This is a genomic window from Myxococcus sp. AB056 (assembly GCF_006547365.1).
Lineage (GTDB): Bacteria > Myxococcota > Myxococcia > Myxococcales > Myxococcaceae > Myxococcus > Myxococcus virescens.
Genome location: NZ_VHLB01000055.1, coordinates 1 through 57,064 on the forward strand (window position 1 = coordinate 1; position 57,064 = coordinate 57,064).

48 protein-coding genes and 1 CRISPR repeat array (1 of these 49 cut by a window edge) are annotated in these 57,064 nt (G+C 68.7%); of the genes, 23 read left to right on the forward strand and 25 right to left on the reverse strand.

Annotated features, from left to right (window positions below; all coding sequences use genetic code 11):
- The 8 genes from cas1 to FMP39_RS22855 form a co-directional block, all read left to right on the forward strand.
- The coding region (gene cas1 / locus FMP39_RS22820) for a type I-MYXAN CRISPR-associated endonuclease Cas1 (protein WP_141592376.1) at positions 1 to 792 on the forward strand (792 nt) is incomplete at its 5' end.
- Positions 793 to 795: 3 nt separating this feature from the next.
- Positions 796 to 1,089 carry a CRISPR-associated endonuclease Cas2 gene (gene cas2 / locus FMP39_RS22825; RefSeq protein ID WP_011557178.1) on the forward strand — a complete coding sequence of 98 codons (294 nt, stop codon included), beginning with the start codon at positions 796 to 798 and terminating at the stop codon, positions 1,087 to 1,089.
- A gap of 250 nt (positions 1,090 to 1,339) precedes the next feature.
- Positions 1,340 to 6,692: a CRISPR direct-repeat array (repeat unit 36 nt; unit sequence GTCCCGCTCGCCGTGATGCCGAAAGGCGTTGAGCAC).
- 316 nt (positions 6,693 to 7,008) lie between these two features.
- Positions 7,009 to 8,358: a TIGR02270 family protein gene (locus FMP39_RS22830; protein WP_228558245.1), complete on the forward strand. Its 1,350-nt coding sequence runs from the start codon at positions 7,009 to 7,011 to the stop codon at positions 8,356 to 8,358.
- Positions 8,359 to 8,376: 18 nt separating this feature from the next.
- A complete protein-coding gene (locus tag FMP39_RS22835) occupies positions 8,377 to 9,399 on the forward strand; it encodes a DUF2169 domain-containing protein (RefSeq protein WP_141592377.1) in 1,023 nt (340 codons plus the stop codon).
- A complete protein-coding gene (locus tag FMP39_RS22840) occupies positions 9,396 to 10,433 on the forward strand; it encodes a 3-oxoacyl-ACP synthase (RefSeq protein ID WP_141592378.1) in 1,038 nt (345 codons plus the stop codon). The genes FMP39_RS22835 and FMP39_RS22840 overlap by 4 nt, the downstream gene beginning before the upstream one ends.
- A gap of 9 nt (positions 10,434 to 10,442) precedes the next feature.
- A complete protein-coding gene (locus FMP39_RS22845; RefSeq protein WP_141592379.1) occupies positions 10,443 to 11,540 on the forward strand; it encodes a DUF4150 domain-containing protein in 1,098 nt (365 codons plus the stop codon).
- A gap of 31 nt (positions 11,541 to 11,571) precedes the next feature.
- The gene (locus tag FMP39_RS22850; protein WP_228558246.1) at positions 11,572 to 12,312 is read left to right on the forward strand and encodes an SMI1/KNR4 family protein; all 741 of its coding nucleotides are present in this window, start codon (positions 11,572 to 11,574) and stop codon (positions 12,310 to 12,312) included.
- Between the two features lie 308 nt (positions 12,313 to 12,620).
- A complete protein-coding gene (locus FMP39_RS22855; protein WP_194858526.1) occupies positions 12,621 to 12,836 on the forward strand; it encodes a hypothetical protein in 216 nt (71 codons plus the stop codon).
- Positions 12,837 to 12,882: 46 nt separating this feature from the next.
- Here the strand turns inward: FMP39_RS22855 and FMP39_RS22860 are convergent, their stop codons facing one another.
- Positions 12,883 to 13,494: a pentapeptide repeat-containing protein gene (locus tag FMP39_RS22860; protein WP_141592383.1), complete on the reverse strand. Its 612-nt coding sequence runs from the start codon at positions 13,492 to 13,494 to the stop codon at positions 12,883 to 12,885.
- 19 nt (positions 13,495 to 13,513) lie between these two features.
- A complete protein-coding gene (locus FMP39_RS22865) occupies positions 13,514 to 14,521 on the reverse strand; it encodes a hypothetical protein (protein ID WP_228558247.1) in 1,008 nt (335 codons plus the stop codon).
- A 572-nt stretch (positions 14,522 to 15,093) separates the two neighbouring features.
- Here FMP39_RS22865 and FMP39_RS22870 point away from each other — a divergent pair.
- Positions 15,094 to 15,390 (forward strand): hypothetical protein, encoded by a 297-nt coding sequence (locus tag FMP39_RS22870; RefSeq protein WP_228558248.1) that lies wholly within the window; start codon positions 15,094 to 15,096, stop codon positions 15,388 to 15,390.
- Positions 15,391 to 15,726: 336 nt separating this feature from the next.
- Here FMP39_RS22870 and FMP39_RS22875 read toward each other — a convergent pair whose 3' ends face one another.
- A complete protein-coding gene (locus FMP39_RS22875; RefSeq protein WP_141592385.1) occupies positions 15,727 to 16,383 on the reverse strand; it encodes an SDR family oxidoreductase in 657 nt (218 codons plus the stop codon).
- Between the two features lie 223 nt (positions 16,384 to 16,606).
- On the opposite strand from FMP39_RS22875, the gene FMP39_RS22880 reads away from it, so the two are divergent.
- From FMP39_RS22880 to FMP39_RS22895, 4 genes are read left to right on the forward strand one after another with little or no spacing between them, the layout of a single operon-like run.
- Positions 16,607 to 17,149, forward strand: coding sequence for a DUF2378 family protein (locus tag FMP39_RS22880; RefSeq protein WP_141592386.1), 543 nt, complete (start codon positions 16,607 to 16,609; stop codon positions 17,147 to 17,149).
- Positions 17,150 to 17,185: 36 nt separating this feature from the next.
- Positions 17,186 to 17,854: an exopolysaccharide biosynthesis protein gene (locus FMP39_RS22885; protein ID WP_011557171.1), complete on the forward strand. Its 669-nt coding sequence runs from the start codon at positions 17,186 to 17,188 to the stop codon at positions 17,852 to 17,854.
- 53 nt (positions 17,855 to 17,907) lie between these two features.
- Positions 17,908 to 21,534: a serine/threonine-protein kinase gene (locus tag FMP39_RS22890; RefSeq protein ID WP_141592387.1), complete on the forward strand. Its 3,627-nt coding sequence runs from the start codon at positions 17,908 to 17,910 to the stop codon at positions 21,532 to 21,534.
- On the forward strand, positions 21,531 to 22,403 hold the full coding sequence (locus FMP39_RS22895; RefSeq protein ID WP_141592388.1) for a methyltransferase domain-containing protein: 873 nt from the start codon (positions 21,531 to 21,533) through the stop codon (positions 22,401 to 22,403). The genes FMP39_RS22890 and FMP39_RS22895 overlap by 4 nt, the downstream gene beginning before the upstream one ends.
- 70 nt (positions 22,404 to 22,473) lie before the next feature.
- Here FMP39_RS22895 and FMP39_RS22900 read toward each other — a convergent pair whose 3' ends face one another.
- The 7 genes from FMP39_RS22900 to FMP39_RS22930 form a co-directional block, all read right to left on the reverse strand.
- Entirely contained in the window at positions 22,474 to 23,301 is an 828-nt protein-coding gene (locus FMP39_RS22900) for an SDR family NAD(P)-dependent oxidoreductase (RefSeq protein ID WP_141592389.1), read from the reverse strand.
- Positions 23,298 to 24,068: a lysophospholipid acyltransferase family protein gene (locus FMP39_RS22905; protein WP_141592390.1), complete on the reverse strand. Its 771-nt coding sequence runs from the start codon at positions 24,066 to 24,068 to the stop codon at positions 23,298 to 23,300. Before FMP39_RS22905 ends, FMP39_RS22900 begins: the two co-directional genes overlap by 4 nt.
- Complete coding sequence (locus FMP39_RS22910; protein WP_141592391.1) at positions 24,065 to 25,033, reverse strand: 3-oxoacyl-ACP synthase III family protein; 969 nt, start codon at positions 25,031 to 25,033, stop codon at positions 24,065 to 24,067. The genes FMP39_RS22905 and FMP39_RS22910 overlap by 4 nt, the downstream gene beginning before the upstream one ends.
- Entirely contained in the window at positions 25,030 to 26,892 is a 1,863-nt protein-coding gene (locus FMP39_RS22915; protein ID WP_228558250.1) for a patatin-like phospholipase family protein, read from the reverse strand. Before FMP39_RS22915 ends, FMP39_RS22910 begins: the two co-directional genes overlap by 4 nt.
- Positions 26,893 to 26,961: 69 nt before the next feature.
- The gene (locus FMP39_RS22920) at positions 26,962 to 30,123 is read right to left on the reverse strand and encodes an efflux RND transporter permease subunit (protein ID WP_141592393.1); all 3,162 of its coding nucleotides are present in this window, start codon (positions 30,121 to 30,123) and stop codon (positions 26,962 to 26,964) included.
- A gap of 9 nt (positions 30,124 to 30,132) precedes the next feature.
- Positions 30,133 to 31,290, reverse strand: a complete 1,158-nt coding sequence (locus FMP39_RS22925) for an efflux RND transporter periplasmic adaptor subunit (protein ID WP_141592394.1) — start codon at positions 31,288 to 31,290, stop codon at positions 30,133 to 30,135.
- Positions 31,278 to 32,744 (reverse strand): TolC family protein, encoded by a 1,467-nt coding sequence (locus FMP39_RS22930; protein WP_141592395.1) that lies wholly within the window; start codon positions 32,742 to 32,744, stop codon positions 31,278 to 31,280. Before FMP39_RS22930 ends, FMP39_RS22925 begins: the two co-directional genes overlap by 13 nt.
- Positions 32,745 to 33,289: 545 nt before the next feature.
- On the opposite strand from FMP39_RS22930, the gene FMP39_RS38125 reads away from it, so the two are divergent.
- From FMP39_RS38125 to FMP39_RS22945, 3 genes are all read left to right on the forward strand, one after another.
- Positions 33,290 to 33,739, forward strand: a complete 450-nt coding sequence (locus FMP39_RS38125) for a hypothetical protein (protein WP_228558252.1) — start codon at positions 33,290 to 33,292, stop codon at positions 33,737 to 33,739.
- Between the two features lie 34 nt (positions 33,740 to 33,773).
- On the forward strand, positions 33,774 to 35,015 hold the full coding sequence (locus FMP39_RS22940; RefSeq protein WP_141592396.1) for an AAA family ATPase: 1,242 nt from the start codon (positions 33,774 to 33,776) through the stop codon (positions 35,013 to 35,015).
- A 117-nt stretch (positions 35,016 to 35,132) separates the two neighbouring features.
- Complete coding sequence (locus tag FMP39_RS22945) at positions 35,133 to 35,960, forward strand: alpha/beta fold hydrolase (protein ID WP_141592397.1); 828 nt, start codon at positions 35,133 to 35,135, stop codon at positions 35,958 to 35,960.
- A gap of 33 nt (positions 35,961 to 35,993) precedes the next feature.
- Here the strand turns inward: FMP39_RS22945 and FMP39_RS22950 are convergent, their stop codons facing one another.
- The 6 genes from FMP39_RS22950 to FMP39_RS22970 all read right to left on the reverse strand — a co-directional run bounded on the left by FMP39_RS22950 (position 35,994) and on the right by FMP39_RS22970 (position 40,994).
- Positions 35,994 to 36,791: a sterol desaturase family protein gene (locus FMP39_RS22950; protein WP_228558253.1), complete on the reverse strand. Its 798-nt coding sequence runs from the start codon at positions 36,789 to 36,791 to the stop codon at positions 35,994 to 35,996.
- Positions 36,791 to 36,982, reverse strand: a complete 192-nt coding sequence (locus FMP39_RS22955; protein ID WP_141592399.1) for a hypothetical protein — start codon at positions 36,980 to 36,982, stop codon at positions 36,791 to 36,793. The genes FMP39_RS22950 and FMP39_RS22955 overlap by 1 nt, the downstream gene beginning before the upstream one ends.
- Before the next feature lie 135 nt (positions 36,983 to 37,117).
- A complete protein-coding gene (locus FMP39_RS38130) occupies positions 37,118 to 37,927 on the reverse strand; it encodes a hypothetical protein (protein ID WP_228558254.1) in 810 nt (269 codons plus the stop codon).
- The gene (locus FMP39_RS22960) at positions 37,869 to 39,353 is read right to left on the reverse strand and encodes a hypothetical protein (RefSeq protein WP_228558255.1); all 1,485 of its coding nucleotides are present in this window, start codon (positions 39,351 to 39,353) and stop codon (positions 37,869 to 37,871) included. The genes FMP39_RS38130 and FMP39_RS22960 overlap by 59 nt, the downstream gene beginning before the upstream one ends.
- Positions 39,350 to 40,126 carry a DUF3142 domain-containing protein gene (locus FMP39_RS22965; RefSeq protein ID WP_141592400.1) on the reverse strand — a complete coding sequence of 259 codons (777 nt, stop codon included), beginning with the start codon at positions 40,124 to 40,126 and terminating at the stop codon, positions 39,350 to 39,352. Before FMP39_RS22965 ends, FMP39_RS22960 begins: the two co-directional genes overlap by 4 nt.
- Positions 40,127 to 40,196: 70 nt before the next feature.
- A complete protein-coding gene (locus FMP39_RS22970) occupies positions 40,197 to 40,994 on the reverse strand; it encodes an ABC transporter ATP-binding protein (protein ID WP_141592401.1) in 798 nt (265 codons plus the stop codon).
- Between the two features lie 240 nt (positions 40,995 to 41,234).
- On the opposite strand from FMP39_RS22970, the gene FMP39_RS22975 reads away from it, so the two are divergent.
- Entirely contained in the window at positions 41,235 to 42,248 is a 1,014-nt protein-coding gene (locus FMP39_RS22975; RefSeq protein WP_141592402.1) for an ABC transporter ATP-binding protein, read from the forward strand.
- A 6-nt stretch (positions 42,249 to 42,254) separates the two neighbouring features.
- Here FMP39_RS22975 and FMP39_RS22980 read toward each other — a convergent pair whose 3' ends face one another.
- Positions 42,255 to 42,452, reverse strand: coding sequence for a hypothetical protein (locus tag FMP39_RS22980; RefSeq protein ID WP_090493897.1), 198 nt, complete (start codon positions 42,450 to 42,452; stop codon positions 42,255 to 42,257).
- 272 nt (positions 42,453 to 42,724) lie between these two features.
- On the opposite strand from FMP39_RS22980, the gene FMP39_RS22985 reads away from it, so the two are divergent.
- The 4 genes from FMP39_RS22985 (at position 42,725) to FMP39_RS23000 (ending at position 46,414) form a co-directional block, all read left to right on the forward strand.
- Positions 42,725 to 43,030, forward strand: coding sequence for a DUF2171 domain-containing protein (locus FMP39_RS22985; RefSeq protein ID WP_141592403.1), 306 nt, complete (start codon positions 42,725 to 42,727; stop codon positions 43,028 to 43,030).
- Between the two features lie 178 nt (positions 43,031 to 43,208).
- Positions 43,209 to 44,399, forward strand: coding sequence for a kelch repeat-containing protein (locus FMP39_RS22990; protein WP_141592404.1), 1,191 nt, complete (start codon positions 43,209 to 43,211; stop codon positions 44,397 to 44,399).
- Between the two features lie 112 nt (positions 44,400 to 44,511).
- Entirely contained in the window at positions 44,512 to 44,886 is a 375-nt protein-coding gene (locus tag FMP39_RS22995) for a hypothetical protein (protein ID WP_141592405.1), read from the forward strand.
- 121 nt (positions 44,887 to 45,007) lie between these two features.
- Positions 45,008 to 46,414 carry a M24 family metallopeptidase gene (locus FMP39_RS23000; RefSeq protein WP_141592406.1) on the forward strand — a complete coding sequence of 469 codons (1,407 nt, stop codon included), beginning with the start codon at positions 45,008 to 45,010 and terminating at the stop codon, positions 46,412 to 46,414.
- Between the two features lie 57 nt (positions 46,415 to 46,471).
- Here FMP39_RS23000 and FMP39_RS23005 read toward each other — a convergent pair whose 3' ends face one another.
- The 6 genes from FMP39_RS23005 to FMP39_RS23030 form a co-directional block, all read right to left on the reverse strand.
- Positions 46,472 to 48,274: an Ig-like domain-containing protein gene (locus tag FMP39_RS23005; protein ID WP_228558257.1), complete on the reverse strand. Its 1,803-nt coding sequence runs from the start codon at positions 48,272 to 48,274 to the stop codon at positions 46,472 to 46,474.
- 65 nt (positions 48,275 to 48,339) lie between these two features.
- Positions 48,340 to 49,872 (reverse strand): caspase family protein, encoded by a 1,533-nt coding sequence (locus FMP39_RS23010; RefSeq protein ID WP_141592407.1) that lies wholly within the window; start codon positions 49,870 to 49,872, stop codon positions 48,340 to 48,342.
- Entirely contained in the window at positions 49,869 to 50,660 is a 792-nt protein-coding gene (locus tag FMP39_RS23015; RefSeq protein WP_141592408.1) for a hypothetical protein, read from the reverse strand. The genes FMP39_RS23010 and FMP39_RS23015 overlap by 4 nt, the downstream gene beginning before the upstream one ends.
- A complete protein-coding gene (locus FMP39_RS23020; RefSeq protein ID WP_141592409.1) occupies positions 50,657 to 51,187 on the reverse strand; it encodes an RNA polymerase sigma factor in 531 nt (176 codons plus the stop codon). The genes FMP39_RS23015 and FMP39_RS23020 overlap by 4 nt, the downstream gene beginning before the upstream one ends.
- Before the next feature lie 70 nt (positions 51,188 to 51,257).
- Positions 51,258 to 52,421, reverse strand: a complete 1,164-nt coding sequence (locus FMP39_RS23025; RefSeq protein WP_141592410.1) for a cytochrome-c peroxidase — start codon at positions 52,419 to 52,421, stop codon at positions 51,258 to 51,260.
- Between the two features lie 173 nt (positions 52,422 to 52,594).
- Complete coding sequence (locus FMP39_RS23030; RefSeq protein WP_186817750.1) at positions 52,595 to 53,005, reverse strand: hypothetical protein; 411 nt, start codon at positions 53,003 to 53,005, stop codon at positions 52,595 to 52,597.
- Positions 53,006 to 53,429: 424 nt separating this feature from the next.
- On the opposite strand from FMP39_RS23030, the gene FMP39_RS23035 reads away from it, so the two are divergent.
- Positions 53,430 to 53,888: a DUF2267 domain-containing protein gene (locus FMP39_RS23035; protein WP_141592412.1), complete on the forward strand. Its 459-nt coding sequence runs from the start codon at positions 53,430 to 53,432 to the stop codon at positions 53,886 to 53,888.
- Between the two features lie 56 nt (positions 53,889 to 53,944).
- On the opposite strand, the gene FMP39_RS23040 is transcribed toward FMP39_RS23035, so the two are convergent.
- Positions 53,945 to 54,622 carry a hypothetical protein gene (locus FMP39_RS23040; RefSeq protein ID WP_228558258.1) on the reverse strand — a complete coding sequence of 226 codons (678 nt, stop codon included), beginning with the start codon at positions 54,620 to 54,622 and terminating at the stop codon, positions 53,945 to 53,947.
- Between the two features lie 110 nt (positions 54,623 to 54,732).
- The gene (locus FMP39_RS23045; RefSeq protein WP_228558259.1) at positions 54,733 to 56,466 is read right to left on the reverse strand and encodes a S8 family serine peptidase; all 1,734 of its coding nucleotides are present in this window, start codon (positions 56,464 to 56,466) and stop codon (positions 54,733 to 54,735) included.
- 349 nt (positions 56,467 to 56,815) lie between these two features.
- On the opposite strand from FMP39_RS23045, the gene FMP39_RS23050 reads away from it, so the two are divergent.
- Positions 56,816 to 57,064, forward strand: the 5' end (the start) of a protein-coding gene (locus tag FMP39_RS23050) for a serine/threonine-protein kinase (RefSeq protein ID WP_141592415.1). 2,082 nt of this gene lie beyond the right edge of the window; 249 of the gene's 2,331 nt are visible here — the first part of the coding sequence; it begins with the start codon at positions 56,816 to 56,818; its stop codon lies off the right edge, out of view.

Consider the following 57,064-nt stretch of genomic DNA (forward strand, 5'->3'; position numbering starts at 1 on the left):
GGATTGGGCGGAGGGGCGGGCAACGTCCACCGGCGGTTGCGGCAGTTCGAGGCGCTACGGCAGGCGTCCGTGTGTCTGGGGCTCGCTCGCCGCTTGGTGGCGGCGAAGCTGGAGGGGCAGCTCCGCTTTTTGCTGCGCTCCTCGCGCGGTGACTCGGAGTCGCGTCAGGTGCTGGCCTCGGCGGTGCGGGACCTCCGGGCGTTGCTGCCGAAGTGCGAGGAGGCTCCGTCGCTGGAGGTGCTCCTGGGGTTGGAGGGCGCGGGCGCGGCGCGGTACTTCGGCGCGCTGCCGTACCTTCAAGGCGACGACGTGGACACGCGGCTGCGCTTCGAGGGGCGCAACCGGCGGCCTCCGAGGGACCGGTTCAACGCGGTGCTCGGCTTCTTGTATGGGCTGGTCCACCGGGAGGTGGAGGCGGCCATCCGGGCGGTGGGGCTGGATGTGGCGTTTGGCTTCTACCATCAGCCCCGGGGCACGGCGGGGCCGTTGGGGCTGGATGTGATGGAGCTGTTCAGGGTGCCGCTGGCGGACATGCCGCTGGTGGGCTCGGTGAACCGGCGGGCGTGGGACGCAGACGCGGACTTCGAGGTGACGTCCGAGCACGTCTGGCTCAGCAAGGCGGGGCGGGCGAAGGCCATCGAGCTGTACGAGCGGCGCAAGCGGGAGACGTGGAAGCACAACGTGCTGGGGTACTCGCTCAGCTACGCGCGGCTGGTGGAGCTGGAGGTGCGGCTGCTGGAGAAGGAGTGGACCGGCAAGCCGGGGCTGTTCGCGACGTTCCGCTTGAGGTGAGCCATGGCCGAGCCGAGGCGTTGGTATTTGATTACCTATGACATCCGCGACCCCAAGCGGTGGCGGAAGGTGCATGCCCTGCTGAAGGGATACGGGGAGTGGCTGCAGCTCTCCGTGTTCCGCTGCTCGCTGACGGACCGGGACCGGGAGAAGCTGCGCTGGGAGCTGTCGCGGCGGATGGACGCCGTGGATACGTTGCTGGTGATTGGGCTGTGTGGCGGGTGCGTGGAGCGCGTGCGCGCCATCAACGCGAAGGAGGACTGGCCGGAGGAGCCCGCACCGTTCAAGGTGCTGTGAAGCAGGCGACAATCAAGCACCTCGCCGTGGCGGAGGCCCGCGACGGCGAAAGTGGCGGATTCCCCTGTCGTTTCATGGGGTTGGGGCTCTTTGACAGGTGAATAGGTGCATGATCGATGAAAAGCCGAGTGGTTTCATGGGGTTGGTAATTCTGGGTAGGGGCTGGGATGCACAACCTTGGTGAAGGAGGGGGAGGTGCTTGAAAAGGGGTTTGTAAGGTGCCGGAATTGCTGGGGGATTCAGGCGGGCTGTCCCGCTCGCCGTGATGCCGAAAGGCGTTGAGCACCTGCGCCCGTCGAAGCCCACCGAAGACACCGGGCCCGGTCCCGCTCGCCGTGATGCCGAAAGGCGTTGAGCACCGCGGAAACTGGTCGGTCCCGCTCGCATCCACGGTCCCGCTCGCCGTGATGCCGAAAGGCGTTGAGCACCGGCTCGGATTGGCTACGGGCCGCAGCGCGGGCACCTGTCCCGCTCGCCGTGATGCCGAAAGGCGTTGAGCACCGCCGCTACCAGTCCCAGGACACGCAGGACAGACCCAGTCCCGCTCGCCGTGATGCCGAAAGGCGTTGAGCACATGTCCAGCTGCTGGCGGAGCCTCCGGGCGTTGCTGTCCCGCTCGCCGTGATGCCGAAAGGCGTTGAGCACATTCACCCATTCTCACGCTTCCAGGCTTAACAGGGGTCCCGCTCGCCGTGATGCCGAAAGGCGTTGAGCACGAAAAGGGAGATGGCCTTACGGACTCGGAGCTTAGTCCCGCTCGCCGTGATGCCGAAAGGCGTTGAGCACTCTGCCTGGAGTGCAGACACGAGACCCTCCAGGGTCCCGCTCGCCGTGATGCCGAAAGGCGTTGAGCACCGCACGCTACGGGAGAGGCACTGACGCATCTTGTCCGGTCCCGCTCGCCGTGATGCCGAAAGGCGTTGAGCACTTCTGGCGCAAGTCGGGCGCCCTGGCGCTCGGCTTGGTCCCGCTCGCCGTGATGCCGAAAGGCGTTGAGCACATGGGGAGCGGCGTCGCATCGTTACTCCCGAGCAGGGTCCCGCTCGCCGTGATGCCGAAAGGCGTTGAGCACAACCGCTGTTGTCGACCCGCGTGCCGAGGAACACGCCTCGGTCCCGCTCGCCGTGATGCCGAAAGGCGTTGAGCACCTGGCCAACCCTCGCGCAGCATCTCCACGGCGATGTCCCGCTCGCCGTGATGCCGAAAGGCGTTGAGCACTTTCCTTCCAGCGCTGCGGCTTCGGACCGCTTCGCCTCGGTCCCGCTCGCCGTGATGCCGAAAGGCGTTGAGCACTCGAACCAGACGCGGATTGTCTTGTCGCCGCGCATCCGGGCGGTCCCGCTCGCCGTGATGCCGAAAGGCGTTGAGCACAAGGCCACGTCCAGGGTCTGGGTCTCCGAGCAGTAGTCCCGCTCGCCGTGATGCCGAAAGGCGTTGAGCACTGGTTCCGGCCTCCTCAGTTCATGAATGCCCTGAGCGTCCCGCTCGCCGTGATGCCGAAAGGCGTTGAGCACACTGGAGCAATCGCCAGGACAATCGAGAGGATGGTAACGAGTCCCGCTCGCCGTGATGCCGAAAGGCGTTGAGCACTTCATCGTTTCGACGTCCTTTCGTGTGTGACGGGTCCCGCTCGCCGTGATGCCGAAAGGCGTTGAGCACACGAAAGCGCGGAACTCCATGCCGGGGCTGCCCCACCGGTCCCGCTCGCCGTGATGCCGAAAGGCGTTGAGCACGCGCAACCATGATGCTTAGAGGGCCAGGACTGGAGTCCCGCTCGCCGTGATGCCGAAAGGCGTTGAGCACCCTGAGCAGTCGCCTCACACTCAGCCACATAAGACGTCCCGCTCGCCGTGATGCCGAAAGGCGTTGAGCACATTCCGTTCGGCAGGACAAAGTCAGGGGTGTAGCGGCGTCCCGCTCGCCGTGATGCCGAAAGGCGTTGAGCACTTTCCCAGGGGGGTTCGAGGGCTCCCACCTCAGAAGTCCCGCTCGCCGTGATGCCGAAAGGCGTTGAGCACGCGAAGTCCTGCAGGTGGACGGGCCGCCCCTGCGCCGTCCCGCTCGCCGTGATGCCGAAAGGCGTTGAGCACTTGGTCCACGAGGCTGCGAGTCCTTCGATTTCACCTGTCCCGCTCGCCGTGATGCCGAAAGGCGTTGAGCACCCGATGGGGCGGGCGCGATGAAGCGCGCGCTGACCTTCGTCCCGCTCGCCGTGATGCCGAAAGGCGTTGAGCACCCATAAATCGGCGTCCGGCCACCGGTGGCCATCGAGTCCCGCTCGCCGTGATGCCGAAAGGCGTTGAGCACACGCGACCGACGAAGAAGCCCGAAGCCAGGCCGAGAATGGTCCCGCTCGCCGTGATGCCGAAAGGCGTTGAGCACGGCACCCAGAGGGGGACCGACAGCACACCGGCGGGTCCCGCTCGCCGTGATGCCGAAAGGCGTTGAGCACCTCCTCCGAGCGTCAGGGCTGTAGTCAATTCACAGTCCCGCTCGCCGTGATGCCGAAAGGCGTTGAGCACCTTGGCGCCGCCATTGACACCCTGGTGGCTGGCGCGGTCCCGCTCGCCGTGATGCCGAAAGGCGTTGAGCACCAGACGTCCTTCAATGGGCCACTGGGCGGCGCGGCAGGTCCCGCTCGCCGTGATGCCGAAAGGCGTTGAGCACCGGGGCCTCCGGCGGCGCGTCGTCACCCCAGCCCGGCGCGTCCCGCTCGCCGTGATGCCGAAAGGCGTTGAGCACTACTTCGCCGCGTCGTTCACGTTGCCCGCGTTCCCCAGTCCCGCTCGCCGTGATGCCGAAAGGCGTTGAGCACCTCTGGTGGACGGTGAGAACGTCCCCCGTGCTCGGGTCCCGCTCGCCGTGATGCCGAAAGGCGTTGAGCACTACCTTTCCGGGTCCACGTAGTTGACCCCCGTGTTGTCCCGCTCGCCGTGATGCCGAAAGGCGTTGAGCACCGAGCCCTCAAGGTCGAAATACCCAGAGGCATCCGCCGGTCCCGCTCGCCGTGATGCCGAAAGGCGTTGAGCACTCCATGACCCCCGCGAGTGCAGGCGCCTTCGGCAAGGTCCCGCTCGCCGTGATGCCGAAAGGCGTTGAGCACCCTCCAGACCGTTGGGGGACTCCACTTGGGTATGGTCCCGCTCGCCGTGATGCCGAAAGGCGTTGAGCACGCAGGGTTCCGAAACGTTGTAGACACGAACAGGCTTGTCCCGCTCGCCGTGATGCCGAAAGGCGTTGAGCACTCGGGAGCCAACGTGCTGGACCCAGGCCACACTGTCCCGCTCGCCGTGATGCCGAAAGGCGTTGAGCACAAGCAGACGGAGATATGGGCGAAGTACCAGCCTGGAGTCCCGCTCGCCGTGATGCCGAAAGGCGTTGAGCACCAACCCTTCCTCGACATCTCCGAATTCGGCCTTCAGTCCCGCTCGCCGTGATGCCGAAAGGCGTTGAGCACGGAGCTTCTGGCAGAATCTCTCCGGTCGTGATGACGGTCCCGCTCGCCGTGATGCCGAAAGGCGTTGAGCACAGATTGCTCAGGCGCTCCTCGTAGACATCGAAGAAGTCCCGCTCGCCGTGATGCCGAAAGGCGTTGAGCACTCTTTGACTGTCTCGACGACTTCACGCGCAGCGGCGGCCAGGTCCCGCTCGCCGTGATGCCGAAAGGCGTTGAGCACGCCCAGCGCACTACTCCGCCGGCGGGGCTTGGCACTGGTCCCGCTCGCCGTGATGCCGAAAGGCGTTGAGCACCCTACTAGCTGGTCGTCGGAAAGCTCATATCCGTTGTCCCGCTCGCCGTGATGCCGAAAGGCGTTGAGCACTGACACGTTGGTCCGGAGATTTACCTTTAGTTCGTCCCGCTCGCCGTGATGCCGAAAGGCGTTGAGCACGCTACTCCCTGGACCACGTGGGGAGCTGCCGGTGAAGTCCCGCTCGCCGTGATGCCGAAAGGCGTTGAGCACCGCCCCTGGGGATTCGAGAAGACAAACCGAATATCGTCCCGCTCGCCGTGATGCCGAAAGGCGTTGAGCACCGAACGCGCAGTAAGCGCCAACAGGCTCCACGCAAGTCCCGCTCGCCGTGATGCCGAAAGGCGTTGAGCACAGCTTCGCCGCGCACCTCGAGCAGGTCGACCGCGTCCCGCTCGCCGTGATGCCGAAAGGCGTTGAGCACACATATTCGTCGAGAGACAGCTTGAAGAAGCTCTGGGTCCCGCTCGCCGTGATGCCGAAAGGCGTTGAGCACTCGGCCGGGCGGTGCCCTCCACGGGAGGGGGCTGGTCCCGCTCGCCGTGATGCCGAAAGGCGTTGAGCACTTCCTGCCGAAGCAGTGCAACGCAGTGGACTTACGCGGTCCCGCTCGCCGTGATGCCGAAAGGCGTTGAGCACCGCGTGTCCTTACCGGTGTGCGCGATGAAGTCCAGGAGTCCCGCTCGCCGTGATGCCGAAAGGCGTTGAGCACTGTTTGGGTTGGTCAACAGTGCGGACCCCAAGCGTGTCCCGCTCGCCGTGATGCCGAAAGGCGTTGAGCACTACAACTCGCCCAACGACTTCGCCACGGCCTACCTCCTGGGTCCCGCTCGCCGTGATGCCGAAAGGCGTTGAGCACCCGTTGGGAAACGGCACCAGGGTATTCAGGGTCGAACCCGTCCCGCTCGCCGTGATGCCGAAAGGCGTTGAGCACCCAGGTGTCGCGCTTTCCGGCTGGCTGACCAAGGTCCCGCTCGCCGTGATGCCGAAAGGCGTTGAGCACAGTCGTGCAGGGCTACGTGTCTTGCTCCCCTCGCCTGTCTCGCTCGCCGTGATGCCGAAAGGCGTTGAGCACGCTCAGGCGTCGAACTGCCGCGGAGGATGTCCGTGGTCCCGCTCGCCGTGATGCCGAAAGGCGTTGAGCACCCGTCCCTCCCGAACGACTCCATCAGGTTCAGCGTCCCTCTCGCCGTGATGCCGAAAGGCGTTGAGCACCTCGAAGCCATCCTCGCCGCGCCGCAGGCCTGGGTGGTCCCGCTCGCCGTGATGCCGAAAGGCGTTGATCACGCAGCAACGAGGGGGATGATCTCTTGCTTGATACGTCCCGCTCGCCGTGATGCTGAAAGGCGTTGAGCACAAGGTTCTCGGAGCGGAGCTCATGGGCGGAGACGTCCCGCTCGCCGTGGTGCCGAAAGGCGTTGAGCACGCAACTGGCGCGGACTGGCGTAGAAGGAGCCCAGGAGTCCCGCTCGCCGTGATGCCGAGAGGCGTTGAGCACGCATTGGCGTAGTTGATAATGAGGGGCACGGTAACGGTCCCGCTTGCCGTGATGCCGAGAGGCGTTGAGCACCTGTTCGTGATGGTGGCGGAACGCGGATTCAGCGTCCCGCTCGCCGTGATGCCGAGAGGCGTTGAGCACTCCAGCTCCACCTTGCGCATCTGGGACGGGCCCGGGGTCCCGCTCGCCGTGATGCCGAGAGGCGTTGAGCACCCGCAGCTCCCGCCGCATCCTTCGGGGCCGCAGGATGTCCCGCTCGCCGTGATGCCGAGAGGCGTTGAGCACACGACAACGGGTTGACCGCCACGGGGCCCACGGGAGTCCCGCTCGCCGTGATGCCGAGAGGCGCCTGGTGCCTCCGCCTCGGGCAAACCTCACGAGGTTCGATGGCCTCTTCGCTCCAGGCGATGAACTGCGGCCATTTCTGGTGCCCCAAGCAGGTGTGAAGGGGGCCATCGCGGGCTGCGCGGCCTGTCCACCGGCCTGAAGCATCCCTCGGGCGGCTTTGTCAGCGCCTCTCCTCGGACCCTCTGCTTCCTCCCCTCCACGGGGCCCCTATCACTCTCATGGAGCATCGGGAGGCGGCCGTAGTCAGACAAGAGGGGCGTCATGAACGCCCCTTGCTAGCCCGCAGAGTCTTCAGCGGAAGCCAGGTGTCGTCCTCCATCTCTTATGTCTGGGTATGGCGGCTCCCTACCTTCCTACGAGTCAGCCATTAGAACTAGAATCACGGCAGCAGTCCAAGGGGGGAATATGGTGCTGGTGGACGTATGGGAAGAGCATCTTGACGAAGCCTCCTTTCACTGGGAGCAGTGGGAGCGAGCCCTGGTGGCTCCCGACTTCACGCTGACGGAGACTGCGGAGCGCGAGGAGCGCCTGCTGGCCCACCTCGAAGGCCTGGGGGATGCCGCTGCACTCTCCCTGGTGTTGCGCCCAGCCTTCGGCTCCGAGGAGCGTTCACGCCAGAGCGCGGCGACGTACGCATTGTTGTCCCTGGGTGGGCTGGATGAATCGCTTGCACGATTCCTGGGGGCGTCGACGGAGGCTCGCGCCGGAATCCGCCGCGCCTTGGAATTGAGCGAGGCTCCCGGCCTCGGCGCACAGCTGAGGGAGGTGCTGAAGAGAAACGACTTGGACGCGCAGGCCCACGTCCTGGAAGCGTTGGTCTTCCGCCAGGAGGTGCCACGGGAAATACTGGCACGCTTCTTCACGCACGATGAGCCCCGAGCGCGAATGACGGCCCTACGTGCGGCAATGCCCCTTCCCGAGGATGCCGTGAGCAGGTTGTTGCCGGCGCTGCTGGACTCCGCCCACCCTGGCATCCGTGCGGCCGCGATGGAAGCGGGCTTGGCATCTGGCGTGCGGCTGGCCTGGGACGCGTGTCGCAAGGCGGTGCAGCGCCGCGAGCCGGGCATGCCCGAGGCTCTCACGCTCCTCGCGATTGGCGGCGCAGATGCGGACACTGCCCTGTTGGTGGAACTGCTGCAGTCACCAGATCTGCGTCCAGATGTCCTATGGGCACTGGGATTCAGTGGACGCGTGCGGGCCGTGGAAGCCTGCCTGGAATACCTTGCGGAGCCCTCGGTGGCGCGCCTGGCCGGCGAGGCCTTCTCCTCCATGACGGGCTTGCTGCTGGAGGGCGCATATGCACTGCCGCCAAGGTCGCATCCCGAGCCATCGGATGACCCGGACGCAAGCCTTGAGCCCAAACCTGAGGATGACTTGCCCTGGCCTCACGTGGCCGCCATCACCGCGTGGTGGAGTGAGGCACGCAAGCGCTTCGACAAGGGCGCGCGTTATTTGCTGGGACAACCCTTCAGCGGCTCCGTCCTGGTGGACGCGCTGGAATCCAGCCCCATGCGGCGCCGGCACGTTCTAGCGCGCGAGCTGGCCATTCGCACTCGCGGCAAGCACGTCATCCCGACGCGCGCCTTCTCCCTCCGCCAGCGCGTGGCCCTTGCGAATGCCCGAACGGACTGCGCGCACATGCGGGACGTGCCACTCATCCATACCCTGCGTTGAGGCCAGGAGCGATACGCAATGCCCGCCCTCAAGAACTTCACCCCGTTCGCGGCCACGGACTTCCTTTCCCTGACGAAGCAGGGCGAGGAGTGCCTCGTCCTCGTCGTCGCGGGCAGCTTCACCCTCCCCCCGCCCGGGCGGCTTGCCACCACGCCGTTGTCCCCGTGCGACGAGCAGGTTCCTCCACCGAAGGCCGACGCGTATTGGGGCGAGCCCGAAAACTCGAGCCTCCGCTACGAGTCTCAAGCCGCATACACCCGGATGGCGACCGATGTGCTGCTACACGGCCGTGCGTGGGCACCCCGAGGCCGCAAGGTGACACGAACGCTGGTGACGGTGCGGGTGGGCGCACTGGAGAAGCAGGCCCTCATTTCGGGCGCACGCGTCTGGTACCGGAGCCTCGTGGGTCTGAGCGCGTCGGACCCGCTGCCCTTCGAGTCCGTGCCGCTTCAGTACGAGTACAGCTTCGGCGGTACCTCCGCGGCCTGGCGCGAGGCGCGAAACCCCGTGGGCCGGGGCTGCTACGAGAGCGCGAAGGACGCCATCGACAAGCCTCTCCCCGCCATCGAGGAGCCCCTGCATCCCATCCACAAATGGACGGACCGGCCGCCGCCGTGTGGCTTTGGCCCGGTGGCGCGACACTGGCAGCCTCGCCTCGGGTGGGCGGGGACGTACAACGGGGCGTGGGTGGAGCAGCGGGCGCCGCTCTGGCCCGAGGACTTCGACGAGCGCTTCCTCCAGACGGCACCCCAGGCGTTGCAGGCCTCGCCTCACCTCCGCGGCGGGGAACTCGTGGCGCTGGATGGCGTCTCACCGGACGGCCCCATCGCATTCACGCTTCCCTCGTTCCGTCTGCTGGCGCGCTGCACCTTTGTCCGGCGCCGTGAGCGTCGGCGCATGATGCTAGACACGGTGTTGCTGGAGCCGGAGGAGCGCCGGGTCGTGCTCACCTGGCGCGCGACCTTCCCTGCTCACCGAGAGCTGGCCACGCACGAGGTCAGCTCCGTGCGGTTGCTGGAGCCCTGGGAGGACGTCTCGTGAGCGGCGAGCTGGTGGTGGGCCTCGGCATGTGTACGCCCGTGGGTACTTCGACGCGGATGACGCTCGCATCCCTGCGCGCGGGACTCGTGCGCTTCGCCGAGACATCGGTCAAGGACGCTCTGGGCGAGCCCGTACGCGCTTCGCGACTGAGCCTGCTCACACCGTCACTTTCGAGGACACGGCGCATGGCAGCCCTGGGACGGCAGGCGCTCTCGGAGCTCCTCCCATTGTTGACAGGCCTGCCCGGTGGGCCCCTGCCGCTGTATCTCGGATTGCCCGAAGTCGGCATGGGAGCGGAGGTACAGCAGGAGTCGATGCTGGCGGATTTGCTGGCGGACACGGGAGGACGCCTACGGGTGGTGAAGACGTACGCGGCGGGGCGGGCTGCATTCTTCGAGGCCCTCACCGCGGCTCAGGCGGACCTGCGCTCCGGGAAGGCAGGGGCGCTTGCATTGGTGGGGGCAGTGGACTCGCTGGGCGACCCCACATCGCTGGAGGACCTGGTCTCGGCGCGGCTGACGCTGGGCCCAGTCAACCGGGACGGGAGGATTCCGGGCGAGGCCGCGGGATTCGTCGCCCTGGCACGCCCGGGCGCGACGACGTCACTGGGACTGGAGCCCCTGGGCGTGCTGCACGGGACGGCGCTGGGCGTGGAGCCAACCCCGTTCACCCAACAGGCTCCCAGCATGGCGGAGGGCCTGACCAATGTTCTGCGGCAGTTGCGGCAGAACAGGGAGGCTGGGGCACGGCGGGTGGATGGGGTCCTGGCTTGTCAGCCGGGAGAATCCTTCTGGGGTACCGAATTTTCCCGAGCGTACCTACGCAACACAGCCCTGATGCCCGAGCCCCTGTGCGTGGAAGTGGCGGGAGAGGGACTCGGGGACGCAGGCGCGGGCGCGGGCCCCGTCATGCTGGGCGTGGCGCTGCACCGGGCGCGGTGGAAGCAGCGCGGTGACCGCAGGACGCTCATCTACGGAAGTTCCGATGGAGGTCGCATCGGAGCGTGCATCGTGGAGCTGATTCCGAGGAACTGAGGAGGAGCCATGACCAAGGTCTTCGCCAATGGGCGCTCGATTCTGCATAAGGGGGCAGGCAACACGCATGTTTCGGCGGCGCCGGATGTCTGCAAGGTCCCGACACCGGCAGGGCCGGTGCCTACGCCATTCGTCAACTCTGCCCAGGACTCAATGCTCGCGAAGGGGAGCAAGAAGACGACGATTGAGGGCAACCCCGTCGCCTTGACGAGTTCCGAGCTGAGCACCAGCTCCGGCGACGAACCGGGCACGGCCGGTGGACTCATCTCTTCCAAGTTCAAAGGAAAGATGACCTGGGGCAGCGGCAGCATGGATGTGAAGGTGGAGGGCAAGGGCGTGGTGCGATTCCTCGACCCGACGCTGCACAATGGGAACACCTTCAACACGAGCTTCATTTCCGCAGGGGGCACCGGCCTGGTCTATGGCGACGACCCCGTCGACGGGAACATCAGGTGCCCCAACTGCAATGAAGACAAGGCCGAGCATCGCCTGCCAGAAACCCACCTTTCGCTGACACAAGCCAGGAAGCTTCTCCGGGAGCTGCTGAAAGTGACCCGAGAGAAGAAGCTTTCGACCCTCAAGGCAGACATCGACGAGGATGGTTCGGAAGTCTTCAGGGGGTACATGATTGGCGTACTCATTTGCAGGCTCAATCATAAAATCTACGCCGCAATGTCCGGCTCTTACTATCTCGATGGATTTGGCGAGGCCGTCAACCGGCTGCAAACCCAAGATGGGAGATGGAGCCTCTGCCAACCACTCGCCAAGGGTGCGCTGATAACCAATCCCAGAGGCGACGAAATTCCCCTGAGTTCGTTCCGCCAAAAGAAGATTGGCAAAAACCTGCCCGGTGTCTGCGCGGGACCACAGCTCGTCCAGAAGGCGCTGCGGGAGGGACATATCCCCTCTTCCATGTCCGAGCTCTGGTTCCGTCCACGAATCCTGAAGCGCTTCAAGCAGCCTGGCGTGACGGTCACAGTCGAACATCTCCGGAACGGAGAGTACGTCAAGAGGGACTTCCGACACCGCGAGAGCGTTCCCTCGTGCGACACCTGCAAGGTGGTGTTGACGGAGATGCTCTGCGACATCAACAAGAAGTCATGCTGAACTCTCTCGCTCCCGTTTGATGCCCTACGCCATGAAAGAACTGCTCAAGTACATCAATGGATTCGAACCCGCATTTTCCGGTCAGGCCCAGGGAGCGTCGGCAGTGGAGGTCTCCCGGCTCGAGAGCCTGCTCAAGCGGCCTCTTCCCTCCCACTACAAGGACTTCCTCTTCAGCATGGGACGAAGCATGGGAAGCCTCCGCGAGGAAGATACCGACTTCGCCATCGGTCGGATCCTGAAGTTCTATGAAACGAGCAAGCGGCGTCCCCCTCGGAGGTACATCTTCATTGGCGCCCAGCTCGTGGACACCTACGGAAGGTTCTTGCTCGACTGCGGGGAGGCCACGGAGCAGGTTGACTGTCCTGTTGTCCAGGCGGACCCAGAAGAGCCGTTCAAGAACGAGGACCATATCGTTCCCCTGTATGGTTCCTTGAAGGACATGCTCTTCCTGATGGCCTTCAGCAGGAAGCGGATGGCCCTTCTGGAGCATCGGCGACGGTTCCTCCCTTCACTCGTGAGCAGCGGAACGGGGAATGTCCGAATCGTGGCTCCCTCCTTGGTGGGAGCCATCGACGAGACGCTTCTCCAGCTCGGCTTCCAGAAGCTGCCCTATACCAGCCCACTGACTCCGCTCTACGAGCGCGGTGACGCAGCCTTCTACGTCGACCGTTCTTCACAGGGAGGGGGACTGTCCGCCGAGTTGGCGGCACGAGATGAGCGAGAATTCGGGAGGCTGGTCGAAGTCATCCAGGATTCTACGACTCTTGTATAGTATTACCCGGTCAGGTGCACCAAGCGCGGTCGCCCCGTGTTGACGGATACGGGCGCCGTTGCCATCCCAGAGGACGGCAAGTCCCGCTCGCCGTGATGCCGAGAGGCGTTGAGCACAACGCGACCTGCGGCGTCTCTTTGTATCCGTGCACCGTCCCGCTCGCCGTGATGCCGAAAGGCGTTGAGCACCGGCGTCTCTCCGGTGGCCGTCTCCAGCAGGGCTGGGGGGCCCGCTTGCCGTGATGCCGAAAGGCGTTGAGCACTTCTCGGAGGCGACGTCACCCGGCTTGCCATCGCGTCCCGCTCGCCGTGATGCCGAAAGGCGTTGAGCACTCCATGTTGGAGATCAGGACGGTCTTCTTCTTCGAGGTCCCGCTCGCCGTGATGCCGAAAGGCGTTGAGCACATCTCCGCGGTAAAGGCCTCCGCGCGCTCGGCGCTCGGCGCTCGGCGCCCGGTCCCGCTCGCCGTGATGCCGAAAGGCGTTGAGCACTCGCCAACCTGCGCCGGATTTCGGAGGACGTGACACCGCGTCCCGCTCGCCGTGATGCCGAAAGGCGTTGGCTGTCCTATCAGAAGATCTTCATTGTAGCCTGGGCCAGCCATGAACGCAGCGCCTCGCCTTCAACCCGGACGGGAGCGTTCTCGTGACCCAGATCAATCCAGGAGGCCTGGGTCGCCTGTAATCCGGAGGCGCCGCGGAGATCTGCCCCAGAAAGCCTCGCTCCATGAAGGACCGCGCCTTCCAGATGCGCATCTCGGAGATTCGCGGACGCGAGGTTGGCACTGACCAAGTAGGCGCCTTGAAGGTCCGCGCCTTGAAGGTCCGCGCCTTGAAGGTCTGCTTCGCCGAAGCTGGCTCGGAGCGCGTTCACCTGCGTCAGAATGGCCCCTCGAAGGAGCGCATAGTCCAGGTTGGCCTTTGAAAGCTGCGCTCTGGAGAGGCTGGCGCCGATGAAAGATGCGGACGCAAGGTTGGCGTGGGCGAGCTTCGTCCTGTCCAGGATGCATCCATCCAAGCGCGCCCCAGGAAGCGCTGCCTCCGATAGATCTCTCGACGACAGGTCGAGTAAGGACAAGTCAGCGTCCTCCAGGTGGAGGCGCTTGCCGTTCTGTCCCCCGGAACGCAGCCATTCGGTATGCCAATCCAATGCCTTGATGAACTCCGCCTTCATGGTGTTCATGCGCTCGTCCGTATTCGTTCTAGGGAAACCACAAGATCCTGGACGAAACTGAAGGACCCAAGGCGTCTATCGCGTTTCGCAGCGCTTGAACGTGCTGCGCACTCATGTTCTCGGTGTTGAGAATGACGTTCTCACCACGAGCCAGTTCGGCTTTGATCTTGTCAAGGTCTCGTTCAAGTGAGAAGCCACCCTTCCTGGGCGGGAATCGAGAGTCAAAAGTCTTGATATCCCATTTGATACCTTGGGAGTCAACGAACTCTGACTGCCCCGTTGGGTCCCGTTTGATGGGTGCTGGGAGTCGTCTCCGCTCCTCAAGTTCAAGGCCCACTTCCGCCTCACGACGTGTCTTGGGGGTGGCCTTCCCTCCCTGCGCCGGGTCGCTGGCCAGTTCTTCAATACGAGCTTCTCTCGGAAGGCCTCCCGTCGGATTCAGCGCTGTGGCGGCCACGGCATTGGGGACGACTCCCACAGTGAGAATGCCTTCTGCCAGGGAAACCGAGCGAACGCCGCCCGACATCGCTGCTGACAGTTGGATGCCCGCGTTCGTCTCCGTTGCCAGGGCGGCACGCGCGAAGCCCGGAAGCATCGGACCCTTCGAGGCCATGTTCGCGGCCCCTCCGCCCAACGCAGCCGTCAGCGCCAGGATGAGGACTCGCGCACCATTGGCGCCCATGACTCTTCCGAAGTGGTGTCCGGCGTCCTCGAGTTGCTCAAAGGATACGGCGTGCTCCGTGTCTGATGACAGTCGTTGCCAGCCCTTCACGAGGTTTGAGAATGCGTCCAGGCCGATGTACGCGATGACGTATGTTGTCAGGGCAATGGCCACGAGCTTGGTGACAGGCTCGGGGGCCACGACGAGGACCATGTAGGCGGCCATTGCCGAGGTAATCATCGCTTTGAGGACCAGTGGGTTGACGACTTCCTTCACCGCCTCCTCCACTCCTTCCCACACGCCGTCCCAAGCAAAGGACAGGGCCATCTTCCGCCGCATCTTGGCGTCCAGGAAGGTGAAGCCATCCTCCAGCAAGGAGAGGCACTCGCCCGGATTGTCTTGTTGGGAGCACCACGCTCCATAATCTCTCCCTTGGGGACGCGACTCCGAACCCCACGAAGCGAGATGTACACGTGGGCGGACCTCCTCCTCGGATCGTAGAGAGAAGCGCATCTCCAGCACGAGTCGGGTCATCGCCTTCTGGAATGCCCCCGAGTCCACGACGATGGGCTCCCCGCGCTTCGGCGGAGTGTAGACAATGGGTGCGCCTGCTCCCGTGTCCAGGCGCACGATCCGGGGCGTCGCGCAGCCCATCATGAGCCATCCGACCAGCAAGATGCTCCCCCAATGTAGATTCATAGTGTCCTCCGAGTCGTCCGCCCGCGAAAAGGGATCTGAGGAGTGGCATTAGCATTTGAGCCCGACATCCCTCATGCCGGACCCCACGCACGAGGACAGCGCTTCAGTTCGCAAGGAATTAGCCGTTCAGCAGTGGGTGGCTGCTCGAAGGGGCTGCTGGAGGGTGGACCGTAGGCGGGACGGCGCTCGCATGCTGGATGTCCCACCTTCCTGAGCCATGGCACCTCCCCTTCCAAGGGGCCGACTGAATGATGCGATTCCGCGAGGGGGGCGAGAGGAAGTCCTATTCTACCAACCTCGGCGAGCGGTTGAGCCCCTTCTATCCGAAGGATGCTCGCATTCCGATGGGCCCGAAGCACCCGGGCATCAAGCTGTCGGCCCTGATTGGCAATGAGCGGAGCATGTTGAGTGTCTCCTCCTCGCTCAAGGAGGCTATCCAGAAGCACTGCGCGAACGAGATTGAATCCCTCCCATTCACGCTCTACGACCACTGCAATCGCCCCCACCGCGAGGGCAAGTCGTCGCGGGGCATTCGTCCGCAGTGAGTCCTGGCGGCACTCCTTTCGCCGCGTTGCCCTCCGCAACCAGCGGTTGCATCGAAAATGACGCAGGATGCGAGTGTTTGGCTGTTCCTGCTTGGCCTGAGTCGGTCGTTGACGCAAGCGGAACCACCTGGCGGTCCATGGGCACGCGGGCACGAGATGAACAAGCGCCCCAACGCGCCACCGTTCTGGTGGTCCAGCCAGGACCCCTCCTAGTACCGGCAACAGTGGGTCATCATGCTTGGCTGGCGCGTGCTCACCAGTGGCTCCAACCCCATGTACAACTGGGGCTCGCTGCGCTGAAACACGTACTCTACAGGCCCTGCGCCGGAGGACGGCTCAGGCACCCGCGGCGGCGACCTCGGCCCAGAGCGTGTCGCCTTCCAGTACCTGGTTCAGCGGCGCGCGTTGCTCGGAGACACGCAGCAGCACGGCGGCGAGCTGGTCCAGGTGGATGGGCCGCATGTTCCGCAGTGGAGGCAGGCGGGTGAGGGCGCGCAGCACGGGGTTGATGTGGTGGTACTCGCCCTCGAAGGCGGGCGGGCGCACCACCGTCCAGGGGATGCCGCTCTCTCGCACCAACCGCTCCGCCTCCGCCTTGGCCTTGAGGTACGCGCCCACCGGCCGGCCCGCGCCCACGGAGCTGAGCAACACCAGGTGGTCCACCCCCGCGCGCCTGGCGGCCTCCACCAACTGCCGCGTGGTGCCGATGTCGCTCGTCTCATACGTGTCGCCCGACCCGAAGCGCTTGCGCATGGTGCCAATCAACTGGAGCACCGTGGTGCAGCCGCGCATCCTCTCCACCAGCGCCTCACCGTCAGACAGCTCCACCACGGCCTTGTGGGGCCAGGGGCGGACCATGTCACTGTCCGCGCTCTTGGGTCGCACGTGCGCGAGGACAGGCGGCGCACCGCGAGACAGCGCCTGTCGCATCAGCGTGCGGCCCGTGGCACCCGTGGCACCAGCGACGAAGAGATGACGAGAGGGCGTGTTCATGAGGGCGGACTCCGGTGGAGATGGGCAGCGCGTCGTGCGGGCCCGAGCGATGACGCGGGCTGTCGGCTCTTCATCACACTGCGTCGTGCGAGCCCAGCGCGGCGTGGCGCTCCGTGTCGAAAGAGGCACACGCCGCGCCCCCAAGCCGGGTGTTGAATAACCATCGATAGACAGTCACCCGATGGGTTGAGGCCCTGTCCTCCAGGCGATACATTGCCGCGCCTTGGAAAATCCCGAACCCCTTGTATTCCAGCAGAGCTTCCAGGGACTGCTCCGCGCCCTGGGAGATGACCTGGATGACGCGTGCGTGGGCCGGCTGCGCGAGGCGGGCCTCGATGCGCGAGGCTCGCTGGCCCTGGCCTATCCCTTGAAGGTCTGGGTGGCCGCGCTGAAGGTCGCGGCGGCCACGCTGGCACCGGAGGCGCCGCTGGACGAGGCCGCCGCGGTGGTGGGGCGGCGCTTCGTGGAGGGCTTCAGCTCCACGCTCATCGGCAGCGCGCTGCTCGGCACCGTGCGGCTCCTGGGGCCGCAGCGCATGCTGTCGCGGATGACGCGCAACCTGCGCACGGGCACCAACTATCTGGAGACGCACATGGAGCAACTGGGGCCCACCCGGTATGAGCTGACCTGCCGGCCCGTGGTGGTGGCGGGCTTCTATGTGGGGCTCTTCCTGGCGGGGTTGGAGGCCAGCGGGGCGAAACACCCCTCGGTCCAGATTGTCCGGAGGGAGGGCGAGGAGGCGGTGTACGACATCGCTTGGAGCTGAGCATTGACGGGGAGGGCGTGCTAGTGACGGCCTGAAATGTCGACGCCTTCACCCACCCCCTCTTCGTCCACGGGTTTCTCGGATACCCAAGCCCAGCTCTCCGCCACCCTCCGCGCGCTGTCCGCGCGGCTGCCCGAATCCCTGACGGTGCGGGAGTTGATGCAGGCGTGTGGTGAGCAGGGCCTGCTGCTCTTCTGCTGCATCCTGACCTTCCCCTTCCTCCTGCCCGTGTCGATTCCGGGTGTGTCCACGGTGTTCGGCCTGCTCATCGTCCTCATCGGCGTGGGCGTGACGTTCAACCGGACGCCCTGGCTGCCCCGGAAGCTGCTGGACAAGCCGCTGCTGCGCACCAACCTGGCCCCGGCGTTGGACAAGGGCGCGGACGTCTTCACCAAGTACGTGGACAAGATGAGCAAGCCGCGGCTGCTGGCGCTCACGCACGGCTCCAGCACCAACCGCTTCAACGGCTTCATGCTCTTCTTCGCGGGCGTGCTGCTGATGATGCCGTTCGGCCTGATTCCCTTCAGCAACACGCTGCCCGCGCTGGCCGCGCTCTTCTTCGCCATCGGCATCCTGCAGCGCGACGGCTACTTCATCCTCATGGGCCACGGGATGACGGTGGGGTCGCTCACCTACTTCACCGTCATCATCTACGGCGCCGTGCAGGGGGGCCGCAGCCTGGCCAGTGTCTTCGGCGGGGGCTGAGCCCGCGCCTGGGTAGTGGCTGACCTGCCGCCCAGGCTCGCCTTATTTGCCCGGTGAGCCGGGGATTACGGTGCGTCTGGAATCAGTCCTACCGCCGCCAGGGGTTCCCGTTATCATCGGGGGCGGGCGGCCCCCCTCTGATGCGGCAATTTCCTCATGAAACCCGGCACCGGCCGGAGGATGCGACGCGTCGCCACGCGGAAGGGGAGGTCGTGGGCGGGCGCTACCGCATCCTCGGCTTCCTGGGCCGGGGCGGTGCGGGCACGGTGTGGCGCGCGCAGGACCTGCTGGCGGGCCCCGTCGCGGTGAAGCGGCTGCACCAGACGCTGGAGGACCTGGCGCGGCTGCCGCGGCTGCCCGAAGGCGAGTACACGCCGTCTTCCATCGCCCGGCATGAGCTGGCGCTGTCGCTGGCGCACGAGTTCCAGACGCTCGCCTCGCTGCGCCATCCGAATGTCATCAGCGTGCTGGACTACGGCTTCGACGCCGAGCACCGGCCCTATCTGGCCATGGACCTGCTGGAGGACGCTCGGCACCTGGTGCAGGCGGGCACGGGGCAGCCACTGCGTGTGCAGGTGGGGCTGCTGGTGCAGACGCTGATGGCGCTGGCGTACCTGCACCGGCGCGGCATCATCCACCGCGACCTCAAGCCCGCCAACGTGCTGGTGGCCCACGGGCAGGTGAAGGTGCTGGACTTCGGCCTGGCGGTGGGGCGCGAGCACGTCCACCACGCGCAGCCGGGCGGCACGCCGGGCTACCTCGCGCCGGAGCTGTTCGAGGACCAGCCGCCCTCGGAGGTGACGGACCTCTTCAGTGTGGGCGCCATGGCCAGCCAGATGATGTTCGGCCGGCTGCCGCATGCCGGACAGGTGCCCTCGCCGCCGGACTTCCCCCCCGCGCTGAAGGCCGTGCTGGAGCGGCTGGTGTCGCCGGACCCGAAGCTGCGGCCCCGCAGCGCGGACGCGGTGATTGCCGAGCTCTGCGCCGCCACCGGTGAGCCGGTACCGCCCGAGTCCGCCGCCACGCGCGAGAGCTTCCTCCAGGCCGCGCGCTACGTGGGCCGGGTGGAGGAGCAGGCGCGGCTGTCCACGGTGCTCGAGTCCGCGATGGTGGGCCGCGGCGGCGCGTGGTTGGTGGGTGGGGAGAGCGGCGTGGGCAAGTCGCGGCTCCTGGAGGAGCTGCGCGCGCTGGCGCTGGTGAAGGGCGCGGTGGTGCTGCGAGGCCAGGGCGTGGCGGCGGGTGGCAGCCCGTACCAGGAGTGGCGTCCGGTGCTGCGCTGGCTGGCCATCCTCACCACGCTGAGTGAGCGCGAGGCCAGCATCCTCAAGCCGCTGGTGCCGGACATCGAGGCGCTGTTGGGGCACCCCGTCGCGGACCCCGCCGAAGTGGGCGCGGACATGGTGCAGGCGCGGCTGCTCCAGGTGGTGGAGGACGTGTTCGCGCGGCTGACCCAGCCCGTGGTGGTGGTGCTGGAGGACCTGCACTGGGCGGGTGATGAGTCGCTGCTGCTGCTCTCACGCCTCGCCACGCGGGCGTTGACGCTGCGCCTGTTGCTCATCGGCAGCTTCCGGGACGATGAGGCGCCTTCGCTTCCCTCGGCGCTGCCGGGCCTGTCACTGCTGCGGCTGCCTCGGCTGGACGCTCGGGAGGTCTCCATCCTCAGTGAGTCCATGGTGGGGGCACCCGGGGCCCGGCCCCACCTGGTGGACCTGTTGCTGCGCGAGACGGAGGGCAATCCCTTCTTCCTCGTGGAGGTGGTGCGGGCGCTGGCGGAGGAGGCGGGAGGGCTGGACCGGCTTGGCGACATGGCACTGCCGGAGCGCGTCTTCGCAGGCGGCGTGCGCAGGCTGGTGCAGCGGCGGCTGGAGAAGGTGCCGGTTCCTTCGCGGGAGTTGCTGCAGGTGGCCGCCATCGTCGGGCGGCAGGTGGACGTGCCGCTGCTCCGGCAGGCCGCGCCGGATGTGGACGTGGAGCACTGGCTGACGGACTGCGCGGCGGCGGCGGTGCTGGACGTGGCGGATGGGCGCTGGCGCTTCGCGCACGACAAGCTGCGCGAAGGGGTGCTGGATGATTTGCCCGCGGACGCGCGGCCCGCATTGCACCGGCGCGCCGCGCTGGCGATGGAGGCGGCGCATGGGCAGCGGGCAGAGTGGACGGCGGCGCTCACCTACCACTGGGGAATGGCCGGGGACGCGCTGCGTGAGGCTCGCTATGCGCTGCGCGCGGGCGAGGATGCCCTTCGCGTGGGCGCCTGCCGCGAAGCACTGCCGTTCCTCACCCGGGCGCTGACTCGGGTGACTGAAGTGGGTGGCGACGCCATGACGTTGGGGCACCTGGAGGCACTCCTGGCGGAGACGCGCTTCCAGTTGGGGGAGCTCCAGTCCTTCCGTGAGCATGCGGAGCGCGCGCTGCGGCACTTCGGCTGGCCCGTGCCGTCCAGCCGGATGGGCTGGGCGCTGGGGACGCTGGGGCAGGGCCTGCTGCGGCTGGCGCAGAGCTCCCGGCCGGAGGACTACGACGAGGAGACGGAGGAGCAGCGGCGGGTGCGGCGCGTGGCGGGTCGGCTGTTGATGCGGCTGCTCGATGCGTTCATCTATGCGCACCAGGCGCTGCCCGTTCTCTGGTCCGGCCTGCGCGCGCTGAACCTGTGCGAGCCGGCGGGCGCGTCGCCGGAGCTGGCGCGGGGCTACACGAGCATGGCGGTGGTGGCGGGCACGCTGCCCATCCGGTCGGTGGCGGAGACGTGGTCCCGCCGCGCGTTGGAGGTGGCCGAGCGCGTGGGCAACCCCGCGGACCTGGCCTTCGTGCTGTGCCGCAACGCCGTGTATGGCGCGTACGTGGCGCGGTGGGCGGAGGCCGAGGCGTGGCTGGAGCGGGCCATGGGTATCGTCGACTCGGTGGGCGACGTGCGGTTGGCGGAGGAGTGCCGCGCGCTGCTGACGGTGGTGTCGTGCTACCAGGGGAAGTTCGCGCGGGGGCTGCCGCTGATGGAGTGGCTGGAGCACTCGGCGCGGCGGCGCGGGGCGCTCCAGACGGAGCACTGGGCGCTGCACTACCAGGCGCACATCCATTTGCGGCTGGGCGACTACGCGAAGGCTCGCGCCGCGCTGGCCCAGACGCTGGCGTGGACGGAAGCCCAGGGTGGGCAGACGGACCGCATCATCGTGGAGGGGACGCTGGCGCTGTTGCGGCTGCGTGAAGGGGACGTGGAAGGGGCCCGGGCCGCGGCGGACCAGGCGCTGGCGAGAATGTCGTCCGGCAAGCCCGTGGCGCACTTCGTCTACTTCGGCGTGATGTCGGTGGCGGAGGTGCTCCTGTCGCTGTGGGAGCAGGGCACGGATGCCTCGCTGGTGGCGAGCGCCAAGGCCGCGCGCCGAGAGGCGGAGGTCTTCGCCAAGGTGTTCCCCTTCGGTGAGGCCGCGGCGCGCTTGTGGCGTGGGCGGGAGGCCTGGCTGGACAACGACGCCACGCGGGCCTTCGAGGCGTGGCGCCGGTGTGTCGCTGTCGCATCGAGGAAGGGGCAGTCCTTCGAGGAGGCCCACGCGCGGGTGGCGCTGGCCAGGCACCTGCCATTGGAGGACCCGGCACGGTGGGTCCATCAGCAGCGCGCGGTGGAGTTGTTCTCCCGGCTGGGCATGCGGGATGAGCAGGCCCGCGCGGAGGCGCTCGCGCGTTCATGAACGGTGTGCGCGTCCGGGACGTGGCGTTGCTGGCGTGTCCCGCATGTGGTGGGGTGCTGGTGTTCCACGGGCTCGAGGCGGATGGATGCATCCGCGACGGGTGGCTGCGCTGCGGTGGCTGCGGCGAGGCGTGGAGCGTGGCGCGCGGCATGGCGCGGCTGTATCGCGAGGACGCGGTGCGCGGTACGGACCGGCTGATGCGCGTCATCTACGACGGGCTGCCGGTGTTGCATGACCCGCTGACGACGCTGCTGACACCGCTGTTTCAAGCTGTCTCGGAAGCGCGGATGCGCGCGGGGTACATGCGCCGCGTGGAGCTCGGTTCGTTGACGCCGCACGAGGACGGGAGCCCGGTGCGGGTGCTGGAGGTGGGGGTGGGCTCGGGGGCGAACCTGCCGCTCCTGCGTGACGGCTTGCCGCCGGGGCTCGACGTAGACGTGTGGGGCGTGGACCTGAGCGAGGGCATGCTCAAGCACTGCAAGCGGCGGCTGCGGTCCGGAGGTCATGCGGGCGTGCGACTGATGATGGCGGATGCGCACGCGCTGCCGTTCCCGGATGGGTCGTTCGACCGGGTGTTTCACGTGGGAGGCATTGGCGGCTACCGGGCACCCGAGCGGGCCCTGGCGGAGATGGCGCGCGTGGCGAAGCCGGGCACGCCGCTGGTGGTCGTGGACGAGCAGATGGATCCGGCCTTCCGGCCCTCGCTGTTCCAGCGCGCCGCGTTCCGCGCGATGACGTTCTACTCGTGGGATCCACACTGCCCCCGGGAGCTGCTGCCTCCCGGCGCGTTCGATGTCACCGAGGAGCAGGTGGCGCCGTTTTTTTACTGTCTGTCGTTCCGGATGCCGGAGCAAGACGCACGGGCCTGACGGCCGACGCACATGTCTGCATTGAAGGAGATGCAGAGCCCTGTCGCTCGGCCAGCGGAGAGGGCTGACCTCACGGATTCAGCACCAGGTCCAACAGCCGCAGCGTCATCCCACCGGTGAAGTCGATGGTGGCTCCGTTGAACCAGCCCGCCTCCTCACCGGCGAGCACCGTGACGAAGCGGGCCACGTCCTCCACGGTGCCCATGCGTCCCGCGGGATTCATCCTCGCGTGGGCCGCCTCCAGGCGGGCCAGGGCCGCGGGCGAATACACGTGCTTCAGCGCGGGCGTCATCACCGTGCCGAACTTCAGCAGGTTGACGCGGTGTCCTCGCGGTCCCAGCTCCATGGCCAGGTAGCGCACGTACATCTCCAGCGCCGCCTTCGACGCGCTGATGAGCCCTGTGTTCCCCAGGTGCGTTTCATCCAGCGGGTTCTGCAGACCGAGAAGCCGGGCCTCCGGCGCCAACATGTCTTCATTCACCAGGGCCTGCACCCAGAAGACGAACGAGTGCGCCATCGTGTCGAAGGTCCGGCGGATGCGCCGCGCGTGCAGCCGGTCCTCGCCCTCGGACAGGAATCGTCCCACCGAGGCCCCCGCAATCGAATGCACGAAGAGCTTCACGCTCCGAGGCCCGGCGACCTCCCGCAGCGCCGCCACGCCCGCCTCCGCGGCCTCTGGAGACGACGCATCCGCCTGCCACAGCACGCCGCGTCCACCGGCGTCCCGAATCCGCTGCTCCAACTGCACGGCGCCGTCCGGGTACCGGCCCCGGTGGACACCGAAGACATCCAACCCGGGCTTCCGAGTCACCGCCTCCGCGATGGCCGCGCCCGTGCCAGACGAAGCTCCCAGGATGAGCGCCCACTGTCGCGCCTCGGAACCCTCACCTTCCCTCATTGCACTGCCTTCCGTGTGCTGCCCTTGTCCACGTCGCGAGCCCTGTCGAGCAGCCGCTGCACCGCGTCCGCCACTTCCTGATGCACCGCTCGCATCGCGTCCCGGTTGCCCGAGTCGAAGCCTGGCTCCAGGTGGCGCGTCAGCGGCTCGCCCACCCACTGCGTCATCTTCACGGGGAAGGGAAGCGACAAGGGCCAGAGGCCCGTGGCGCCCACGCCCAGCCACAGCGGCAGCCGCGCGGGCATGCCCACCCGCCGGCCCAGCGCGTACCCGTCGTTGAGTCCCACGTACGCGTCGTCCATGCCACTGCCGCCCACGGGGACAATCGGCAGCCGGTAGCGCACCGCCAGGCGCAGGTAGCCCATGCGCTCGCCCCAGTCGACGCGGTAGCGGTGGCGGAAGTCACGGCAGCCCTCGCGCGTGCCTCCTGGCTGCAACAACACATGCTCGCCGCGCGCCACCGCCTCCGCCAACCGCGGGTCATCCCCCGTGACGAAGCCCAGCCCGTCCGCCACCGCGCGCATGCCCGGAATCGAATCGAACGCGCCGTGCGCCACGCCGTGCGGCAGATAGCCCAGGCGTTCGTGGAGCGTCACCGTCAGCATGCACAAGTCAAAGGCCAGGGGGCGCCCGTGGTAACCGACGATGAGCTTCGCGCCGGGACGGAGCAGCGGTTCCAGGTTCACCACCTCGTAGCGGTGATACCGGCGCAGCAGCCGGAACGCCGTCAGCCAGGCCCTCAGGGGCCAGCCGCCTGCCTGTGTCATCCGCCCACCTGGTACAGCACCGCGCCGTGAGCCACGCCCGCGCCCACGCCCACCAGGAGGATGCGGTGCCCTGGCTTCACCGGACGCGTGCGCAACAGCCGGTCCAGACTGGTACCCAGCGAGGCCGAGCCCACGCTGCCCACCGTGTCCACCACGCGCACGCTCCGTTCCGGTGACACCTCCAGCGCCTGGAGGATGGCCTCCAGCATGCTGCCGTTCGGCTGGTGCGTGAGCACCCACTCGACATCGCGAAGGGCCACGCCCGCCTCGTCCAACGCCGCGCGCGCCGCCCGCACCAGCGCGTCCAGCGCGACGCGGGTCATCTCCTGGCTGGGCGTCAGGAAGCGCATCCGCTCCAGCTTGCCGGTGGCCGTCGGGTTCTCCAGCACGACGTCCGTGGGCAGCGTGCCGTCATTGCCCAGGGCCACGCCCAGGACACCTTCTCCCGAACGGCCCGCGCCCAGCACGGCGGCGGCGGCGGCGTCGCCCAGCACCAGGTAGGGGCGGGGCTCCTCGGGCGTGGTGGTGCGCGACAGCAGCTCCACGGACACGATGCCCACCGGCCCCAGCCCCGTGGCCACCGAGCGCGCCGCCAGGTCGAAGGCGCTCAGGAAGCCCATGCAGGCGTTGCTCAGGTCCATCGCGTCGCAGCTCCCCGACAGGCCCAGCGCCGCTGCCACGCGGTTGGCGGTGGCGGGCGTGGTGACGTCACCGCCCATGGAGCTGACGCAGAGGATTCGGCGCAGGGCCCGGGCCTCCAGTCCCGCCGCGTCCAGCGCGCCCCGCAGCGCCTGCGCCGCCACGTCCGCGGCCTTCGTCCCCGGTGGCGCGAAGTGGCGGGTGAGGATGCCTGTCTTCCGTGTCACCTCCGCGGCGTCACGTCTCACGCGCGCGCACAGCTCCGCGGTCGTCACGGCGGGGCCGGGAAGGACACTGGCCGTGCCCAGGATGCGAACGGGAATCATGCGGCTTGCTGTCCTCCTGGATGCGCGTGGGCACGGGCACCCCGGGCTTTGACCTGGAGCCAGTGCTGCTTCATCTCCTCCAGCCGCTTCGCGAGCGACGCATCCGCCGCCGCCCGTCCGAGGATGTCCCGGGCCTTGGTGAACTCCATGGCGGTCAGCAGCGGTGCCTCCGCGGATTGGATGTCGTAGCGGACGTCCGCGAGCAGGCTCTCCACGTCCCCACTGCGGTGCAATAGCAGCACGCCGCTGGCCGCCAGGTCCAGCGCGCGGGCCACTGGATTGAGCCCCGCCAGGAAGCGCCCCAGGCCGGACTGCCGCAGCGGGGACGCGTGCCGGACGCCGAAGGGGAAGATGTTGCTGGAGAAGATGACGTCCGCGCCCGCGTTCAACAGCACGTGTGCGGGCACCATGCTGGTGAAGGCGCCGTCCACGTACCGCGCGGGAGGCACCACCGTGGGGCCCCAGATACCCGGCGCCGAGCCGCTGGCGCGCACCCCCAGGGCCACTGGCCCCTGCTCCAGCGCCACGCAGTCTCCGCTGGTCAGGTCCGTCGTGACAGGCAGGAAGCGGATGGCCAGCTCCTCCAGGCAGAGCCGGCCCAGGTCCTGCTCCACGAAGCGCTCCAGCGAATACGTGGTCACGATGGCGGCCGTGGCGGCCAGGGAGAGCTGCCAGCTCATGGCCCGCTCCTCCAGCCGTCGCAGTCCTTCCAGTCCGTCGTGCCCATCCAGCGCGCTGCCGCAGAAGTACGCGCCCACCAGCGAGCCCATGCTGGCGCCGCTGACGATGTCGATGGGCACGCCCTGGCTCACCAGCCAGCGCAGGATGTGGACGTGGTAGAAGCCCCACACGCCACCGCCACTGAGCGCCAGGCCCACGCGCCGGTGGGTGAGGGCTCGGGCCCAGCGGGAGAGCGCGTCCCGCTCGGCGGGGCTCAGCACCGTGGCGTCCAGCGGACGGTCATCCACGAGCACCCGTGCCATCCTGTCCAGGCTCAGCCGCAAGGGGCAGGGCGGCAGCCACTGAGGATGCAGGGACTGGCCACTCAGCTCCGATGCGCGTGACGCACGGCGAGGCTCCACCACCACGGTGGGAAGCACGCGAGGGGCCGACGCCTTCCGCGCGTCCAAGGTCGTCACCAGCCGCGCCGTCTTCCCCGGCATCCCAACGTCCGCCACGCTGCAGCCGTCGAGCAGGACGTAATGGAGGTCGTGCTCGGCCGTGAGCCGTTGGAGCACCGATGGGGCCAGCAGGCCGGGGCCACCAGCTTGAGCTGGAGGCAGCGTGGCGCGCAGGACGCCATCCGCCCCCTTCGTGACGGGCGCGCCATGCTCGCCCGGTGCGCTCCGGAGCAGTAGCACGCGGTCGCCGAAGTCACGGTGGATGACCTTCGCCACCAGCTCGATGAGGGAGGACAGGGGCGCGCCGCGCACGTCGCTCTCGAAGGCGATGACCTCCGCTGGCGGACGGGGCCGCTCCTGCACGCCGGTGGGCGCGTGCAGCAGGCTCGCGACAGCGTCCTTCGGAAAGAAGAGGCCCTCGGAGTCCGTCGTCGCGCGGATGGTGAAGGCGTTGCTGCCGCTCGACAGCGCCTCCAGCCCCAGGGGCGTGCCGGGCTGGAGCGTCATCAGGAGTGCGTCACCGCGCAGGACCTCCAACTCGCCCTCCAGGAGGAGGGAGAAGCCCTCAGGGGGCTCGCCTTCCCGGCACAGCACCTCGCCGCGAGCCCAGGACACGTCCTGGCCCTTGCCCAGCAGTTGGAGCAGCGCGGTGTTGCCATGGTGCCGGAGCCCGGGCGCACGTTTGAGCGCATAGAGCCGCTGGCGCCGCCGGTCATCGCGTGACGGGAAGTGAGACATGGCACCCCGCAGGATAACGAAGCCCCTCCGGCGGGGCATCCGGGGGGCCCCCAGGCCCCAGGTCAGCACTCAGGGTGCGTGGGGCTCCGGTGGGCGCATGGTGGGTGGCGGCGTGTTGACATCACCCTGCCGGCGGACGCGGAGCCTGGCGGCCTCCATCACCACGTACAGCACGGGGATGAAGATGAGGTTCACGAAGGTGGACAGCAACATGCCGCCGAACACGGTGGTGCCCAGGGACTTGCGCGCGGAGGCCCCCGCCCCCGAGGCCAGCATCAGCGGCACCACGCCCATGAGGAACGCGAAGGATGTCATCAGGATGGGCCGCAGGCGCGTCTGGGCGGAGTGAATGGCGGCGTCCACGACGCTCCGGCCTTCGTGGCGGAGCTGCTCGGCGAACTCGACGATGAGGATGGCGTTCTTGCTGGCCAGCCCCACCAGCATGACGAGCCCGACCTGGCAGAACACGTCGTTCTGGAGGCCGCGCAAGTTCTGCAGCCCCAGCGCGCCCAGCATGGCCACGGGGACGCCCAGGAGGATGATGAGGGGCAGGGCGAAGCTCTCGTACTGCGCGGACAGCACCAGGAAGACGAAGACGACGCCCAGCCCGAAGATGACCAGCACGCTGCGGCCCGCCTCCTTCTGCTCCTGGGACAGGCCCGTCCATTCGAAGGTGTAGCCCACGGGCAACGTCTTGCGCGCCACCGCTTCCATCGTGTCCAGGGCCTGCCCGGAGCTGGAGCCCGGCGCGGCCTGCCCGTTGATGGTCGCCGAGCGGTACAGGTTGTAGTGCTGGATGTTCTGCGCGCTGGTGATGGGCCGCACCTGCACCAGCGACTCCAGCGGCACCATCTCGCCCTTCGCGGAGCGGACGTAGAGCGCGTCGATGTCGCGCGGCTCGTTGCGGAAGGGGACCGCAGCCTGCACGTACACGCGATACACGCGGCTGGCGAAGGTGAAGTCATTCACGTACTGGCTGCCCAGGTAGACTTGCAGCGTGGAGAAGACGCCATCCAGCGGGACGCCCATCGCCAGGGCCTTCTCCCGGTCCACCTGCACGTCCAGGAGCGGCGTGTTCGCGGTGTAGGAGGAGAAGACGCCGCGCAGGCCCGGGGCCTGGCTGGCCGCGCTCACTAACATGTCCGTCGTCTGCGCGAGCTGAGCGAGCGTTCGGCCGCCTTGCTGGTCCTCCAGCACGAACTCGAAGCCGCCCACGCTGCCCACGCCGCGGATGGCGGGGGGCTCGAAGGGCAACACGCGCGCGCCGCCAATGGCCATCAGCGGGCGTCGCAGGCGCTCCACCAGTCCCGCCACGCTCTGCTCCGGCCGCTTGCGCTCGTCCCACAGGTGCAGGTTGACGAAGAGGGTGCCGTAGTTGACGCCCGTGCCGAGCAGCGAGAAGCCGCCCACGGTGAAGATGTCCGCGACCTCCGGCTGCTGGCGCATCACGTCCTCCGCCTGGAGCAGCACATTGCGCGTGTAGTCCAGCGACGTGCCCTCCGGCCCCTGCACGGCGATGATGAGGTAGCCCTGGTCCTCGCCCGGGATGAAGCCCGTGGGCGTGAGTCGGTACACCAGGATGGTGCCGGCCAGACACAGCACGAAGGCGATGACCACCGGCCAGCGCAGCGGTCCGATGAGCTTCGCCAACATCCGGCCGTAGGCGTCGCGGAACGCGTCGAGCCCCCGGTCGAACATGCGGAAGACCTTCCACTTCTGGCCTTCGTGGGGCCGCAGCAGGATGGCGCACAGCGCGGGAGACAGGGTGAGCGCCACCAGCGCGGACAGGCTGATGGAGAAGGCCAGGGTGAGGGCGAACTGCCGGTAGATGATGCCGGTGGTGCCGGGGAAGAAGGACACCGGCACGAACACCGCGGACAGCACCAGGGCAATGGCCACCAGCGCGCCGGCCACCTGCTTCATGCTTCGGTGGGTGGCCTCGCGAGGGCCCACGTTGTCCTGCTCCATGGTGCGCTCGACATTCTCGATGACGATGATGGCGTCATCCACCACCAGGCCCGTGGCCAGCGTGAGGCCGAAGAGCGTCAGCGTGTTGATGGAGAAGCCGAACGCGTTGACGAAGAGGAAGGTGCCCACCAGCGATACGGGCAGCGTGGTGGCCACCACCAGCACGCTGCGCCAGCCGTGCAGGAAGATGAAGATGACCAGCACCACCAGGAAGATGGCCTCGCCCAGCGTCACCAGCACCTCCTCGATGGAGGCCTGCACCGCCGCCGTGGTGTCGAAGGCGCGCTGGTAGCGCATGCCCGGCGGGAAGTTGCCCTTCAGCCGCTCCAGCTCGGCGATGACGCCGTCGCGCACCTCCAGCGCGTTGGAGCCGGGGAGCTGGAAGATGCCCAGGCCCACGGCCTCGCGGCCGTTGAAGCGCAAGAGCTGTCCGTAGTTCTCCGCGCCCAGCTCCGCGCGGCCCACGTCCTTCAGCCGCACCAGCGAGCCGTCCGGCCCCTGCTGCACCACGATGTTGCCGAACTCCTCCGCGGACGTGAGCTGCCCCAGCACGCGCACCGTGAACTGGTACGTCTGTCCCGGCGGCGCGGGCGGCTGTCCCACCTGTCCCGCGCCGATTTGGACGTTCTGCGCGCGCAGGGCGTTCACCACGTCCGTGGCGGCGAGCCCACGCCGCGCCAGCTCCGAGGGGTCCAGCCACAGCCGCATGGCGAAGCGCCGCTCGCCGAAAATCCGCACGTCCCCCACGCCCGTCACGCGCAGCAGCGCGTCCCGGATGAAGACGTCCGCGTAGTTGCTGAGGAAGCCCGTCTCGTAGCGGTTCTCCTGGTCGAACAGACCGAAGGCCATGAGCAACTGCGTCTGGGCCTTGGTGATGGTGACGCCCAGCGCGTTGACGGCGGCCGGAAGCTGCGCGGACGCGGTGGCCACGCGGTTCTGGACGTCCACCGCGGCGATGTCCAAATCCCGTCCCGGGTCGAAGGTGACGGTGATGGTGCTCACGCCCGTGTTGCTGCTGGTGGAGGAGATGTAACGCATGCCCTCCACGCCGTTGAGCTGCCGCTCCAGCACGGTGGTGACGGCGCTCTCCACCGTCTCCGCGGAGGCGCCGATGTACGTCGCCGTCACCTGCACCACGGGCAACGACAAGTCAGGGTACTGCTCGATGGGCAGGTTGGGGATGGAGATGGCCCCCACCAGGGTGATGATGATGGACACCACGCTGGCGAAGACGGGACGGCGGATGAAGAAGTCGGTGAACATGGCGGCCCCTCACTGTTCCGGCGGGGTGCCGCCGTCGGTCCCGCTGCCGCCCACGCCCTGAGGTGGCTTGCGCGAAGGGGCCTTGGGTTGGATGGGCTGGCCATCGCGGAGCATCTGGATGCCGCTGAGCACCACGGGCGTGCCCGCGTCCAGTCCGCCCGTCACCTCGTAGTCATTGCCGGAGACGAGCCCCAGGCTCACCGGCGCCCGCTGCGCCACGGTGCCCGCGTCCGAGTCCCGCACCACGAAGACGAAGGACTGGCTGCTGATGCGGGTGACGGCGGCGGTGGGGACGCGCAAGGCCTCTCGCGTGGCATAGACGACCCGGGCGCGCACGAACTGTCCCGCGCGCAGGCCCACGGTGTTCTCGAAGACGCTGCGAATCTCCACCAGTTGCGTGGTGGCGTTGGGCGTGGGCGCCACGAAGAACACCGGCGCGGACACCACGAGCCGGCCCTCCGGGTCCAACACCTCCACTGGCGTGGTGCCCACCCGGACGGTGCCTGCCCGCTCGACGGGAATCTGGACGGACAGCTCCAGCGTGTTGCTCTGGTCCAGTGTGGTGAGGGCCGTCTGCTGCGTCACGAAGTCGCCCACGTTCACCGGGTAGTCACCCACGATGCCGGCGAAGGGCGCGCTCACTTCGTAGAAGCCGAGCTGGACCTCCTGGGCCTGCACCTGGGCTTCGATGGCGCGCGCGCTGGCTTCGGCTTGTAGTGCCTGCGCCACCGCCTGGTCATAGTCCTGGCGGCTCTGGAGTCCCTCCTTCAGCAGTTGCTCACTGCGCTTGCGCGTCTGTTGGGCGTACTCGCGCTGCGCCTTGGCGGCGGCTTGCTGCGCCTGGGTGGCGCGCAGGCCCGCGCTTTCTCGCCGGGGGTCCACCACGAGCAGCACTTCACCCTGTTCGACGCGTGCTCCCGGCTTGAGCGGAATCGACTTCACGTAGCCAGCGACCTGCGGATAGACGATGATGCTGCTGCGGGAGATGAGCGCGCCCAGGTACTCGTTGGACTCGCGCACCTCGGCGGGGGCCAGGCGCTCCACCTCCACCGGCATGGGCTGGTTCGTGGCCGCCTGGCCTCCCTGCGGCCCCGGGTCGCCCTGCGAGCGGCAGCCCACGAGGAGCAGAACGGCGAGCCCCATGCTCCACGTCCTCACCAATCGCATGCCGCCTCCGTGAGAAACGCCGCGACCCGTGCCTGCTCCAGCTCGAACTCGCGCACCACGAGCAGCAGCTCCGCCTGGCGGAGGTCCGACGCTGTCTGGATGAGCTCCAGGCTGGTTCCCGTTCCCACCTCGAAGCTGCGCCGGGTGAGCCGGTCATTCTCCTCGGCCAGGGCGCGTCCCCGGCCCGCGATGCGCGTGGCCGCCTCCGCCACCTGTACGGCGCGCCGTGCCTGCAGCACCTCCACCGAGGCCGTGCGCTCCAGCTCCACCAGTCCCTGCTTCGCCACCTCCACGCCCGCGCGCGTCTGCCGCAGTTGGCCCTCACGCGCGCCGCCATCCCAGAAGGGCAGCACCAGGCTGGCGCCGATGTTCCACACCGGCACCGTCACGAAGCCCTCTTCCACGGTGAGGGCCAGGGTGGTGCTGGTCAGCGCGAGCGTCGGGGCATAACGCGCCTTCACTTCCGACACCTGCCGCTCGGCCAGCGTGCGCCGTGAGCGCGCCACCGCGATGTCCGCGCGCCGGTCGAGCGACTCCAGTTGCTGGCAGTCCCGCCGCGAGTGCTGGAGCAGGGTCTCCAACTGGACGCCCCGGGCCAGGCCCACGCCTCGAGGAATGCCCAGCACCAGTCCCAGTGTCTCACGGGCCTTGCGCAGGGACTCGTCACCCAGGACGACGAGGTTGCGCGCCGTCTCCGTGTCCTGCTGCACGCGCACGACGTCCAGCCGCGTGCCGGCGCCCAGCTCGAAGCGACGCTCCGTGAGGGCCAGCCGCTCCAGCGCGGTGCGGAGGTTGACGCGGTTGACCTCGGCCATCCGCTCCTGCGCGGCGACGAGCACCAGTGACTGGGCCAGCGCGCTGGTGAGCTGGCGCCGCGTCTCCGCCAGCGACAGGTTGGCGGTGCGCCGGGCCTCGCGCGCGGTGCCCAGCGCAATGATGGATGAGAGGCTGAACAGGGGCTGGGTGGCGTTCAGCAGTCCCAGGAAAGGCGGGCGGGTGAGGCCCGGGGACTGGGCGCCTCCGACGTCGCCGCCAATACCGCCTCCCACTCCGCCGCCACCGCCGCCACCACCCAGGAGCGGCGTCGCGTCGGGATTGAGCACGTTGTACTGGACGGAGACGGTGCCGGTGAGCGTGGGCAGCAACGCGGCCAGGGCGATTCGCTGCACGCCCGCCGCGGATTCCACCTGGGCCAGTGCGGTGTACAGGCGGGTGGAGCGCTGACGCAGCAGGTGCATCGCCTCGTCCCAGGTCGCCACCTGCATGTCGGCCGGGGGAATGGGCTTCAGCAGTGGGTCGGACACCGGGAACCGCGGTGGCTCGGGTGTCTCCGGGGAGAGGGCGGGAGCGCGGGCCGCGGGTGGCTCCATGCCCGCGTCGGTGCCGGGGCCCGCCTGGGCCAGCAGGAGACTGGAGGTGTGGGACAGCAGGGCTGCGAGCAGCAGGGCATTCATGGGAGCGCGCGCACAGGTAGGAAGCGCGTTGCCCAGCCACCACGGACGGCGGGGCTGCCCTGCGTCTGGTGGACAGAAAAAGGGACGGGGCTGCGTGTCAGTGCATGAAGAAGGGCAGGACAGGCAGTCCGTGGGGCAGGGCTGCTGTCATGCACGGCCTCCGGGGGCGATGCGACTGCACAAGCTTGGACAACAGCTCAGGACTCCGCGTCCCAGACGTAGTCGAAGCGCAGCATCCCCGTGAGGGTGCGTGCATCCGTCAGCACGCCCGCGAAGCCTCGCGCGTTGACGGACTCGCAGTCGAGGTTTGCGATCATGTCGAACGAGGGGCCCAGGATAGGCCAGCCGTTCGCCCGCGTGGTCGTACGGGTCGGTGTCCGGCCCGTCCTCCGCCGTCATCTCCAGTCGCAGGGCGGCAAGATGCAGACCTCACCGGGGCTGGTGCAGATGCCAAGGTGCTAGACAGGGCGCTCCGTGTCGCTGCATCACGGAACCCTCATGGATGGCGCATCCCTGCGCCCTTCCACCGCCGCCTTGGAGTCGGAATGAGAGTGGAAGAGTTTCGCCGTGCCCTCGACAAGCGGAGCGCCTCTCGTGGGCTGGAGGTGGTCTTCCACCCACCCGCTTCAACCGAGGCACTCCAGGCGCTCTCGGAGCGGCTTGGCGGACCGCTTCCATTCCAGGTCGAGCTCTTCTGGCGCGCGCATGATGGACTCGTCGTGCGGGAGCCCGCGCTGAGCGTCCTGCCCTGTGCGCAGTGGGTTCCGGTGGGTGGCTTCGTGCATTTCGCCACGTTCGACGGCCAGCATCGGCTGGGCTTCGACACCCGGAGCCGGAATGCCGCGGACCAGTGGGACATCGTCCATGTCGATACCGGAGACTGCGTGACGCTGACGATGGCCAGCTTCTGGTCCAACAAGGTGTTCGCGTGGGTGGACAAGCGCCGGCCCATCTGGGAGTCCCAGGGGGGCATGCCGCCGTGCGGCGCGAGTTGACGCTGAAGCGTCCAGGGAGCCAGTCTTCCGGTTGATGCTCAAGCTCCAGTGGCTCCAGGTCCACCAGTTTCGCTCCGTGAAGCCCGGGACGCGGTTGCTCTTCAGCCCGTCCCTCAACGTGCTGCTCGGAGAGAACGGCACCGGAAAGTCCACGCTGCTGGACCTCGCCGCCGCCGTGGTCAGCTCGGACTTCACGCCGCTGCGGCATGAGGCCTTCGACCTCGAATATGCACTGGCCGCGGACACCGGCCGCATCACCGTGCGCGTGCGCAACGTGCCCTCGGGCGCGGAAGGCACGAGCGGCCTGTCCATGGACATCACCGTGGCCCCGCGCGACATGGCCTGGCCGCTGGTCATCCACCGCGAGGGCCAGCAGCTCCGCGTCTCCCGCGAGGACGACACCGCCGACGTCGTGCATGAGCGCATTGCCCCCGAAGTCGGTGGCCGGCTCTGGCTCGTCCTGATGTCGGGCGGCATCGCCTGGGTGGAGAAGACGGGCGAGGGCACCGCCGCCGTCGAGCCGATGCTCGCCATGGCGCGCGAGGTCTCCGCGCAGGCCGACCTCCGCCGCTTCGACGAGGGGCTCGCCCACTTCGACCAGCTCTGGCGCGCCGAGCTGCGGCTCTCCCGTCGAACGGAGGGCGTGCTCGCCACGGGCACGGGCGTGGCCTCGGAGGACCTGCTCGATGGCCTGCGCAAGGTCGCCGCCACGCAGTGGGGCGCCGCCCGCTACGTGCTGTCCTCGGAGAGCGTCCCCTTCCTCCGTGACGCCGCCCGGCTCCTCGGCTTCGCGTCCGCGGAGGCGCTCCTGTCCCCGCTGGAGACCCAACCTCAGGGCAAATACGAAACGCTGTCCCTGGGAAACCTGGACCTCTGCTTCGTCACCGCCGCCGGCCAGCGCCTCTCCGCCCGTCAGCTCGGCTACGGACAGAAGCGCCTGGTGGCCTTCCTCCACTACTTGGCCCACGCCCGCGCCGTCGTCATCGCGGATGAGGTCGCGCACGCCTTCCACCCACGGCAGGTCCGCGCCATCCTCGAGCAGCTCGAACCCCGGCAGGCCCTGCTGACGAGCCAGAGCCCGGAGCTGCTCGATTGCCTCACCTTCGACTCGCCCGAGCAGGTGCGCTCCACCTTCGTGCGCTGCCGCCGCGAGGAGGACACCGGCCGCCTCGTCTGGGAGAACCTGTCCCCCGACGCCGCTGAGGACTTCTTCACCGCCTGGCGCGCCGAGCCCCGCCGCGTGGGCGAGCTGCTTCAAGCCAAGGGTCTCTGGTAGCCAGTCGCGTGGACCCCGAGGGCAGCGGGACGTCAGCCGGCCAACGGCTCCGCGAAGAGGTGTACCCGTCCGTGCGTGCCGCTCGCCTATCCTCACCAGCCGGGGAGGGTGCCGCGCATGCCGATGCTGACCGTCAACAGAACGGAGCTGTACTACGAGGACTCGGGTGGCACGGGCGTGCCCATCGTCTTCAGCCACGGCTTGCTGTGGAGCTGTCGCCTCTTCGATCCGCAGGTGGAAGCACTGTGCGGACGTTACCGCTGCATCGCCTATGACCACCGGGGCCAGGGCCAGAGCGTCGTGCCTCCGGCGCGCGTTATCGACATGGAGACGGTGTACCTGGACGCGGTGGCGCTCATCGAGCGGCTGGGCGTGGGGCCCTGTCACTTCGTGGGCCTGTCCATGGGCGGCTTCGTTGGCATGCGCATCGCCGCGCGGCGTCCGGACCTGCTGCGCTCACTGGTGCTGATGGAGACGTCCGCCGACCCGGAGCCCCTTCACAACGTGCCGCGCTACACGCTGCTCAACCTCACCGCGCGCCTGGCGGGCCTGCGCCCGGTGGCGGACCCGGTGATGCGCATCATGTTCGGCCGCAGCTTCATGACGGACCCCAACCGGGCCGAGGAGCGCAGCCGCTGGCGCACGCGCCTCATGGAGAACCGCCGCGACATCTGGCGCGCCGTCAACGGCGTCATCGAACGGCGCGGCGTGGCCCATGAAATCCCACACATCCGCGTGCCCACGCTCGTCGTCGTCGGCGCCGAGGACACGGCCACCGTCCCCGCCAAGGCGCAGCGCCTGCACCGGCTCATCCCCGGCTCACGCCTGGTGACCCTGCCGCGCGGAGGACACTCCTCCACCGTGGAGGAGCCCGCGCTCGTCAATGCCACCTTGGGAACATTCCTGGACGCGCAATCCGAGACGCGGACCTCCAGGGCGGTGTGATGGATTGCTGCCAGCGGGAACGCGAATCCCAGCTCAGCGTGACGTCTTCCTGCTGTCAGTCGCCCGCGTCACGGGCGAGAGGAGCTGGGCCCAGAAGCGCCGGGGAAACGGCTCTACGAGCCCGAGCGGATACTGCTCGGGCCCGGTGGGCCGGTGGTAGGTGCCGAAGAGCCAATCCGTCCACGGCGCGAGGTTGCCGAAGTTGTGTCGTGTGTGCCGTTCGCGCGCGTGGTGCCAGTGGTGTAGTTCGGGCGCGCCGAAGAGGAAGCCCAGGGGGCCCAGCGGCAGCCGGACGTTGGAGTGGATGAAGATGGCCCACATTCCGCGGAAGGCGATGAGCATCGCCAGCGTCCCGAGCGGAAAGCCCATCATCATCGCGGGGAGGTTCACCACCAACTGCGTGAGCAGTCCGTCCACGGGGTGCTCGCGGTGCGCGGCGAGCCAGTCGAGGTGCTCAGCGGAGTGGTGGACGGCGTGGAAGCGCCAGAGGAAGTCCACCTGGTGTGACAGTCGGTGGAAGCCGTAGACGAGCAGGTCGCAGAGCACCACCGCTTCGAGTGCCTGAAGCCACCAGGGCTGGCGTGCCACGGCGGCCTGGAACCCGGTCAGGACGTCCACCTGGCAGAGTTCCTTCACGTGGCTCAGCACGAGCAGCGCCAGCGGCGCGAGCACCAGGTACTGCGCCACGAAGTAGGCGAGGTCGGTGCGGAAGGCAGGGCGCAGCAGCGGCTGTCCCGGCCGCGCGGCCCAGGCCTTCTCCAACGGCCAGAAGACACACGCGAGCACCCCGAAGGAAATCGCGGCCCCTCCGCCTAGGACCTCCAGGCTCATCACGGCGTGGCCGGGGGCGCAGCGTCACCGTCATCGTGGGCGTGCAGGCCGCCCTCCGGCATGCCGAACAGCGGGCGGATCTTGGTCCCACCGAAGAAGGTTCCAGCCGCCGTCAGCACCACGAAAACCAGCAGGACGACCGCGAGGACCACCGTCACCGTACGAAGAACCTTGCTGCCTTGTGATTGCATGGACACGTGTACTCCCGTTGTCCGGGAGGCTACACCATGCGTGCCATTCGAACGCAAACGCACGACATCTCAGCGGCTGAGAACACATCCCGACCGCATCCGGCAGGCCGCCCAGCGCGTGCTGTAGGCGGGACGTCAGTACACGTAGGGCGTGCGCTTCGCCCAGCTCGTCTTGCCGTAGTGCTTGTGGAGATAGCGGAACGCCTCCCGTGCCTCGCGCGTGGCCTGTCCGCAGCCGCGCTTGCTGGCGCGGACCGCGCGGAACAGGGCGATGGGCGAGCGCGGGTCATCCGGGTGGGCCTGGGCCCAGGCCATGGCGACGCGGGCGAAGTAGGGCACCGAGTTGCCCGCGTCCTGGAGGGCCTTCCACTCCCGCGCCGCGTCCGGTGCGTCGGACGTGTCCTCGAAGTGCACGGAGGGCACGCTCGCGTCCGGCTTCGGGCCGCACCACCAGTTGCGGTGGTAGGACATGTCCATGGTGAGGCTGAGGTTGGGATGGGTGTTCGCCAGCCGGTCCTCGCCCGCGTGGAGCCGCGCGGAGACGGCGGGCAGTCCCATGAGGAGCAGTTGGGCCTCGAACTGACGCTCCTCGGGCGTGGGCTTGCCGGCGAGCGCCAGCAGCTCCGCCTTCGCCTTGGGCTCCGTCTCCGCCAGGCGCTTCGCCACGGCCTGAATCGTCGCGTCATCACCCGCGACGGTGGCGCGCGCGAAGGCGGTCCACATGAGCTGCCGTCGAAGGGCGGGAGGCAGGATGTTCCCTGCCGCCAGCTCACCCATGCGCTTCGCCGTCAGCCGGGGCTCCAGCATGGCCACGGCGCGCGGGCTGAAGAGACGGGGCCGTTCGGCCAGCGGCGTGGTGTAGGGCTCGGAGTAGCTGCTGCTCATTTCATAGTCGGCGATGATGTTGACGGCTTCCCGCATGGCCTCGTCCAGGTCTCTGGCCACCGCGAGCCGCTCCTCGCGCAGCAGGTTGTCCGTGGAGGGAAGGTCCCGGGTCAGCTCGGCGGGCACCGTCGCGAGCCGCGCCCGCGCCGCCTCCACCTCGCCTCGGCCATGCAAGAGCCGCGCGGCATGGTACGCCACCGTCAGGCCGGCGGGAGACGAGGGCGCGACCTTCGCGGAGGCGGCGAGCAGCTCCGGCACGCCTGGAGCGTCCGGCGTCGCCTTGCTCAGCGCGGCGACGAGCCACGGTATGTGCGCCGTCTTCTTCCAGCGGGCCAGGGCTCCGTCGTATTGCGCGCGGCGCTCCGCATCGGGCGCCGCGCTGTAGGGCGAGTCCTTCATGGCGTGGAGCCACGCCTGGAGCGCCTCGGCGGGCGCGGGGAGGCCCTCGCAGGTGCTCGCTTCCCGCAACATCAGGTCGAGGTCGCCCAGCTCCGGAGGCGAGGGCGGTGCCCGTCCCGGGCTCGAGCACGTGCGACAGCAGCTCACAGTGCCAGGTCTTGGGCCGCAGCCGGTAGCGCACCAGGCTCCGCAAGCCGCGCGCGGGCGCATGGACGCTCCGCAGCTCCGGGGAAGCGAGCACGCCATCGATCACCTGGTCCGCCTCGCTCAGCCGCGAGAGGAAGACGGCGTCTTCCCGCGACTCGAAGTGATACTCCCCCTTCTTCTCCATCAGCGCCTGCCGGACATGGGTGCGCGCCACGAGGTAGGCGGCGAGCGCCCGGTAGGGCGACTCCTGCGACGCAGCGAGCTTCTGGAACGAAGACAGGGCGCCGGGATAGTCGTCGCAGTAGAAGCGCGAGGCCGCCTCCTGGTAGGCGCGCTCGTCCCGCCGGCGGGCCTGCTGCTGCGCGCTCACGCCTTCATCCAGCCGCGGGTCGGGCTCCGGCAGGATGGCGCACGGGCCGAAGACAATGTCCTGGTTGCGCATCCACTCCTCCACCAGCGCGGGGTGCTTCTTCCATGCCTGGGCCAGGTCGGTGGCGGTGTTCGCGGCGCGCTGGAACGCGTCACCCTGGATGCGGGGGACCTGTGCGTATTGCACCTGCCGGGAATGCTCGGGCGAGGCTTCCGGGAGCTGAGGCGCCACCTGCTTCCGTACCGCCAGCCAGCGCTGGAATCCTGGTGTCAGGGAGAGGTGCTCCGGCAACGCCTGGTGCATGAGCTCCCAGCGCGTCACCAGGGGCTGTTGCTCCTCGGGCGTGGTGGGAATGCCCATCATCGTCCGGTAGGCGAACGCGAGGTAGGCGGAGCGCATCGAGCCATGCACCACGCCCAGCCGCCCGGCCGCGAAGGTGGAGAGCGGCCAGTCGGGATGGCTGCTGGTGACGAACACGGGCCCGGCGGAGTCGTAGGCACACGCCCGCGCTTCGGTGGGGGCGAGCAGGAACGCGAGGCCGCCGGTGACGGTGATGAGCAGCTTCTTCATGGATGGAGCTCCGCGACCGCGCGCGTGAACGCCTCGGGCGTCCAGGGGCGGGGGTTGAAGACATAGAGGGTGGAGACGCCAGGGGGCACGGCCTGCCACTCATCGAGCGCCAGCCCCACGCTGCCCCGGCAAGGGGCGGGCAGTCCGCGCGCGAAGCGGGCTCGCCACGTGGGAGCCTCCGGGCCCATGCGGAAGAGCTGGGGCACCACCTCATCCACGGGCGCGTGCGTCAGCCAGCTTCCGGGCGTGCACCATGAGGCGAGGCCGGTGATGGACAGCGCCATCGATGGGGGCAGCTTCTGACGGAGCGCCTGGAGCAGCGCGACGTAGGCGTCGTATTCGGACGCGCGGGCATCGAAGTCAATCTGGAGCGCCGTCAGCTCCGGAAGGCGCGCTAGCGAGGCGAGCCGGTCCGCCAGCGCGTGCAGTCGCTCGGGCGGGTACCGCGCGAGCGACGCGCCTGGATGGGCTTCCATCCGCACCGTGGCCTTCAAGGGTGTCCCGGGCGGAACGTGGAGCGGCTGCCGGCGCGGGTGTTCGCGCACCTCCGTCTCCGTGAGCGCGAGCGTGGCGCGCAGGAAGGCCACGCTGACCGGGCGCTCCGTCCGCGCGAGGAAGCGGAGGTCTTCCGGCCGCTCCCAGGCCCAGAGCACCACCCGTGGAGGCTCCGGCGGCGGCGTGGGCGTGCTGCACGACAGGAGCACGGCGAGGGTGGCCAGCAGGCCGCGCCGTGTCCGGGGTGCCACGAGGGGCGAAGGGAATGGGGGAAGCATCGTGGTCGTCGGGCCGCACTCGCGCGGTGGACCGGACTGTTTGCAACGCGCGTTCCGGGTGCGCGCCGCCTCAGGCCTGGGCCGCGCGCTTGTTCTGGGCGCGGCGCCGGAGCCAGTTGCGGAGGAAGGCCATCACCGCGGGGTGCTTTGACTCACGGAAGGCGTCTGGCGGGCCGTACTCCACGATGCGGCCTTCGTGCATCAGGGCCAGGTGGTCCGCCATGCCAAAGGCGGAGGCCACGTCCGGCGTAATCACCAGCGAGGTGGCACCGAGCTGCTGCTTGCCGGTGGTGATGATTTCATTCACCGCCGCGGTGGTGAGCGGATCCAGTCCGGCGGTGGGGTCGTCGTAGAGGAGAATCTTCGGCTGGAGGATGGTGGCGCGCGCGAAGCCCACGCGCTTCTGCATGCCGCCGGACAGCTCGCCCGGGAAGCGCTGCGTCGCGTGCGACAGGCCCACGCGCTCCAGCGTCTTGTTCACCGTCTCGGCGATTTCCGCCTCGGGCATGCGGGTGCGCTCACGCAGGGGGAAGGCCACGTTGTCGAACACGGTGAGCGAGTCGAAGAGGGCGTTCGCCTGGAAGAGGATGCCCTGCTTGCGGCGCATCTGGTCGAGCGCGGCCTCGTTCATCCGCGCGATGTCCTCGCCATCCACCAGGACGGTGCCCCGGTCCGGCCGCAAGAGGCCCATGATGTGCTTCATCAGCACCGTCTTGCCCGACCCGGACACGCCCATCAGCACGCAGGTGGTGCCCTCTGGCACTTCCAGGTTCACCCCCCGCAGCGCGTGCTGGTCTCCGAAGGACTTGTGGAGGTCCCGCACTTCGATGGCCAACTGGCGGGAGGACGGTGGGCTCGAGGGACTCATGGCCGCGCGAACATAGTGCGCGTCCGCCGCCTTCCGCCTCCAAGAAGCGGCTGCCTGGCGTGAGGAAGGGGCGCCCGGCCGCCCGGCTTCCATCCCGGTGTGGAATGGCGGTCAGAGGCGGGGCGGCCCCTCGCCACGGGGCTTGCCCTGGGAGCGGAGGGCGCGATGCTTCGAGGTTCGTGGGTGAGACGGAATGACACATGCGGCGTCCAGAGGCTGGGCGCCCGGGAGGCAAGGCGTTTGGCGACGGTGTCCCTGGAGGACGTGCGCAAGGTGTACCGGGGCGGCGTGACCGCGGTGAAGGGCGTGAGCCTGGACATCGCGGACGGCGAGTTCATCTCGCTGGTGGGCCCGTCGGGCTGCGGCAAGTCCACGACGCTGAACCTCATCGCCGGGCTGGAGGAGATGTCGGGCGGCACGCTGCGCATCGACGGCGCGGTGGTGAATGACATGTCACCGCGGGAGCGGGACATCGCCATGGTGTTCCAGAGCTACGCGCTCTACCCGCACCTGGACGTGGCGCGGAACCTCGCCTTCCCGCTGAAGGTGGCGGGGGTGGCGAAGGCGGACATCGACGCGCGTGTGCGCGAGGTGGCATCGCTGCTGGGGCTGGAGGGACTGCTGTCGCGCAAGCCGAAGGAGCTGTCGGGCGGCCAGCGGCAGCGCGTGGCATTGGGGCGCGCCCTGGTCCGCCGTCCCAAGGTGTTTCTCTTCGATGAGCCGCTGTCCAACCTGGACGCGGCGTTGCGCACGCAGATGCGGGGGGAAATCAAGAAGCTGCACGAGCAGCTCAAGGCCACCTTCGTCTACGTCACCCACGACCAGGCGGAGGCGATGACGCTGTCGGACCGCGTGGTGGTGATGAACCAGGGAGAGGTGCAGCAGGTGGCCCCGCCGCGCGAGCTGTACGACGCGCCGGCGAACCTGTTCGTGGCGGGCTTCTTCGGCGCGCCACGCATCAACCTGGTGAGGCCCCGGACGCTGGGGCTGCCGGACGCGGACGTGGTGTTGGGGCTTCGTCCGGAGCACCTGGAGGTGGGGCAGGGCACGCCGCCACCGGAGGCGCTGGAGGGCCACGTGTACCTGGTGGAGTCCATGGGCGCGGAGAGCTGGGTGACGGTGGACGTGGCCGGGGAGCGCATGGTGGCGCGCGCCGCCGGGGACTTCCGTGTGCCCACGGGCGCTCCGGTGTGGCTGCGGTATGACGCGGCGAAGCTGCGGCGCTTCGACGCGAAGTCGGGCCGGGCCCTGTAGCGGGCCTCAGGCGTAGACCTGTTCTCCCTCCAGGCTCATGTCGAGCCGGCGGTTGAGTTGGTCCAGCCGCTCATATCGCTCGCGCAGCAGGTCGCGATGGGCGCGCGGGTCCGCATGGGCCATCTCTTCCAAGAGCGCGCGCAGCGCTGTGTCCAGCGCTTGCTTCACGTCGCGCGCCTCCACTGCGGACAGTTCCAGCAACATGGTGCACCTCCTGTCTGGAACGTTAGGCACGCACCTGCCCATGTGGCCTTGATGCCTGCCTGGCGTACGCCAGGGCTGGCGGCCTGGCGCCTCGCGTTCTCCTGGAGGACATGCGGCTCGGCGGCCCCTGCGTTCGCGCGGTGGTGGAGCGGCGGGCCGTCGTCGCGAGCGCTCCACCGTGTGCGCCGTTGCAGGTGCGTCCCGTCGTGCCCGCTCGCACTGTTGTCTGGGAGTCCCGGACGGGCCGGGCACCCGAGCGCGAGGAGGCCGGAATGATTCGGACAGACGACGTACACGAAGGCATGACCGTGCGGACGGCGACAGGCCGTGTCATCGGGCGCGTGACGGGCATCGGGGACACGCACTTCGAACTGGAGCAGGGGCTGGTGCCCATTCCCCGGCGCGACTACCTGGTGGAGTTCTCCGACGTGGACTTCATCCGTGGCCACGACGTCTACCTGGTCAACGCGGACCATCCGCTCCTCGCGCTGGAGGTGGATGACGACGGCGGCGCGCTCCCGCCTCGCCATTCCGAGGGACTGGAGCGCGAGCCCGTGAATGTCGACGTGGAGTCTTGAGCCGCGAGAAAACGAGTGACGCAAGGCGTTGCACGTTCGCTCCGGCCCGCTCTGGACAGGTGGCCGGACAGGCCCCGAGTGCCGGGTAAGCGTCGGGAATCACTCAGGTTGGACCGCCCTGGAATGTCAGACGGTCAGTCTAGACATGACTGCTTCGACGGGCATTCCAGGTGGGGTCATGCAACGGTTTTCGGCATCATGTGTCACGGTCATCCTCTTCGCTGTCTCGTTCGCTTGCAGCGCGGGTCCGCGCGCGGAGGACGGGGGGAACGGGGCTGCGGAGCAGGGCCTGTTCTTGTCCACACCCCGCAAGCTCCTGCCCTTCGTGGTGATGGAGAGCGGACGTGTGCTGGCCTCGGGTGGGCATGACGGGAGCCGGACGCTGGGTAGCTGCGAGGTGTTCGAGCCGGAGACGGGCCGGTGGCGTGAGACGGGGGCGATGCACACGCGCCGGCGCAACCACGCCGCGGTGCGACTGACGGACGGCCGGGTGCTGGTGATGGGCGGCTCCAACGGCATGGCGATGGGCGCGCTTGCGGACGCGGAGGTGTATGCGCCGGACACCGGGACGTGGACGGAGGTGCGCCCCATGGGCGTGGCGCGCAATGACCCGGCCGCGGTGCTGCTGGCGGATGGGCGCGTGCTGGTGGCGGGTGGGACGGATGTGGACCAGCGGCCGCTGCGTTCGGCGGAGTTGTTCGACCCTGAGACGGGGATGTGGAGCGCCGCGTCGCCTCCGGGCTTCTCACGGGGTGGGGCCCAGACGGCGGTGGTGCTGGCCAACGGCAAGGCCCTGTTCGTGAGTGGCCTGCAGGCGGAGCTGTATGACCCGGTGACGGGACTCTGGGAGAAGGCGGGACTCACCGGTGGGGCGGCGGGCACGCACCGGCTGGCGCACTCGGTGACGTTGCTGCCGGATGGGCGCGTGTTGGTGGTGGGTGGAACCACGGCACGCGCGGCGGCCACGGCGGAGGTGTACTCGCTGGAGACGGGTGTGTGGACGCTGGTGGGCGCGCCCAAGGTGCCTCGTGAGCATCATGCGACGGTGGTGCTGCCGGATGGCGCGGTGCTGATGATGGGCGGCGAGCACTACACGACGGGGGCGCTCGCGTCGGTGGAGCGCTTCGATTTGAAGACGGAGACGTGGTCTTCCGCGCCCGCGCTGGACGAGCCGCGCGAGAAGCTGGGCGCCCTGGCGCTGGGAGATGGCGCGGTGCTGGTGATGGGCGGTGGCAACGAGGCGGCGGGCATGCTGTCCGAGAGCGAGCGCTATGTCCCGGATGTCTGTGTCATGGCGCCGTGTGCTGCGCGAGAGCTGGGGGGCGCCGAGGCCGTGATGGAGCTCTCCGTGGCCGGGCAGGTCGAGTGACGCGCGTCTCGCTGTGTGTGGGTGAGCACGGCGAGGCTCGAGGGTGCTGGGGGCGAACGGGCAGGCCGGCGTTGAGGGTGACTCCAGCGCTAGCGCCGGGTGAGATGGGGGCATGAACCCGTGGAAGGCGTCGCTGGTGGTGTGCGTGTGGCTCGTGGCGTGTGGTGGCTCGGAGGCACTGCAACTCTCCTACGCTGGCTGGTCGGAGCGCGTGGCGGCATCCGCGTGCGCGTATGAGGAACAGTGCGGAACCCTGACGGTGTCACGCGAGCAGTGCGAGGCGGACCGCGTCGCGGCCTACGCGGCGGTGGAGCCGGACCTGTCGCGAACCGAAAGTGGCGCGAAGGCGGGCTGCGTGCAGTGCATGCGCGCGCGCATCGATGAACTCGACGCGGTCACCGCGAGCGGCTGCCAGCAATCCATCGACGAAGCCCGCCTGCTCGCTGTGTGCGGCGTGGATGGCGCGGCCTGTGCGGGCGTGCCCTGACTCCGGCGATTTCACGGCTGCTCCCTGCGTTCCGGAGTCGCGGGCCTCTCGGGGCGTGAACCGCTGACGGCGTGCGGACTCCGCGCGCGCCGCGCGCTGGTGCGTGACAGACTGCGCGGCCATGCGCACTCGGACCCTGTTGCTTGCCCCGTTGCTGCTCTCCACTTCCTGCGCCACCGTCTCTCCGAAGGCACAGGCACCGGACGCCACCACCGCCGAGGCGAAGTCCCCGGCACCCGAGCGTCCCTTTGGCACCCTGCGCGAGCAGGCGAAGCGCCAGCAGGCATGGCTGGCCGAGCGCATGGAGAAGGCCCTGCCCCAGCTCATGCGCCAGTACGGCGTGGACATGTGGGTCATCCCCATGCGCGAGTACAACGAGGACCCTGTCTTCAAGGCGCTCGTCTCGCCAACGACGTTCGCCGCGCGCCGCCGGACCATCTACGTCTTCTTCGACCGAGGCCCGGAGCAAGGCGTGGAGCGGCTCGCGCTGGGAGGTGGCTCGCAGGGTGGCATCTACACGCCCCGCCGCGCGCAGCACCAGGTGGACGGCGGCGGTGTGAGTCGGCAGGCGGAGCTGTGGGGCCCCGAGCAGTGGCAGGTGCTCAAGCAGGTGGTGGAGGAGCGCCAGCCGAAGCGCATCGCCCTCAACGTGTCGCGCACCTTCGCCTTCGCGGACGGCCTCACCCATGGCGAATACGAGGGCATGGCGGAGGCGCTCGGCCCGGACTGGGTGAAGCGCTTCACCTCCGTGGATGGGCTGGCGGTGGACCTCCTCGCCTGGCGCAGCGCGGATGAGGCCCGCTTCTACGAAGAGCAGACGAAGCTCGCGTGGAACATCATCGAGACGGCCTTCTCCAACCAGGTCATCACCCCGGGCGTCACCACCACCCGTGACGTGGAGTGGTGGATGCGCCAGCGCCTGGCGGACCTGGGCCTGGAGACGTGGTTCCAGCCCTCGGTGGACATCCAGCGGCAAGGCGTCACCGAGCAGGAGCTGGGCGACGACCCCATCATCCAGCGCGGAGACGTGCTGCACTGCGACTACGGCGTCACCGCGCTGGGCCTCAACACGGACACCCAGCACATGGGCTACGTGCTGCGCGAGGGCGAGAAGGACGTCCCCGCGGGGCTGAAGGCCGCGCTGAAGACGTCCAACCGGCTGCAGGACATCGTCTTCGAGGAGCTGCGTCCCGGCCGCACGGGCAACGAAATCCTCCGCGCCTCCCGCGAGCGGATGCGCGCCGAGGGCATCGACGGCACCGTGTACTCGCATCCCATTGGTCTCCACGGTCACGGCGCCGGCCCCATGGTGGGCCTGTGGGACCGCCAGGAGGGCGTGCCCGGCAATGGAGACCACAAGGTGATTGCGAACCAGTGGTACTCCATCGAGCTGCAGGCCACGTCCGCGGTGCCGGAGTGGAACGGCCAGCGGGTGCGCTCGGCGCAGGAAGAGGACATCACCATCGACGCCGAGGGCCGCGTGCACTGGGGCTGGAAGCGCCAGACGGACTTCCACCTGGTGCGCTGACCACGGCGCAGGGATGCAGGGTGAGCGGCCTCACTCCGAGGTCGCTCGCGGAAAACCCTACTGGGGCCGCACGACGGTGAAGCCCGACAAGACCCAGGGGAACGCGTTTCCGTCGAGGAGGAACGTCGACAACGTCTCCCCGGAAATGAGTTGCTTGGGCTCCCAAGCTCCGGCGCGGCGCCTGCGGTAATAAGTCTTGTTGTCCTGGGAAAACGGATACTCGGTCCAGGCCAACCAAGGCTCGTTGTCGCGGTCCACGACGAGCCTGAGCGATGCATGCGTGCTGGTCTGGTTCAGGACTTCGATTGATTCGGGCGTGGACCAGTTGGATGACCAGGAGCGCAGCACCGCGGATGAGAATCGGATGGTGCTGACATTGGTCGTGGGGGTGATCTCGCTCCATGCGAGGGCGGCGCGGTTGTTGGGCTGAAACGCAAGCTCCACTCGATCCACGGATGTGTCCGCCGGGATGGGGATGGACGAGCCCACGGGAAACCATCTTCCGTTCTCGAACATGCTGACGTGAAGGTGGAGGGAGCCGGTATCAGCGGAGGTCTCCAGCCAGCTCACGAAGACCACGCTGTCGGCGGCGATGGCTGCCCGCCACGAAGGGGTGCGAGGCGCAGGGTTGGCACTGAGCGGCTCTCCCAGGGCGATCCATTCCGTGCCGTTCCACTCGATGACGCGCACTTCGGTTTCGTTCAGCTCAGGCATCTGTTCCAACGCGATGACGGGACGTCCCCTCCCGTTCAATGCCAGCTTGACCTGGGTGTTCTCGGATTGTGTGTCGTAGGGCGCCCCCATGCGTCGCCAGGCTGTTCCGTCGTAGCTCACCACGTGAATCTGGTCGAACCCGGTTTCTTCAACCTCTTCGCGCCAGGTGGCGACGAGGGTCTCCCTCGTTGCGGCAATCTGGAGGTTCAGGGCGCGCCGGGAGCGTGCATCCTCCGCCCGGAGTGGAGGGAGCTGCTGCCATGCATGACCATCCCACTGCGCGACGGCCGGTTCCTCCGTCTCCGATGCGCTGTCGGTGAAGCCGACGACGGGCATTGTTCCGCTAACGCCGCTTCCCAGCACGAGCGACATGGGGAGGACGGAGGAGTTCGTCGGGTCCAGGGGCTCCGTGGCGCGGGCGAAAGGCCAGTAGGTGGCGTTGTGGGTGAGGGAAAAGGCCGTCAGGCGCGGGTCGAGCAGGTTGCCGGCCCGGTCGGTCAGCGTTCGCTGGAGCAACACCGCATGGAGCGTGGTGGGAGGGCGGATCGGCGATGTCGGCATCAACTCGAGGACCGTTCCGTCCTCACTGAGGACCGCTCGATGGGCGACGGAGAACCCGTCCAGGTCGCGCAGTTGGGTGGGCGCGGACTGGAGTGAGCCCGGCAGCAGCGGCTCGGAGAAGACGAACGCCAGCGGCGACGTCATCGCCGGGTGGCTGAGGCTCGGGCGCCGGGAGACGATGGTGGGAGGCGTGCGGTCCACCTCTACGGAGGCGCTCTCCGCCTCGAAGTTCCGGTCCTCGCCCACGGCTCGGGCTACGAACGAGAAGCGGCCCTCGGCATGCGTGGCGCAGTCGATGACGTGTTGGTACGGCGCCTCCAGCGTCATGGGCTCCTGCGCGTTCGTGAGGAGCTCCACGCGCTCCGGCGTGCCACCTTCCACGGAGACGAAGAGCGTCCACTGTCCTTCCCGGCAGTACTCGGGACCTTCGGTCCGCACGGTGACGCGCAGCTCGGGAGGGGGTTCCTCTTTGCCGGGAGGAGGCGGCGGGACAGGCTCTGATTTCAGGCTGTCACAAGCGGTGGTTCCCAGTGCCACATAGAGCAACGGGAGCGCCCAGCGGGCACGGGTGCGGCGGGGAGTCATGAGGAGCCTCTCGGATGGCGTTTCGCGTGTCGTGCCTTGGACACGCGAACCCGCGAAGTTGGGACTCAGCGCGCGAAGCTGATTCCCAGACTGCCCCCGAGCGACAGCGCGGACGCGGTGCCCGCCTCCTCACGGACCCAGGTATGTCCCGCGTTCACGAGCAGCGACACTCCGAAGGGGCCGTGCACGGGCAGCCATGCGCCGCCCACCGCGCCCACCATGGGTTGCAGGGCGAGCGCCTTCTCTCCATTGCTGGGCTGCCATTGCTGGGACAGGGTGGCGCCCACCTCCACCGCGCCGTGGAGCCTCAGGCTCCGCCAGACGCGTGCGTCATGGCCCACGCCCAGCCGCAGCGTGTGGTCGTTCTGCCGGAGGTTCCCGGAAGGATGCCGTCCATGCCGCACGTCCACGCCTGCGGTCATGACGTTCGCCCAGGCCGCCGCCCACGTGTACTGGAGCGCGGCGGTGCCACCCATCATCGCTCCGAAGGACGGCACGAGCGGCCTGCCGACGCTGGGCCCCACGTGTATCCGCAACGTTGACGCCTGCTCGCCCTTGAGCGAGTTGACCTCCAGCCGCTGGGGGCGGAGCTGGGCCCGCGTGAGCTGCGCGCGCCCGGCGTCGGGCACCTGCACGCGCGCCGTCATCGCGGTGTGCTCGCCACGAGTGGTGACGATGTATCCACCCGCGGGAAGGGCGAGCGTGGCCGTGCCCGCGCCCTTGCGCAGGTTGCCCAGGAAGGGTTCTCCCGCCAGCGTGAACACGGTCCAGTCCCCGGGCTCGTCGATGGCGAGCGTCAGCAGCGACGAGGCCTGCGCGGGAGAGGAGAGGACGAGGTCCCCCTTCCCCTGGAGGTCGAAGTGGAAGCTGGGATGCTGCGCGCCCGCGCGGGACATCAGCGAGGACTCCACCGTTCGCGCGTAGGAATAGGTGTAGGCCTCCGCGAGCGTGACGCGGCCATCCCCGGACACGTCCGCCGCCCCGCGCAGCGCGGCGACCAGGTGGTGCGTGAAGACGGAGCCCCCGAGCGCGTCCGACTCCTGCGCGGCTTCATCCGCGGCGGAGGCGGTGATGATGACCCGTCCCGCCAGCTCCGGCCGCTCCACGCTCACCAGGACGCCGGGAATGGGCTTCAGCCCCTTGAGCCGCACCGCCTCGCCTGACTGGCACGAGTCCACCACCAGCAGCGCGACGCTCACCGGCGCGCGCTCGATGAACCGCACCAGCTCATGCAGGGGCAGGTTCGTGCCGGACAGGTGCAGCTCGCCCGCGTCCGCATGGCTGGAGACGTAGACGAAGAGCTGGTCTCCCTTCCGCGCCTGCGCCTGGAGGTGGCGCTCGAAGCGGGACACCGCCTGTCGCACCGTGTCCGCGTCATTGCCCAGGACGAGCACGGCATCCTCGCGCCGCACGCCGCCCACTTCGTACAGCACGTCCATCAGGGTGCGCGCGTCACGCTCCGCGTAACGCAGCACCGCGTCCGCGCTGGAGCCCCGGTTGTTGCCCACCGCCAGGGCGAACCGGCGCGGGCTGCCGTCCGCGACCGCTGCCGCCGGCTGCGCGGCCACCATCGCCGCCAGGAGCAGGGCGAGCGTCATGGACGGGCCTCGACCTGGAGCGCCACGGCCGCGTGCGCCACGCCCGGTGGGACGCCGGCGAGCGACAGACACGCGGCCGACATCGGCGCGGTGCGGCACTCCGGCTTCAGCGTGCCCAACCAATCCCGGACGGTGTCGAGCCGCAGCGGCGTCTCCGAGTACAGCGCGTGCACCACGAAGTCTCCTTGGGTGACCTGGAACAGTGGGGCGGGCTGCGCGGCGGCCAGCTCGCCGCTCTGACGTCCTTCGGGGGGCCACAGTGCCTCCACCTGTTTCCCGCTGTCCATGGCGACGACCAGCGCGTAGCGGTGCCCCCCGCTCCTCAGCCGGAGGGCCACCTCGTCTCCTTCCTGGAGCAGGGGATTGATTTCGCCGTCTTTCAGCCGGAGCAGCTCCACCTGGGGTGGCCCCTTGATCCGCATGCCCAGGAGCGGCTCCAGCGTCCCCGGACGGACGAAGGGGGCCTCAGGGGAGGGGTCCTCGGTAGCGGTCCCCGGGTCCACCGCCCGTGCTCCGCGGACCACAACCACGGTGGCCAACGTGGCCAGGGCGGGGACGAGCAGCCACCGGGTGAGCCAGGGGACGCGGGGCTTCCGTGGTGGGGCCGCCCGCTCCGACAGGACGCGAGCCCGGACGCGGGCGAAGTGGGGCCCGGCACGGACCTTCTCTGCGTGCGATTCCAGCAGCGCCAGCCGCTCACGGCAGGCGGCACAGGACTCCAGGTGTGGCGGTCTCATCCCGCCAGCGACCACCTCGTCCAAGACGAGGTCCGACAGGTGTTCACTCATCCGGCACCTCTTCGAATCCCCTCGGGCTCCCCCAGCGCGCGGGCCAGAGCGCTGATGCGCTGGACGTCGCGGACAATGGTCTTCCTCGAGAGCCCCAGGACCTGGGCAATCTCCTCCTGGGACATCCCGTCCAGGTAGTGCAGCGTCGCCACCGTGAGGGCGCGCTCGTCCAGCTCGCGCGCCAGCTTCATCAGGAAGTCCCGGCACTCGGTGGCGGCGAGCGCATCGACGGCGCCCTCGTGGCCGGCACCCTCCGGAGCGACGTCCCGCAGGGCCCGGGCGCGGAGCATGTTGAGGCTGACGTTGGTCGTCACCCGGTAGATGAACGTCATCGGCCGGGCCTCCCGCCGGAAGTCAGCGGCGGATTGGAGGACGCGGATGCAGGACTCCTGCACCGCGTCCCAGGCGTCTGCCTCGCGTTGAAGCAAGGCGAAGGCCCTCCGGTACATGCCAGGGGCATACCGGTCGTACAGGTCCTGGAGTTCCTGAGCGCTCAACCCTGGCGGCATCTTCGCCACCTTGGACACGGGGGCCGGGACAACTGGGACATTCCCCGTGCGAAAAGGTGCCGGGGCCCCAGGAGCCACCCCGCCTGCATCAGGGGGGCGTCGCCCCCGTCATGGACTGGAGCAGCGTCACCAGTGCGCGCTTCTCCTCGTTCGTCAGCTCCAGCGGAACGATGGTCACCGTCTTCTGACCCACGAAGCTGCCGGCCGCATCGCCGCCCTCGTTGTAGAAGTCGATGACCTCTTCCAGCGTGGCCTGGGCGCCGGTGTGCATGTACGGCGCTGTCAGGGCCACGTTGCGCAGCGAAGGCGTGCGGAACGCGCCTTCCAGCGTCGCCGGGTCCGCCTGGGTGCGCAGCGTCTGGAGCCGCGCCGCGATGGTGCCGGTGGGCGCGTCGCTGTAGCGACTGGCGGCGTTGAACTCCCAGTCCAGCAGCGGCGTCAGCGCGCTCCACTGCCCGCTCGCGCCCGGGCTGCTGTCCTGCACGCCGATGTTGTGGAACAGGTCGTCGGTGAGCGCCGGCCCCTTGTGGCAGACGATGCACTGGCCCTTGCGCAGGAACGTCTTCAGTCCCAGGTACGCCGGGTCCGCCTCCGCCTGGCCGGCCTCGGCCGCCGTGATGAAGCGCCGCACGTCCGTGTCGAAGGGCGCGTCGATGCGCACGAGCGTCCGCTGGTAGGCCGCCATCACCTTGCCCACGTTGGCCAGCAGCGCCGAGTCCGTCTCGTCCGCGGGCGTCTTGCCGAAGAGGGCCTGGTACTCCGTGGTGTACGACTCCACCGCGGTGAGCCGGGCGCGCACCACCTGCGCGTCCGCGTTCATCTCCACCGGGTTGAGCAGCGGCAGGATGGCCTGGCTCCAGAGCCGGTCCGCCCGTCCGTCCCACATGAACCAGCGGCTATAGGCCACGTTCAGCAGGGTGGGCGGGTTGCGCTCGGACAGGTGCCCGTCACAGCCCTTCGCCTTGGCGGTGGGCACCGTCAGGCCCTCGCCGCCATGGCAGCTCGCGCAGGACACCGTGCCGCAGCGTGACAGGCCGCCGTCGTGGAACAGCACGTCGCCCAGCGCCTCGGCGCGCGCGACCCCGTCCATCCGGTTGGTGCTGTCCTTCGGCGGCTGCCGCCCCAGGCTGTGGAGGCTGCGGAGCTGGTCCAGCTCGTCGAGGTTGGGGAACGGCTCTTCGGATTCACACGCCATGCCCGACCCGCCCAGGGCCAGGGCGAGCGTCACGGCGCGCAAGCGGTACAGATTCATCACCCAACTCGTCTTTCTGCGAAGGACCCGGGAAGCTTCGCGTCCCCTTCGACGCGAATCAATCCACAAGGGCCCCTTGCCCGCCGGACGAGTTCGTGCTGATGGCGTGACGCCGCTACGCCTGCCCCCTGGGGAGGGCGGGACGGGCGGCGTCACAGGCGTGCTTCAGAACTTCAGGCGCCGCAGCTCAGGGCGAAGTCGCGCGTGGCGGTGCCGTAGTCGCCCACCTTCACCGTGGAAGGCTCCGGGGTGATGGTCGGCGTGGCGCCCGTCTCGCACTTCAGGCCGCCGCCCGCCGCGAGCCCGACCTGGAGGTCGGTGTTGCTGGGCACGCCCGACACCGTGAAGGAGCAGCGGTTGCCGCGGCTCGGCTTCACCATCGTCCGGCCCAGCCCGTTGGTGGGCGCGTCCGGCGAGGCCACGATGACCTGGAGCTGCCCGCAAGCGTCATCGGCACGCAGCCCGCTCTCCGGCAGGCGGATGACGCCGGCGATGGTGGCGTTGCCCTCACGGCCACCGCCACCGCCCGTGGTGGCGCAACCGGAAGCGGCAAGGACCAGGGCGGCTACGGCAATGCGATACATGAAATCCTCAATTCTTGATGGTTGAGATGGCGGCAAGGTCGCCGTGCAAGCGGTCTACGATGCGCGCTCAAGACAATTGCGATGGGAATTCATTCCAGCCACCCCTCGCATTCTTCCCGGGGCCGGGATTTGAACAATTCCCCAGGACTTCCGGGTGGTTTTGAACGCCAGGTGTTTCCGGCGGAGCACGCCGCGTGACGCTCCATCAGATGGAATCATCGGTCGAATCAAACACAAACGCTTGACGCGTTTGGCTGTCACCTCGGTCCCAAAGACGGACACGCAAGTCCCGAATCCGGGCATGTCTGGTCTTGGCGCGCGGAGGTTCTTCCCACGTGACGGGCGGCCCAGCCTCCGCCGCGCGGTCTGCTGTCAGCGCTCCTGCGCACCCCCACGGTGAAGGGCAGGGAGAGGAGACGACACCATGTCGATACAAAAGCAGGAGCGCACGCCTTCGTGGACGGGACTGGGCGTGGGGACGGACCGCAAATCGTTTCTGGACGCAATATCCTCCCAGATTCCGGACTACGAGGCGGACAAGGCCGCCGAGGCGGTGTTCTGTGCGTTGTCGGAGCGCCTGTCCGGTTCGTGGGTGGCGCACCTGCGCGAGCAGCTCTCGCCGGACGTGCGCGAGCTGTTGCACGGGTGTCACAGGCACCGCGGCGAGGCGCCCGCGAAGCTGGACCGCGACGACTTCTACTTGATGGTAGCGAACCACCTGAACGCGGAACCGGAGAACGTGCGGCTGGTGCTCCACGGCGTGTTCTCCGCGCTCCACGCCCAAATCACCGAAGGGGAGGCGAAGAAGCTGGAGCAGCAGCTCCCCGCCTGGCTCCAGGGGACGTGGGCCGCCGCGCGGATGCACGTCGACCGGCCCTACTGAGGCCGTGCAAGGGGCGGGGCACCCGGGGGAGAAGGCCCCGGACGCTTCCGCCGCCGTCAGTAGGTTCCGCCCAGCGAGAGCATCGCCGAGTAGCGGCCGTCCAGCGCGCCGGGAGCCCGGCCGCCTGGGGCGAAGTCCTGGTCGAACAGGAAGTTGTAGTTCACCCGGGCGTCGGCGGTGATGAGGTTGCCCATCTGGTAGCGCAGGCCCGCGCCGGCGGGCACGTAGCCGCTGGTGTCATCGGAGAAGCCGCGGATGGCGCCCCGGGCGTCGTTGCGGACGTTGTAGCGGTCCAGGCCGATGCCCGTCAGGACGTAGGGCTGGAGCCGGGTGTCGGTGAAGCTGCCCACGATGACGGCCTGGCCGGCGTTGCGGACGATATCCGGTCCGCCCTCGCCGTCGTCGAGCAGCCCCATGCGGCTGTCGATGTCGCTCAGGCCGCCGCTGTAGCCCAGCTCGACGGCGAAGAAGGCGTGCGGCCGGTAGCCCAGCGCGGCGCCATAGGAGAAGCCCGGCGTGACCTCCGGGGCGAGCTGACCGGTGTAGCCCTCCAGGCCGCCGCCCAGTTGGGCATAGATGCCGGTGTCGGCCCGCTTCCGCCCGCTGTCGTTGAACTCCACCGCCTCCGCGGACCGGATGCGCGGCTCCGCGATGGGGCGGTCCTCCGCCTGGGCCAGCGCGGCGCCGCCCCAGAGCGCCGCCGCGCACAGCGCGCCACGTACGAATGCCTTCATGACGGACTCCTTGGTTCGCGTCCGAAAGGCAACGTGGTCCGCGCGGAAGGGCCTGGCAATCAGGCCCACGCGGGCCGTGGGGCACCTGGTGCGGCTGTCCTTCCCACCCCTCAGGGCAGCTGGGTGAGGACCTCCAGCGCGCCGCGGGCCTGCACCAGCCCATGGCCAAAGTCCTCGTCATGGCCGGAAGGCCCCAGGTCCTTCGCCGAGGACAACAGGGCGTGTTTGACCTGGTCCGGCGTGGCGGAGGGACGGGCGCTGAAGAGCAGCGCGGCCACGCCGCTCACGTAGGGCGCGGCCATGGACGTGCCGGACATATAGGCGTAGTCCGCCGGGCTCATGCTGATGCGGGCCAGCTCTCCCAGCATCCGGTGCAGCACGGTGCCGCCCGCCTGGGTGATGGTGACGGCGGGCACCCACTGCCCTCGCCGAGGCATGGCGAGGATGTCCACGCCGCCCTCCCAGCTCGAGTTGCCGAAGATGACGGCGCGCGCGCCCTGCTTCATCACGTTGACCATGGCCATGTCGGTGGGCACCTCGCCGTGCCGCACGTACGCGACGAAGCCGCTGCACGTGCTGCCCTTGCACGAGTCCAGCGTCGCGCCGCCTCCGCAATCCACCAGCTTGCCCCACTTGTTCTCGATGGGGGCATACAGCAGTGAGCGCGACAGCGGCCGGGTGTCCCGCACGTCCACCGTGGAGAACGCGCCCTGTCCGCGCGGGAAGGTGGACAGCACGTCCACGCCCGGGGCCACCAGCGCCAGCTGGCTTCCGCCGGAGGAGAAGGCGGCCCGTTGGTCCAGGGAGTCCACCGCGCCCACCGCCAGCACGTGCGGGTCCGACGCGGGGTAGTCCACCCGCTGGGCGTTGCTGTTCCCCGACGCGGCCACCACCAGGATGCCCTGCGCGTGGGCCGCCGCGAAGACCTCGAACGTCGTCTTGGTGGGTACGCCGCCGCCCAGCGACAGGGAGATGACCTTGGCGCCCTGCTCCGCGCAGTACTCCACCGCCGCCAGGACGAAGCTCATGTGCGTGCGGCCGTGGATGTCCAGCACCCGGGTGATGATCAGCTCCACGCCCGGTGCCACGCCCATCACCCCGGTGTCCGAAAGCTGGGGCGAGCCGCGCCCGCCGTTGCCTGGCCGCGCCGCGATGATGCCCGCCACGTGCGTGCCGTGGCCGGTGCCCCAGCCGTGGCCGCTGCTGAAGTCGGACGGGTCGTCATCGTCCTCCAGCAGGTCGCGGCCGGCGACCACCGCGTCGCGCAGCTCCGGGTGCTCCAAATCCAAGCCGCTGTCGATGACACACAGCCGCACGCCCGCGCCTGTGGGCCGGTCCGGGTCCGGCAGTCCGTCCCCATCCACGTCCCACACCTCGTGCGCCTGGACCTTGCGCAGCCCGGGAGTGAACTCGCGCGGCGTGGCGCCCCGCGCCACCGAGGCCAGGACGGGATGAATCGGCGCGGTGGCGGGGGCCAGGGCGCGCCACTCCTGGTCCTGCTCGATGCTCTCCACTGTCGGGTCTTCGGCCAGGAGCGCGCGCTGCTCCTGGAGCGACATGCGCGCCGCCACCGCGGGCGTGGAGCGGAAGGTGGCTGTCACCTGTCCACCCACTTGATGCACGCGGGCGGTGGCCATCACCCCCTGATTTCGATAACGGATGATGACCCGCTGCCGGCCGTCGTCATCCGTCAAGGGGGCCCGGACGTGCCGTGTCTCCACGGGTTCGGACAGGGAGCCCGCGATGATGTTCGGGCAGACCTGACTCTGGGCTCCCTTGTCTGAGGAGTCGTCCGGCCCACATGCCGCGAGTGCCAACAGCCCCATGAGTCCCCACCGCTTCATGAGCCGCTCCTTCTCGAACGGCACCCGGCGGAGACACCGGGCGCGCATTCCCCAGGGAGCGCATTTCGTGAAAGCGTGGCAACGGACTGGGGGGCGCCCCCCTGCCTGAGGTGCGGCGGTGCACACCGCATGTGTTGAGCGGCGGATGGGGACCCCACATCAGGGTTGCCTTCACGCACGCACCCGGCATTCGCCGCGCTCCTGAACACCCACCCTGCCCGACGGGTACGCGGCGGGCGCACTGTCGGAGGGCGAGTTTCCGTCCAAGGCCCTGGCGGTGTCAGACGGAAGGAAGTTGCCCGCTTCTTGATTCCGTCCGCTTTCGGGTGCTTCGCTGCCGCCAGACGCCATGAGTACCGTCCCTACAGAGTCCTCCCGCTTCCTCGGGCGCTATGAGCTCGTCCACCCCCTGGGCCAGGGGGGCATGGGGGAGGTGTACCTGGCGAAAATCAGCGGCGCGGCCGGCTTCGAGAAGCCGTGCATCGTGAAGACGATTCTGCCGGCGCTGCTGAAGGACCGTCAGTTCCTGGACCGGTTCCACCACGAGGCCAAGGTGCTGGTGCACCTGGTGCACTCGTCCATTGCCCAGGTCTACGAC

Bases quoted from the DNA above. Each gene is read 5' to 3' on its own strand.
- FMP39_RS23015 (WP_141592408.1), bottom strand. From the start codon at position 50,660: ATGAGTGAACACCTGTCGGACCTCGTCTTGGACGAGGTGGTCGCTGGC.
- FMP39_RS22910 (WP_141592391.1), bottom strand. From the start codon at position 25,033: ATGATTCCCGTTCGCATCCTGGGCACGGCCAGTGTCCTTCCCGGCCCC.
- FMP39_RS38125 (WP_228558252.1), top strand. From the start codon at position 33,290: ATGAGAGTGGAAGAGTTTCGCCGTGCCCTCGACAAGCGGAGCGCCTCT.
- FMP39_RS23005 (WP_228558257.1), bottom strand. From the start codon at position 48,274: ATGACTCCCCGCCGCACCCGTGCCCGCTGGGCGCTCCCGTTGCTCTAT.
- FMP39_RS22920 (WP_141592393.1), bottom strand. From the start codon at position 30,123: ATGTTCACCGACTTCTTCATCCGCCGTCCCGTCTTCGCCAGCGTGGTG.
- FMP39_RS22835 (WP_141592377.1), top strand. From the start codon at position 8,377: ATGCCCGCCCTCAAGAACTTCACCCCGTTCGCGGCCACGGACTTCCTT.
- FMP39_RS23025 (WP_141592410.1), bottom strand. From the start codon at position 52,421: ATGAATCTGTACCGCTTGCGCGCCGTGACGCTCGCCCTGGCCCTGGGC.
- FMP39_RS23010 (WP_141592407.1), bottom strand. From the start codon at position 49,872: ATGACGCTCGCCCTGCTCCTGGCGGCGATGGTGGCCGCGCAGCCGGCG.
- FMP39_RS22915 (WP_228558250.1), bottom strand. From the start codon at position 26,892: ATGTCTCACTTCCCGTCACGCGATGACCGGCGGCGCCAGCGGCTCTAT.
- FMP39_RS23045 (WP_228558259.1), bottom strand. From the start codon at position 56,466: ATGAAGCGGTGGGGACTCATGGGGCTGTTGGCACTCGCGGCATGTGGG.
- FMP39_RS22980 (WP_090493897.1), bottom strand. From the start codon at position 42,452: ATGTTGCTGGAACTGTCCGCAGTGGAGGCGCGCGACGTGAAGCAAGCG.
- FMP39_RS22870 (WP_228558248.1), top strand. From the start codon at position 15,094: ATGATGCGATTCCGCGAGGGGGGCGAGAGGAAGTCCTATTCTACCAAC.
- FMP39_RS22830 (WP_228558245.1), top strand. From the start codon at position 7,009: ATGTCTGGGTATGGCGGCTCCCTACCTTCCTACGAGTCAGCCATTAGA.
- FMP39_RS22930 (WP_141592395.1), bottom strand. From the start codon at position 32,744: ATGAATGCCCTGCTGCTCGCAGCCCTGCTGTCCCACACCTCCAGTCTC.
- FMP39_RS22925 (WP_141592394.1), bottom strand. From the start codon at position 31,290: ATGCGATTGGTGAGGACGTGGAGCATGGGGCTCGCCGTTCTGCTCCTC.
- FMP39_RS22875 (WP_141592385.1), bottom strand. From the start codon at position 16,383: ATGAACACGCCCTCTCGTCATCTCTTCGTCGCTGGTGCCACGGGTGCC.
- FMP39_RS23035 (WP_141592412.1), top strand. From the start codon at position 53,430: ATGTCGATACAAAAGCAGGAGCGCACGCCTTCGTGGACGGGACTGGGC.
- FMP39_RS22945 (WP_141592397.1), top strand. From the start codon at position 35,133: ATGCCGATGCTGACCGTCAACAGAACGGAGCTGTACTACGAGGACTCG.
- FMP39_RS23030 (WP_186817750.1), bottom strand. From the start codon at position 53,005: ATGTATCGCATTGCCGTAGCCGCCCTGGTCCTTGCCGCTTCCGGTTGC.
- FMP39_RS22860 (WP_141592383.1), bottom strand. From the start codon at position 13,494: ATGAACACCATGAAGGCGGAGTTCATCAAGGCATTGGATTGGCATACC.
- FMP39_RS23040 (WP_228558258.1), bottom strand. From the start codon at position 54,622: ATGAAGGCATTCGTACGTGGCGCGCTGTGCGCGGCGGCGCTCTGGGGC.
- FMP39_RS22950 (WP_228558253.1), bottom strand. From the start codon at position 36,791: ATGAGCCTGGAGGTCCTAGGCGGAGGGGCCGCGATTTCCTTCGGGGTG.
- FMP39_RS22960 (WP_228558255.1), bottom strand. From the start codon at position 39,353: ATGAAGAAGCTGCTCATCACCGTCACCGGCGGCCTCGCGTTCCTGCTC.
- FMP39_RS22965 (WP_141592400.1), bottom strand. From the start codon at position 40,126: ATGCTTCCCCCATTCCCTTCGCCCCTCGTGGCACCCCGGACACGGCGC.
- FMP39_RS22990 (WP_141592404.1), top strand. From the start codon at position 43,209: ATGCAACGGTTTTCGGCATCATGTGTCACGGTCATCCTCTTCGCTGTC.
- FMP39_RS22895 (WP_141592388.1), top strand. From the start codon at position 21,531: ATGAACGGTGTGCGCGTCCGGGACGTGGCGTTGCTGGCGTGTCCCGCA.
- FMP39_RS22970 (WP_141592401.1), bottom strand. From the start codon at position 40,994: ATGAGTCCCTCGAGCCCACCGTCCTCCCGCCAGTTGGCCATCGAAGTG.
- FMP39_RS22845 (WP_141592379.1), top strand. From the start codon at position 10,443: ATGACCAAGGTCTTCGCCAATGGGCGCTCGATTCTGCATAAGGGGGCA.
- FMP39_RS22850 (WP_228558246.1), top strand. From the start codon at position 11,572: ATGAAAGAACTGCTCAAGTACATCAATGGATTCGAACCCGCATTTTCC.
- FMP39_RS22955 (WP_141592399.1), bottom strand. From the start codon at position 36,982: ATGCAATCACAAGGCAGCAAGGTTCTTCGTACGGTGACGGTGGTCCTC.
- cas2 (WP_011557178.1), top strand. From the start codon at position 796: ATGGCCGAGCCGAGGCGTTGGTATTTGATTACCTATGACATCCGCGAC.
- FMP39_RS22885 (WP_011557171.1), top strand. From the start codon at position 17,186: ATGTCGACGCCTTCACCCACCCCCTCTTCGTCCACGGGTTTCTCGGAT.
- FMP39_RS23000 (WP_141592406.1), top strand. From the start codon at position 45,008: ATGCGCACTCGGACCCTGTTGCTTGCCCCGTTGCTGCTCTCCACTTCC.
- FMP39_RS22940 (WP_141592396.1), top strand. From the start codon at position 33,774: ATGCTCAAGCTCCAGTGGCTCCAGGTCCACCAGTTTCGCTCCGTGAAG.
- FMP39_RS22905 (WP_141592390.1), bottom strand. From the start codon at position 24,068: ATGACACAGGCAGGCGGCTGGCCCCTGAGGGCCTGGCTGACGGCGTTC.
- FMP39_RS22985 (WP_141592403.1), top strand. From the start codon at position 42,725: ATGATTCGGACAGACGACGTACACGAAGGCATGACCGTGCGGACGGCG.
- FMP39_RS22900 (WP_141592389.1), bottom strand. From the start codon at position 23,301: ATGAGGGAAGGTGAGGGTTCCGAGGCGCGACAGTGGGCGCTCATCCTG.
- FMP39_RS22995 (WP_141592405.1), top strand. From the start codon at position 44,512: ATGAACCCGTGGAAGGCGTCGCTGGTGGTGTGCGTGTGGCTCGTGGCG.